Source organism: Burkholderia sp. AU32262, from assembly GCF_020419985.1.
GTDB lineage: Bacteria > Pseudomonadota > Gammaproteobacteria > Burkholderiales > Burkholderiaceae > Burkholderia > Burkholderia semiarida.
In genome coordinates, this window is record NZ_JAIZRS010000039.1 from 1 (window position 1) to 54181 (window position 54181).

The 54181-nt window shown below is 67.1% G+C and carries 53 protein-coding genes; 23 read left to right on the forward strand and 30 right to left on the reverse strand.

Translation table 11 applies throughout. The features are described from left to right. Window positions 1–582 (forward strand): substrate binding domain-containing protein (locus LGN10_RS30880; RefSeq protein ID WP_226226037.1); only part of this gene is annotated, 582 nt, incomplete at its 5' end. A gap of 123 nt (window positions 583–705) precedes the next feature. On the opposite strand, the gene LGN10_RS30885 is transcribed toward LGN10_RS30880, so the two are convergent. Further along, complete coding sequence (locus tag LGN10_RS30885; RefSeq protein ID WP_060315430.1) at window positions 706–2874, reverse strand: M1 family metallopeptidase; 2169 nt, start codon at window positions 2872–2874, stop codon at window positions 706–708. 642 nt (window positions 2875–3516) lie between these two features. Here LGN10_RS30885 and LGN10_RS30890 point away from each other — a divergent pair. The 4 genes from LGN10_RS30890 (at window position 3517) to LGN10_RS30905 (ending at window position 6748) form a co-directional block, all read left to right on the forward strand. After that, window positions 3517–4011: an LEA type 2 family protein gene (locus tag LGN10_RS30890; RefSeq protein ID WP_059577128.1), complete on the forward strand. Its 495-nt coding sequence runs from the start codon at window positions 3517–3519 to the stop codon at window positions 4009–4011. A 154-nt stretch (window positions 4012–4165) separates the two neighbouring features. Then, window positions 4166–4498 (forward strand): YegP family protein, encoded by a 333-nt coding sequence (locus LGN10_RS30895; protein WP_059577125.1) that lies wholly within the window; start codon window positions 4166–4168, stop codon window positions 4496–4498. A gap of 136 nt (window positions 4499–4634) precedes the next feature. After that, on the forward strand, window positions 4635–5768 hold the full coding sequence (locus LGN10_RS30900) for a methyltransferase (protein ID WP_124863531.1): 1134 nt from the start codon (window positions 4635–4637) through the stop codon (window positions 5766–5768). Window positions 5769–5857: 89 nt separating this feature from the next. Continuing rightward, a complete protein-coding gene (locus LGN10_RS30905) occupies window positions 5858–6748 on the forward strand; it encodes a class I SAM-dependent methyltransferase (RefSeq protein WP_124659036.1) in 891 nt (296 codons plus the stop codon). Window positions 6749–6828: 80 nt separating this feature from the next. On the opposite strand, the gene LGN10_RS30910 is transcribed toward LGN10_RS30905, so the two are convergent. Continuing rightward, the gene (locus LGN10_RS30910) at window positions 6829–7401 is read right to left on the reverse strand and encodes a DUF1415 domain-containing protein (protein WP_059577119.1); all 573 of its coding nucleotides are present in this window, start codon (window positions 7399–7401) and stop codon (window positions 6829–6831) included. Window positions 7402–7477: 76 nt separating this feature from the next. Continuing rightward, window positions 7478–8098: a TetR/AcrR family transcriptional regulator gene (locus LGN10_RS30915; protein WP_226226039.1), complete on the reverse strand. Its 621-nt coding sequence runs from the start codon at window positions 8096–8098 to the stop codon at window positions 7478–7480. A 219-nt stretch (window positions 8099–8317) separates the two neighbouring features. Here LGN10_RS30915 and LGN10_RS30920 point away from each other — a divergent pair, with 219 nt between their 5' ends. The 3 genes from LGN10_RS30920 to LGN10_RS30930 all read left to right on the forward strand — a co-directional run bounded on the left by LGN10_RS30920 (window position 8318) and on the right by LGN10_RS30930 (window position 11809). Further along, on the forward strand, window positions 8318–9601 hold the full coding sequence (locus LGN10_RS30920; RefSeq protein ID WP_059577114.1) for an MFS transporter: 1284 nt from the start codon (window positions 8318–8320) through the stop codon (window positions 9599–9601). 157 nt (window positions 9602–9758) lie between these two features. Further along, window positions 9759–10364, forward strand: coding sequence for a nitroreductase family protein (locus tag LGN10_RS30925; RefSeq protein ID WP_226226040.1), 606 nt, complete (start codon window positions 9759–9761; stop codon window positions 10362–10364). Between the two features lie 194 nt (window positions 10365–10558). Then, the gene (locus LGN10_RS30930; protein ID WP_124863529.1) at window positions 10559–11809 is read left to right on the forward strand and encodes an Hsp70 family protein; all 1251 of its coding nucleotides are present in this window, start codon (window positions 10559–10561) and stop codon (window positions 11807–11809) included. Between the two features lie 104 nt (window positions 11810–11913). On the opposite strand, the gene LGN10_RS30935 is transcribed toward LGN10_RS30930, so the two are convergent. Beyond that, window positions 11914–12117, reverse strand: coding sequence for a cold-shock protein (locus LGN10_RS30935; protein ID WP_006477070.1), 204 nt, complete (start codon window positions 12115–12117; stop codon window positions 11914–11916). Window positions 12118–12536: 419 nt separating this feature from the next. On the opposite strand from LGN10_RS30935, the gene LGN10_RS30940 reads away from it, so the two are divergent. After that, window positions 12537–14135, forward strand: a complete 1599-nt coding sequence (locus tag LGN10_RS30940; RefSeq protein ID WP_059577105.1) for an APC family permease — start codon at window positions 12537–12539, stop codon at window positions 14133–14135. 110 nt (window positions 14136–14245) lie between these two features. On the opposite strand, the gene LGN10_RS30945 is transcribed toward LGN10_RS30940, so the two are convergent. The 7 genes from LGN10_RS30945 to LGN10_RS30975 form a co-directional block, all read right to left on the reverse strand. Then, complete coding sequence (locus tag LGN10_RS30945; RefSeq protein ID WP_226226042.1) at window positions 14246–15037, reverse strand: DODA-type extradiol aromatic ring-opening family dioxygenase; 792 nt, start codon at window positions 15035–15037, stop codon at window positions 14246–14248. A gap of 205 nt (window positions 15038–15242) precedes the next feature. Continuing rightward, window positions 15243–15836, reverse strand: a complete 594-nt coding sequence (locus LGN10_RS30950) for a UbiX family flavin prenyltransferase (protein WP_226226043.1) — start codon at window positions 15834–15836, stop codon at window positions 15243–15245. A gap of 24 nt (window positions 15837–15860) precedes the next feature. Continuing rightward, entirely contained in the window at window positions 15861–16172 is a 312-nt protein-coding gene (grxD, locus tag LGN10_RS30955; RefSeq protein WP_060965513.1) for a Grx4 family monothiol glutaredoxin, read from the reverse strand. A 67-nt stretch (window positions 16173–16239) separates the two neighbouring features. Further along, a complete protein-coding gene (gene prmC / locus LGN10_RS30960) occupies window positions 16240–17082 on the reverse strand; it encodes a peptide chain release factor N(5)-glutamine methyltransferase (RefSeq protein WP_226226045.1) in 843 nt (280 codons plus the stop codon). 7 nt (window positions 17083–17089) lie between these two features. Next, window positions 17090–18172: a peptide chain release factor 1 gene (prfA, locus tag LGN10_RS30965; protein ID WP_059577095.1), complete on the reverse strand. Its 1083-nt coding sequence runs from the start codon at window positions 18170–18172 to the stop codon at window positions 17090–17092. 92 nt (window positions 18173–18264) lie between these two features. Next, a complete protein-coding gene (hemA, locus tag LGN10_RS30970; RefSeq protein WP_059577092.1) occupies window positions 18265–19563 on the reverse strand; it encodes a glutamyl-tRNA reductase in 1299 nt (432 codons plus the stop codon). 26 nt (window positions 19564–19589) lie between these two features. Continuing rightward, window positions 19590–20354 carry a response regulator transcription factor gene (locus tag LGN10_RS30975; protein WP_060965515.1) on the reverse strand — a complete coding sequence of 255 codons (765 nt, stop codon included), beginning with the start codon at window positions 20352–20354 and terminating at the stop codon, window positions 19590–19592. Window positions 20355–20525: 171 nt separating this feature from the next. Between LGN10_RS30975 and LGN10_RS30980 the strand changes: the two genes are divergently transcribed. The 4 genes from LGN10_RS30980 to LGN10_RS30995 all read left to right on the forward strand — a co-directional run bounded on the left by LGN10_RS30980 (window position 20526) and on the right by LGN10_RS30995 (window position 23862). Beyond that, entirely contained in the window at window positions 20526–20780 is a 255-nt protein-coding gene (locus LGN10_RS30980; RefSeq protein ID WP_059640126.1) for a hypothetical protein, read from the forward strand. Between the two features lie 18 nt (window positions 20781–20798). Further along, window positions 20799–22613, forward strand: a complete 1815-nt coding sequence (locus tag LGN10_RS30985) for an aminopeptidase P family protein (protein WP_226226046.1) — start codon at window positions 20799–20801, stop codon at window positions 22611–22613. 77 nt (window positions 22614–22690) lie between these two features. Beyond that, window positions 22691–23242, forward strand: coding sequence for a cysteine hydrolase family protein (locus LGN10_RS30990; protein ID WP_226226048.1), 552 nt, complete (start codon window positions 22691–22693; stop codon window positions 23240–23242). Beyond that, window positions 23239–23862: an HAD family hydrolase gene (locus tag LGN10_RS30995; RefSeq protein ID WP_059577077.1), complete on the forward strand. Its 624-nt coding sequence runs from the start codon at window positions 23239–23241 to the stop codon at window positions 23860–23862. The genes LGN10_RS30990 and LGN10_RS30995 overlap by 4 nt, the downstream gene beginning before the upstream one ends. A 132-nt stretch (window positions 23863–23994) precedes the next feature. Here LGN10_RS30995 and ettA read toward each other — a convergent pair whose 3' ends face one another. The 3 genes from ettA to gcvA form a co-directional block, all read right to left on the reverse strand. Next, window positions 23995–25662, reverse strand: a complete 1668-nt coding sequence (ettA, locus tag LGN10_RS31000) for an energy-dependent translational throttle protein EttA (protein WP_006494122.1) — start codon at window positions 25660–25662, stop codon at window positions 23995–23997. A 171-nt stretch (window positions 25663–25833) separates the two neighbouring features. Beyond that, window positions 25834–26142: a DUF3761 domain-containing protein gene (locus LGN10_RS31005; protein WP_060965518.1), complete on the reverse strand. Its 309-nt coding sequence runs from the start codon at window positions 26140–26142 to the stop codon at window positions 25834–25836. Window positions 26143–26241: 99 nt separating this feature from the next. Continuing rightward, a complete protein-coding gene (gene gcvA / locus LGN10_RS31010) occupies window positions 26242–27159 on the reverse strand; it encodes a transcriptional regulator GcvA (protein ID WP_124659028.1) in 918 nt (305 codons plus the stop codon). A gap of 193 nt (window positions 27160–27352) precedes the next feature. Here gcvA and LGN10_RS31015 point away from each other — a divergent pair, with 193 nt between their 5' ends. From LGN10_RS31015 to gabP, 3 genes are all read left to right on the forward strand, one after another. Beyond that, window positions 27353–28618 (forward strand): MFS transporter, encoded by a 1266-nt coding sequence (locus tag LGN10_RS31015; RefSeq protein WP_124659027.1) that lies wholly within the window; start codon window positions 27353–27355, stop codon window positions 28616–28618. An 81-nt stretch (window positions 28619–28699) separates the two neighbouring features. Next, window positions 28700–29044, forward strand: coding sequence for an MmcQ/YjbR family DNA-binding protein (locus LGN10_RS31020; RefSeq protein ID WP_124659026.1), 345 nt, complete (start codon window positions 28700–28702; stop codon window positions 29042–29044). Between the two features lie 375 nt (window positions 29045–29419). Then, window positions 29420–30811 (forward strand): GABA permease, encoded by a 1392-nt coding sequence (gabP, locus tag LGN10_RS31025; protein WP_124659025.1) that lies wholly within the window; start codon window positions 29420–29422, stop codon window positions 30809–30811. A 292-nt stretch (window positions 30812–31103) separates the two neighbouring features. On the opposite strand, the gene LGN10_RS31030 is transcribed toward gabP, so the two are convergent. Together LGN10_RS31030 and ychF are read right to left on the reverse strand one after the other, a co-directional pair. Then, window positions 31104–31529, reverse strand: a complete 426-nt coding sequence (locus tag LGN10_RS31030; protein WP_226226050.1) for a lysozyme inhibitor LprI family protein — start codon at window positions 31527–31529, stop codon at window positions 31104–31106. Between the two features lie 107 nt (window positions 31530–31636). Next, a complete protein-coding gene (gene ychF, locus LGN10_RS31035) occupies window positions 31637–32731 on the reverse strand; it encodes a redox-regulated ATPase YchF (RefSeq protein ID WP_006482062.1) in 1095 nt (364 codons plus the stop codon). 247 nt (window positions 32732–32978) lie between these two features. On the opposite strand from ychF, the gene LGN10_RS31040 reads away from it, so the two are divergent. The 4 genes from LGN10_RS31040 to LGN10_RS31055 all read left to right on the forward strand — a co-directional run bounded on the left by LGN10_RS31040 (window position 32979) and on the right by LGN10_RS31055 (window position 37625). Beyond that, on the forward strand, window positions 32979–34157 hold the full coding sequence (locus LGN10_RS31040) for a UbiH/UbiF family hydroxylase (RefSeq protein ID WP_060965524.1): 1179 nt from the start codon (window positions 32979–32981) through the stop codon (window positions 34155–34157). Between the two features lie 90 nt (window positions 34158–34247). Continuing rightward, entirely contained in the window at window positions 34248–34976 is a 729-nt protein-coding gene (locus tag LGN10_RS31045; protein ID WP_059577055.1) for a DsbC family protein, read from the forward strand. Between the two features lie 105 nt (window positions 34977–35081). Then, the gene (locus LGN10_RS31050) at window positions 35082–36881 is read left to right on the forward strand and encodes a M61 family metallopeptidase (protein WP_226226051.1); all 1800 of its coding nucleotides are present in this window, start codon (window positions 35082–35084) and stop codon (window positions 36879–36881) included. A gap of 147 nt (window positions 36882–37028) precedes the next feature. Then, entirely contained in the window at window positions 37029–37625 is a 597-nt protein-coding gene (locus tag LGN10_RS31055) for an FMN-dependent NADH-azoreductase (protein WP_059577049.1), read from the forward strand. Window positions 37626–37741: 116 nt separating this feature from the next. Here the strand turns inward: LGN10_RS31055 and LGN10_RS31060 are convergent, their stop codons facing one another. The 8 genes from LGN10_RS31060 to rpe form a co-directional block, all read right to left on the reverse strand. Continuing rightward, a complete protein-coding gene (locus LGN10_RS31060) occupies window positions 37742–38662 on the reverse strand; it encodes a uracil-DNA glycosylase (protein WP_226226053.1) in 921 nt (306 codons plus the stop codon). Window positions 38663–38675: 13 nt separating this feature from the next. Beyond that, a complete protein-coding gene (locus tag LGN10_RS31065) occupies window positions 38676–39302 on the reverse strand; it encodes a CYTH domain-containing protein (RefSeq protein ID WP_060315368.1) in 627 nt (208 codons plus the stop codon). Then, window positions 39302–40087, reverse strand: coding sequence for an indole-3-glycerol phosphate synthase TrpC (trpC, locus tag LGN10_RS31070; protein ID WP_226226055.1), 786 nt, complete (start codon window positions 40085–40087; stop codon window positions 39302–39304). The genes LGN10_RS31065 and trpC overlap by 1 nt, the downstream gene beginning before the upstream one ends. Window positions 40088–40115: 28 nt before the next feature. Then, complete coding sequence (gene trpD / locus LGN10_RS31075; RefSeq protein WP_059577389.1) at window positions 40116–41147, reverse strand: anthranilate phosphoribosyltransferase; 1032 nt, start codon at window positions 41145–41147, stop codon at window positions 40116–40118. A gap of 13 nt (window positions 41148–41160) precedes the next feature. Further along, complete coding sequence (locus LGN10_RS31080) at window positions 41161–41760, reverse strand: aminodeoxychorismate/anthranilate synthase component II (RefSeq protein ID WP_059640152.1); 600 nt, start codon at window positions 41758–41760, stop codon at window positions 41161–41163. Window positions 41761–41773: 13 nt separating this feature from the next. Continuing rightward, window positions 41774–43267: an anthranilate synthase component I gene (gene trpE / locus LGN10_RS31085; RefSeq protein ID WP_124863509.1), complete on the reverse strand. Its 1494-nt coding sequence runs from the start codon at window positions 43265–43267 to the stop codon at window positions 41774–41776. A gap of 357 nt (window positions 43268–43624) precedes the next feature. Then, window positions 43625–44389, reverse strand: coding sequence for a phosphoglycolate phosphatase (locus LGN10_RS31090; RefSeq protein ID WP_059576948.1), 765 nt, complete (start codon window positions 44387–44389; stop codon window positions 43625–43627). Window positions 44390–44393: 4 nt separating this feature from the next. Further along, a complete protein-coding gene (rpe, locus tag LGN10_RS31095) occupies window positions 44394–45080 on the reverse strand; it encodes a ribulose-phosphate 3-epimerase (protein ID WP_059576943.1) in 687 nt (228 codons plus the stop codon). Window positions 45081–45257: 177 nt separating this feature from the next. Between rpe and apaG the strand changes: the two genes are divergently transcribed. Then, on the forward strand, window positions 45258–45632 hold the full coding sequence (apaG, locus tag LGN10_RS31100) for a Co2+/Mg2+ efflux protein ApaG (RefSeq protein WP_034187476.1): 375 nt from the start codon (window positions 45258–45260) through the stop codon (window positions 45630–45632). 14 nt (window positions 45633–45646) lie between these two features. Here the strand turns inward: apaG and LGN10_RS31105 are convergent, their stop codons facing one another. Further along, entirely contained in the window at window positions 45647–45790 is a 144-nt protein-coding gene (locus LGN10_RS31105) for a hypothetical protein (RefSeq protein ID WP_226094281.1), read from the reverse strand. Between the two features lie 28 nt (window positions 45791–45818). On the opposite strand from LGN10_RS31105, the gene LGN10_RS31110 reads away from it, so the two are divergent. Next, a complete protein-coding gene (locus LGN10_RS31110) occupies window positions 45819–46943 on the forward strand; it encodes a murein transglycosylase A (RefSeq protein ID WP_226094280.1) in 1125 nt (374 codons plus the stop codon). A gap of 249 nt (window positions 46944–47192) precedes the next feature. Here LGN10_RS31110 and paaK read toward each other — a convergent pair whose 3' ends face one another. The 5 genes from paaK to paaN all read right to left on the reverse strand — a co-directional run bounded on the left by paaK (window position 47193) and on the right by paaN (window position 52817). Continuing rightward, the gene (paaK, locus tag LGN10_RS31115) at window positions 47193–48491 is read right to left on the reverse strand and encodes a phenylacetate--CoA ligase PaaK (protein WP_226226056.1); all 1299 of its coding nucleotides are present in this window, start codon (window positions 48489–48491) and stop codon (window positions 47193–47195) included. Between the two features lie 38 nt (window positions 48492–48529). Then, window positions 48530–48982: a hydroxyphenylacetyl-CoA thioesterase PaaI gene (gene paaI, locus LGN10_RS31120; protein ID WP_059576938.1), complete on the reverse strand. Its 453-nt coding sequence runs from the start codon at window positions 48980–48982 to the stop codon at window positions 48530–48532. 1 nt (window position 48983) lies between these two features. Continuing rightward, entirely contained in the window at window positions 48984–49775 is a 792-nt protein-coding gene (paaG, locus tag LGN10_RS31125; RefSeq protein WP_226226058.1) for a 2-(1,2-epoxy-1,2-dihydrophenyl)acetyl-CoA isomerase PaaG, read from the reverse strand. Between the two features lie 45 nt (window positions 49776–49820). Next, window positions 49821–51023: a 3-oxoadipyl-CoA thiolase gene (gene pcaF / locus LGN10_RS31130; protein ID WP_226226059.1), complete on the reverse strand. Its 1203-nt coding sequence runs from the start codon at window positions 51021–51023 to the stop codon at window positions 49821–49823. Window positions 51024–51110: 87 nt separating this feature from the next. Beyond that, a complete protein-coding gene (gene paaN / locus LGN10_RS31135) occupies window positions 51111–52817 on the reverse strand; it encodes a phenylacetic acid degradation protein PaaN (RefSeq protein ID WP_059576929.1) in 1707 nt (568 codons plus the stop codon). 129 nt (window positions 52818–52946) lie between these two features. Here paaN and LGN10_RS31140 point away from each other — a divergent pair, with 129 nt between their 5' ends. Continuing rightward, the gene (locus LGN10_RS31140; protein ID WP_059576928.1) at window positions 52947–53723 is read left to right on the forward strand and encodes an enoyl-CoA hydratase; all 777 of its coding nucleotides are present in this window, start codon (window positions 52947–52949) and stop codon (window positions 53721–53723) included. Window positions 53724–54181 lie beyond the last annotated feature (458 nt).

The following is a 54181-nucleotide window of genomic DNA, read 5'->3' on the forward strand; positions in this document are numbered from 1 at the left end:
GCCGCGTTCATGCAGCATCATCCGGCGTTGCAGGTCGATCTCGTGCTGACCGACAGCATGGTCGATCTGCAGGGTGCGCGACTCGGTTCCGACGTCGATCTCGCGGTGCGTATCGGGCCGCTGGAGGGCACGCGTTTCGTCGCGACCGTGCTGGCGCCGCAACGGCGCGTGCTGTGCGCGAGCGCGGCCTACCTCGCACGGCGCGGCGAGCCCGAATCGCCCGACGCGCTGGCCGGCCACGACTGTCTCGCGTGGCATGGCGCGCCGCCGCCGGGCGCATGGCGTTTCGGCGAGCGCCGTCACGCGCCCGCGCAGCCGCGGTTTCGCAGCAATCATTCGGAAGCGTTGCGCGAGGCGGCCATCGACGGGCTCGGTCTCGCGCACCTGCCGACCTGGCTCGTGGCGGACGCGCTGCGCGACGGACGGTTGCGCGCGGTGCTGCCGCAGTACGCGGCGGCGCCCGAGCGGGCGACGATCCACGTGTTGCGCCAGCAGGCGCGCGGCAGTGCGCGCACGTCGCGGCTCGTGGCGTTCCTCGCCTCGTGGTTCGCGCAACCGGCGTGGGATGCCGCGTGGGCGTGACCGCGAACGGGCGCCGCGCGGCATGAAAAAAAGGGCCTCGCATGCGAGGCCCGTCAACAGGTCGGAGAAACCGGTACGCCGGCCGGCGCCGCGGGTCGCGCGGCACCGGCCGGGTGCGCACCGTTACTGCGTCACTACCTTGCGCGGCTTGAAGATGCCCTGGTAATGCAGCGCCGGGCGTTCCTTCGTCACCGCTTCGATGCCGCCGAAGCTCGGCGTCTGGCGCAGCTTCATCGCGGCCGGCGAAGCGACCGAGCCGATCGACGTCGAGCGCGAGGCCGGCGCGAGGTTGTTCGCGACGAGCAGCGCCGCTTCGCTCTTCAGGTTCGCCAGCAGCACCGGATCGGTCGAGCCGTTGACCTGCGTGAGCACGCCGCTCCAGGCCGCGTCGCTGTAGTTCACGACGTAGTAGTCGAGACCGCTCGGGTCGGCCACCACGCCCGTGCAGCCGTCGATCCGCGTCTGCGCCTGCGTATCCTTCAGCGCGAGCGTCGTGCGTTTCGCGAGACCCTGGCCGTACGCGAGCGTGATCGGCACCGTCCACTGCAGGCCCGGATACGCGTTCTTGTTCGGGAACGGCTGCTGTTTCAGCGTGACGACGGTCTGGTTCTTCGTCAGGTCGCACTGCGTGTCGAGCGAGATCAGCGGCACGCCGGTCTGACGCACGTAGCTGTCGCCGATCGGGCCGACCGCCTGGCCGCTTTCCTTCGACAGCGCATCCCACAGACGCTTCGGCGTCCCGTTGCCGAACGAGTAGTCGACCAGGTACTGCTGCAGCCCCTTGCGCAGCGTCTGCTCGCCGAGATAGTTCTCGAGCGTCTTCAGCACGTGGCCGCCCTTGTCGTACGTGAACGCGCTGGCGCTCAGCACGAAGTCGTTCGACGCCCAGTCGTTGAAGTTCGGCGCGACCGGGAACGCGTTCGGGCCGATGTCACGATTGATCACGCGGTACTTGTTCTTCACCTGGTCGAGCCAGCTGAACTCGTCGGGGAAGAACTGGATCGTCGTCTTGTTCTCGAAGAACGTCGCGAACGACTCGTTGAGCCACACGTTGTCCCACCAGTCGGTCGTCACGAGATCGCCGAACCACTGGTGCGCCACTTCGTGCGTCAGCACTTCGTTGCCGTAGTGCGACATCGGCTGGCCCGGCTGCGGCAGGATGTCGTCGGCGAACTCGAGGATCGAGCCCCAGTTCTCCATCCCGCCGAAGTTCAGGTCCTTCTGCTCCTTGAATGCGTCGTTCGCGGCGACCGTGTCGAACTTCGTCAGCGGCAGCGGGATACCCGTGTAGCGGTAGTAGTAGTCGAGCGCCTGCTTGGTGCGGTCCATCGCCGGCTTCGCCCACTCGCTCATGCCCGGCGGCGTGAACACGCGCAGGTGCAGGCTGCCCTTGGCGCCCGGCAGCGGGCTCGTGAAGTCGTCCTCGTAGGTGTCGAACATGCCGCCGCCGAAGAACAGCAGGTACGACGGCATCGGCGGGGTCTTCTCGAACTGCACGAGCTTGTAGCCGCCGCCGACGTTGGTCGACGGCTTCTCGGCCGCGTTCGACACGACGCGCCAGCTTTGCGGCACTTCGGCCGTCACTTCATAGGTCGGGCGGAACGCCGGCTCGTCCCAGCCGGGGAACCACTGGCGCGACAGGTTGGTTTCGCCCTGCGTCAGGATCGCGCCGCTCGTCTTGCCGTCGGTGCCCTTCAGGTCGACGCGGAACACGCCTTCCGCGGCCGAGCAGCCCGGATACGGATCGTCGCCGCAACTGCCGCCGGTCTGGTTGACCGGATCGTCATACGACTTGAAGTTGATGATGCCCGACCACTCCATGTGCAGCGAATAGTTGCCCGGTGCGATCGTGCCGGCGACGGGGCGCAACTGGTAGAAGTCGCCCTTGTCCTGCGGCGTCGCGATCAGCTGGATGTTGCCCGGCTGCAGTGTGATGCGGCCGTTCGTGAACTTGATCCGGTGGCCGGCGACCACGATGTTGTTGACCGGCTTGAGCACCTTGATCTCGACGTCGGCGCGGCCGTCGAACGCGTTCAGCGCGTCGTTCGGGCGGAACCACAGCCGGTAGTTCACGGGCACCACGGTGTCCGGCAATTCGACAGGCGAGACGCTCTTGTCGACGTTGGATGCGCTCGGCGGCGCGGTGACGGCGGGCGACGAGCCCGTGTGCGGCGCGCCGGCGGAGCTCAGCGCGGAAGCGGAGCCCGCACCGCCGTCGTCGCCGCCGCAACCGGCGAGCGCGAGTGCGGCGACGAGCGGCAGATAACGCATCTTGCGAATATGAATCGACATGACTGAAACCTCGATCGTTGAAAGAATCGTTCAGTGCTGCGAAAACGCCGGCAAAAGCAATCCCCTCGCCGTTTAATCAACGGCGAAAAAATGGCAATGACGGATTATTCGAAAAGACGGCGGCCGACTACGTGAAGGTAATCATGGTTTACTGCCCCCTCTGAATTTCCGGATGTCGGTTAACTGGCCGGTTCAAAATGGCCGTGCGCGTGTTGTACTGAATTGATTTCGCGCGCACGACACGGGGCCGCACGCCCGGCGCGGGCGCGCAATCCCTTTGAACCGACGACCTACGGGGCTGGCCGGGCCAGGCCGCAGGACGGAAGGACAGCGTGTCGCCGTCCCGGAAATACGCCGTCATGCGGCTTCAAGGTGTGTCGGCTTGCTCCAAGGATGCGTAAATATACTTGATGGTTTTGGGTAAAGGAAACGAAAAATTTAGAAAGAACGTCTATTGAATTTCCGGCGCTTCATTGAACGCTGGAAGTCATTAATGCGTTTTCCGTTTGTCTGGCGATTTCGTAGTTTTAATCTATTAACGATCTGGTGGCGCTGCCGAAACTACGAAATCCGGTGAAGGATGGCGCGGTCGGTACAATGCATTGACGACCCGTTCACCGATCACCGCGAGGAGGCCCTTCCATGTCACGCGCCCTGTTCCGTATCGCGCCGCTGCGCGCCGTGCTGCTGCTGTTCGCGGCCGTGTTCCTGCTGGGCGGTTGCGCGGGGTTCACGCGCGAGCCCGTGCGCGTGTCGGTCGCCGGGCTCGACCCGCTCGTCGGGCAGGGCCTCGAGATGCGCTTCAGCCTGAAGTTGCGCGTGCAGAATCCGAACGATGCGCCGATCGACTACGACGGCATCTCGGTCGCGCTCGACCTGAACGGTGCGCCGTTCGCGAGCGGCGTCAGCGATCGGGCGGGCACCGTGCCGCGGTTCGGCGAGGCCGTGCTCGACGTGCCCGTATCGGTATCGGCCTTCGCCGCCGCGCGGCAGGCGTGGAACCTGCCGGGCGCGGCCGCGAACGGCGAGTTGCCGTATGCGCTGCGCGGCCGGCTCGCCGGCAGCGGGCTGGGCGCCGTGCACTTCAACGACGCGGGCACGCTCCGTCTGCCCGCCATGCCGGGGTGGGGCGGCTAGGTCGCCGGGATGCATTCAACGTCGGCTAAATGTGTCGAAAAATTCACCATTTGACAGTCTTTAATGCTTATCCGCGCGAGATCTCGATTTTTGTCGACGCGACCCCTTACACTTGCCGATGTCCGAGGGTCGGACATTCTTTTAGGGGAAATTCATGGCGGCAAAATTCGAGCTCAAGAAGGCCACGAACGGCCAGTACTACTTCCACCTGAAGTCGGCGAACGGCGAGATCATCCTCGCGAGCGAGCGGTACGAGGAGAAAGGCGGCGCGAAAAACGGGATCGCGTCCGTGCGGGAAAATGCGCCGCTGGACGAGCGCTACGAGCGCAAGCTCGCCCACAACGGCGAACCGATGTTCAATCTGAAAGCAGCGAACCACCAGGTCATCGGTACGAGCGAAACGTACAGCAGCGTGCAGGCACGCGAGAACGGCATCGCGGCCGTCAAGCGCGATGCGCCCGGTGCGGAAACCCACGATCTCGCCTGATCGACAGTTGCGCCGCGACGAATGCCTTCGGGCGGCCGTCGTGGCGCCTGTTTTGCCGGGTCGGGCAAAGCGCGGTATGGTGTGGTCCGCGCGGTGAATTCTCGCCGCCGTTGAAGCCAACCGTAACCGAGTTCGCGTGACCGATTCCCCCGTTTTCCACTGGACCGACGCCGACGGCGTCGATCATGCCGTGCGCTGGCGCTCCGAGGCCGGCGTGCAACCGCCGAAGCGCGCGGTGCCCGCCGATGACCGCCTCACCGCCGACGCGGCCTACCGCCTCGCATGCGAGGGCACCGCGCTCGTCTGGCAGGGCGACTTCCACAATGCGCGCCAGCTCGTGCAGGCGATGGCGCGCCGCGTCGAACGCAAGCCGAAGAAGGCGAAAGCCGCGGCCGGCGTCGACGCCTTCAATCTGCATCGCCTCGCGCAATCGCAGCGTGCCCGCACGCTCGGCATGTTGCTGATCCCGCTCGACGCCGATTACACGATCCCGCTGCGCCGCGCGCCCGACGTGCGTGCCGCCTGCGAGGAAGCGTACGGCCCCGGCGGCGCGCCGTCGGTCGTGTCGCTGCGCGAACTGCTCGGCCTCGTCGGCGCGCACGAGTGGCGCAAGAAAGGCGTGCCGATCCCGGCGCTCGGCGGCGCGCCGATCCATCCGCACTACGGCGTGTTCTCGCCGGTGCGCGGAGAATACGTCGAGCTCGTCGCGCGCGCGCCGCTGCCGGCGACGTCGCTCGCGTTCGATATCGGCACGGGCACCGGCGTGCTGGCGGCGGTGCTTGCGTCACGCGGCGTCGAGCGCGTCGTCGCGACCGACCAGGATCCGCGCGCACTCGCCTGCGCGCGCGAGAACGTCGCGCGGCTCGGTCATGCGGGCCACGTCGAGATCGTCGAGGCCGATCTGTTTCCGGCCGGCCGGGCGCCGCTCGTGGTGTGCAATCCGCCGTGGGTGCCGGCCCGGCCGAGCGCGCCGATCGAATACGCGGTCTACGATCCTGACAGCCGCATGCTGCGCGGTTTCCTCGCGGGGCTGGCCGCGCATCTGGAGCGGGGCGGCGAGGGCTGGCTGATCCTGTCCGATTTCGCCGAGCATCTCGGCCTGCGGCCGCGCGAAACCTTGCTGCAATGGATCGACGAGGCCGGCCTCGTCGTGCTCGGCCGCGACGACATCCGCCCCGCGCACCCGAAGTCGACGGACGCCGACGATCCGCTGCACGCGGCGCGCCGCGCCGAGGTCACGTCGCTCTGGCGCCTCGGCGCGCGGGCCTGACCGCGTATTTTCGGTAAACTGTCGCCATTCCTCACGAATTTTCGCCGCCGGGCCGTGGTCGACCGACCGTGGCCCGGCGCCGCTTCACGATGTCGAACAAGACCCACGAAATCCGCCCGGAGCAGTCCGTCGAGCTGCTGAAGGAACTGCACATCCTCACCCGCGACGGGAAGCTGAACCAGGACAGCCGCCGCAAGCTGAAGCAGGTCTATCACCTGTTCCAGTTCATCGAGCCGCTGCTCGCCGGCGTGCAGGCCGACAAGGGCCACGTGACGCTCGTCGACCACGGCGCTGGCAAGTCGTATCTCGGCTTCATCCTGTACGACCTGTTCTTCAAGCAGCAGTCCGGGCACGGCACGCCGGCGTTCGCGTCGCACGTGTACGGCATCGAGACGCGCGAGGAACTCGTCACGCGCTCGACCGAGCTCGCCGCGCGGCTCGGGTTCGGCGGCATGTCGTTCCTGAACCTGTCGGTCGCCGATTCCATCACGTCGCCGCAACTGCCCGACACGGTCGACGTCGTCACCGCGCTGCACGCGTGCGACACCGCGACCGACGACGCGATCCGCTTCGCGCTCGCGAAGCGCGCGCAGCACATCGTGCTGGTGCCGTGCTGCCAGGCGGAAGTCGCGGGCGTGCTGCGCAAGAACAAGGGCAAGTCGCTCGCGAATGCGCTGACCGAGGTGTGGCGCCATCCGCTCCATACGCGCGAATTCGGCAGCCAGATCACCAACGTGCTGCGCTGCCTGCAGCTCGAAGCGCACGGCTACCAGGTCAGCGTGACCGAGCTGGTCGGCTGGGAGCATTCGATGAAGAACGAGCTGATCATCGCGCAGTACAAGAACCTGCCGCGCCGCAGGCCCGGCGAGCGGCTGAACGAGATCCTCGGGATGTTCGGGCTCGCCGAACTGAACGAGCGCTTCTTCGTCGCGCAGGCCTCGGCGGCGGGCGACGCCGCGGCCGAGCCGGCCGAAGGCTGACGGGCGAACGCGCGGCCGGGCGGCCGGGCGGGCATGGCGCCCGCGCCGCGCGCGTTGCACGCCGCACGTTGCACGCCGCGTCACACGTCGTCGCCCGGGCGGCGCATCCATTCGCGCCAGCCTTCGTGGCCGAGGCGGCGCAGCGTTTCCTGATTCTTTTCGTAGATCGCGGACGCGTCCGGGAACGCATCGACCGCGCGAGCGATGCTGTCTTCGCGCAGCAGGTGCAGGATCGGGTAGGGCGCGCGGTTCGTGTAGTTCTCGATGTCGTCGGGTTCGGTGCCGTCGAACCGGTATTGCGGATGGAAGCTCGCGATCTGCAGCACGCCGTCGAGTCGCAACTGCTGCACGAGCCGCTCGGCGAAGAACAACGCATCGTTGTAGTCGACGAAATCGGCGAACGCGTGCGGGTAGATCACGAGCGTCGTGTCGACCTGCCGCGGATCCGCCGCTTCCAGCGCGCGCAGCTCGGTTTCGAGTTCGGCGAGCGCGTCTTCCAGCGTCGTCGCTTCGCTGATCGCGTAGCGCACCTGTTCCTTCACATAGACGCTTTTCGCGAACGGGCACAGGTTGAGCCCGATCACCGCGCGTGCGAGCCAGTGCCGCGTGGCGGCGAGGATGTCGTCGTGCGAGTCGGGGCGGGTGTCGGTCATCGTGATACCGGTCGGGCGCAAGGGCGAAGAGGGCCGCATTGTAGCGGGCGCGCCGGCGACGAATGCATGCGATCCGTCACGCACAGGCCGCTTCGATCAACTGCGTGACGAGCGCGGGCGCGGTGCCGATCGGCGTTTCGCCGTGCCGGTAGGTCTGGCTCGCCGCGTAGATGCCTTCGACCACCAGCGCGAGCGCATCGGCCAGCGCCTTCGGTTGCCGCGCGCCGGCGCCTTCGCACAGCACGACGAGCCGTTCCATCAGCTGCTCCTTGTTCCGCGCGACGCGTTCGCGCGCCGGGTGCGATGCATCCGGGAATTCGGCGGCCACGTTGACGAACGGGCAGCCGCGATAGTCCTTTTGCGTCGCCCGCTCGGCGAGGTCGACGAAATACTGGATCAACTGCGCCTTCGGTTGCCCCGGATGCTTCGCGGCGCTCGTATCGAGCCGCTCGAAGAAGCACGCGTCCATCCGTTCCAGATACGCGAGGATCAGCTCGTCCTTCGACGCGAACTGGCGGTACAGGCTCATCTTGTTGACTCCGGCGCGCTCCACCACCGCCTCGACGCCGACCGTCCGCACGCCTTCCTTGTAAAACAACTCCTCGGCGGCACGCAGCAGGTGTTCCTGCGCGGTGGCGCCGTCGATCGGCCGGCGCGTGCGCCGCGCCGGCGGTTTGGCGACCTCGATGCCCGACATGATGACCCTCGACGACATAATGGATTGCTTGACATGTTACCGACTGGTAACTACGATCGCAACACAGTTGTGACCGGTCGGTAACAATCGCATCCGGATCAACAGACGAATGCCGAGCGTCGGCCCGGGTCAGCCGATGTTGAAATGCGTGGCGGAGGTGGCCTGGTCGGGCGGCGCGGGTGCGATGGCGCCGGCGCCCGCCAACTGGAGAACGCGAAAATGAATTGGGCAGTGACACGAATCGGCGGGCGCTTCCATTACGGATGGCTCGCGGCGGCGGTGGTATTCCTGATCCTGCTGGCGGCGGCCGGCACACGCGCGACGCCGAGCGTGCTGATGGTACCGCTCGAACGCGAGCTCGGCTGGAGCCGCGCGGCGATTTCGCTGGCGATCTCGGTGAACATCGCGCTATATGGCCTGACGGGCCCGTTCGCGGCCGCCGCGATGCAGCGCTTCGGGCTGCGCCCGACGATCCTCACCGCGCTCGTGACGATGGGCGCGGGCGTGGCGCTGTCGTCGATGATGACGCAGAGCTGGCAGATGGTCGTGATCTGGGGGCTGATGGTCGGCTGCTCGACGGGCGTCGTCGCGCTAACGCTGTCCGCGACCTTCGTCACGCGCTGGTTCCATGCGCGGCGTGGCCTCGTGATGGGGATCCTGACCGCGAGCACGGCCACCGGCCAGCTCGTGTTCCTGCCGATGCTCGCGGCGATCGCGCAGCGCCATGGCTGGCGGCCGGTCGTGCTGGTCGTCGCGGTGGCGGCCGCGATCGTGATTCCGCTCGTCGCGTTCCTGCTGCCCGAGCGGCCTGCCGACGTGCAACTGCGCCCGTACGGCGAGCCCGCCGATGCGCCGCCCGCGGCCGACACGACGAAGGAGAACCCGCTCGCGGTCGCGTTCCGCACGCTGCTGACGGCGAGCCGCTCGCGCGACTTCTGGCTGCTGTTCTTCAGTTTCTTCATCTGCGGCGCGAGCACCAACGGCTACGTCGGCACGCACCTGATCGCGATGTGCAGCGACTACGGGATGACCGAAGTACAGGGCGCGTCGCTGCTCGCGGCGATGGGCATATTCGACCTGTTCGGCACGACGCTGTCGGGCTGGCTGTCCGACCGTTACGACAACCGCGTGCTGCTGTTCTGGTACTACGGGCTGCGCGGGCTGTCGCTGATCTATCTGCCGCACGCGTTCGGGATCGATTTCTTCGGGCTGCCGCTGTTCGCGATGTTCTACGGGCTCGACTGGATCGCGACCGTGCCGCCTACCGTGCGGCTCGCGACCGACGTGTTCGGCAAGGCGGCGGCACCGGTCGTGTTCGGCTGGATCGTCGCCGGCCACCAGCTCGGTGCGGCATTCGCGGCGCTCGGCGCCGGGCTGCTGCGCGCGAGCCTCGGCACCTACACGATCGCGTCGATGATCTCGGGCGGGTTGTGCATCGTCGGGGCGCTGATCGTGTTGCGGATCAACCGCGGTCCGTCGCGCGCGGCCGCGCAGGCAGCCTGATCGCGGTGGATCGACCGGCCGCCTGCACCGCGGCCGGCCATTGCACGCAAGGAGATTTGCATAGCGCGGCAGGATCGGGCGCGCAACCGTTCAAGCAGGTATGCTTGCTGTTCGCCGGGGCGTTCGCGCCCCTTCATCGATGTCAGCGAGGAACCGCATGTCCGTCAAACCTGCTCCCACCACTGTTTCGATTCACGATCTGATCGCGGGCCGCTGGAGCCCGCGCGCGTATTCGGATGAACCCATCAGCGCCGGCGATCTCCACGCGGTGCTCGAAGCGGCACGCTGGGCCCCGTCCGCGTACAACGCGCAACCGTGGCGTTTCATCGTATTCGATCGCACCCAGGACGAAGACGCGTTCAAGCGCGCGTTCGCGACGCTGGTGCCGTTCAACCAGGGCTGGAATGCGCCGGCGCCAGTGCTGATCGCCGTGACCGCGCACACGCTCACGCCGAAGGGCGAGCCGGCGCCGACCGCGCTGTACGACGCCGGCGCCGCCGCGATGTCGCTGGTGCTGCAGGCGCACGCGCTCGGCCTCGCCGCGCATCAGATGAGCGGTTTCGACGCGAAGGCATTCCGCGACGCGTTCGCGATTCCGGCGGACGTCGCGATCGTGTCGATCATCTCGCTTGGCCACTACGGCAACGTCGACAAGCTCGATCCCGTGCTGCGCGATCGCGAGAAGGCGCCGCGCACGCGCCATGCGATCGGCGAAGTCGTCTACGCGGGTGCTTGGAAGAAGAGCTTCGACGCGGCAGCCTGACCGCGCGGGCGGGCAGGGTGCGTCGCTGCGCATCCTGCCCCGCGCAGGTTCCCCCGGCGCGCCACGCGGCGCGCCGTCGCCGCCGGCGACCGTTGCGCGGCGCCGGCGGCCGGCCCCGGTTGTGATCCCGCGGGCTTCATGTTAAAAAGCCCGTCCTTTCCGTTTTCGCGCCGGCCCTGCTGCGGCAATTTCCCATGACTTACTGCGCGATCGATTTCGGCACGTCCAATTCCGCCGTGGCGCTGCCCGACGGCGATGGCATGCGCCTCGCGCCCGTCGAGGGCGACCACCTGACGCTGCCCACCGCGATCTTCTTCAACAACGACGAAGAGACGGTCGAATACGGCCGGGCGGCGCTGGCCTCCTATATCGACGGTTTCGACGGCCGGCTGATGCGCTCGATGAAGAGCATCCTCGGCTCCCCGCTCGCGGAAACGACGACCGATCTCGGCGACGGCAGCGCGATCGCGTACACCGAAATCATCGCGCGCTTCCTGATGCACCTGAAGCGCAAGGCCGAAGCGTGCGCGGGCGCGCCGGTCGGCCGCGCGGTGCTCGGCCGGCCGGTGTTCTTCGTCGACGACGATCCGCGCGCCGACCGCCTCGCCCAGGATCAGCTCGAGGCGGCCGCGCGATCGGTCGGCTTCGCGCACGTTTACTTCCAGTACGAACCGATCGCCGCCGCGTTCGACTACGAGTCGCGCCAGTCGGCGGAGCGCCTCGTGCTCGTGGCCGACATCGGCGGCGGCACGTCCGACTTCTCGCTCGTGCGTGTCGGCCCGGAGCGGATGGCGCGGCTGGAGCGCAAGGACGACGTGCTGGCGCACCACGGCGTGCACGTCGCGGGCACCGACTACGACCGGCGCGTCGAGCTCGCGGCGATCCTGCCCGCATTCGGCTACCGTTCGCTCGACCCGGAAGGGCGCGAGCTGCCGAACAAGATCTACTTCGATCTCGCGACCTGGCACCTGATCAACACCGTCTACACGCCGAAGCGAATCGGCGAGCTGAAGCTGATGAAGCACCTGTATCAGGACGTGCGGCAGTACGACCGGCTCACGAGCGTGGTCGAGCAGCGGCTCGGGCACGCGCTGATGGCGCGGGCGGAAGAAGCAAAGATCGGCGTCGCGGCGGGCGGGGAGACGATGATCGACCTGAACGACGTGGAAGAGGATCTGCAGATCGCGTTCGACGCCGATCGCCTCGTCGAGGCGAGCCGCGACGACACCGCGCGCATCGTCGACGCCGCGCGCGAGACGGTGCGGCTCGCGGGCGTGGCGCCGCGCGATGTCGGTGCGCTGTATTTCACCGGCGGTTCGACGGGGCTCGCGTTCCTGTCGGGCGCGCTCGCCGGCGCGTTCCCGGATGCGCAGCCGGTGTTCGGCGATCGCCTCGCGAGTGTCGCGACGGGCCTCGGCATTCACGCGCAGCGATTGTTCGGCTGAAGGGCGGGCGGCCAAAAGGTCGCCACGCCGGCCGGACGATCGGCGCCCAAAAACAAAAAGCCCCGCCGAAGCGGGGCTTTTTTACACGAATGATCGCGCCAAGCTTAGACCGGACGGATGTTCGCAGCTTGCAGACCCTTCGGGCCCGTCTTCACTTCGAATTCAACCTTCTGGTTTTCTTGCAGCGTCTTGAAGCCTTCGACGCGGATTTCCGAGAAGTGCGCGAACAGATCGTCGCCGCCGCCTTCCGGGGTGATGAAGCCGAAGCCCTTTGCGTCATTGAACCACTTGACGGTACCGGTTGCCATGTTACTTGTTCCTAAAAAGATAAAACGGGGCCGAAGCCCATGGGGTGCGGAAAATCAAGGAAGGGGTAATAGGACCAACCGGAGTACCGTTGATGGGCGAACTACGAAAGAACCAATTCACTCGCCACTTGAAATCCTGCGAAGTCCTTTATACGGCTAATCCGTCTGACGGTCAACCGTATTCCCATGCTATCAGGGTTATTGCGGAGATCAGGTTTACAAAGCTTGCAAGCGATGCGAATTTTTTGTAGGGGCCGATCGATTTTGGCGCCACGTTTAAGGTGCAACCGTTAAACTACGCGCCGCGTGGACGGGTTGCCCCGATCGGGCAACCGTCCCCCCAAGAATGCGTGCGCGGTGCAGTCCGAGCCGATCCCGGACAGCAGGCCGACCATGCTTTTTGAGACACAGGAGAGGATGTGAAGAGTTCTATTCAACGGAACATCGGCCCGTTTGCATTGATGCTGACGGGGCTGGGTTCGATTATCGGCTCGGGCTGGCTGTTCGGTGCCTGGAAAGCCGCGAAGATCGCCGGTCCGGCGGCGATCTGCGCCTGGATCATCGGCGCTGTCGTCATTCTCGCGATTGCGCTGACGTATGCGGAACTGGGCGCGATGTTCCCCGAGTCGGGCGGCATGGTGCGTTACGCGCGCTACTCGCACGGTTCGCTGGTGGGTTTCATCAGTGCATGGGCCAACTGGATCGCGATCGTATCCGTGATCCCGATCGAGGCCGAAGCGTCGATCCAGTATATGAGCACGTGGCCGTATCCATGGGCGCACGCGCTGTTCGTGAACGGCGAGTTGACGACCCCAGGCCTGCTGCTGTCGGCCGTGCTGGTCGTCATCTACTTCATGCTGAACTACTGGGGCGTCAAGGCGTTCGCGCGGGCGAACACCGCGATCACGATCTTCAAGTTCCTGATCCCGGGCCTCACGATCCTCGGCCTGATGCTGACGAGCTTCCATTCGGAGAACCTCGGCACCGCCTCCAACGCGAGCTTCGCGCCGTACGGCTGGTCGGCCGTGCTGACCGCGGTCGCGACGAGCGGCATCGTGTTCGCGTTCAACGGTTTCCAGAGCCCGGTGAACCTGGCCGGTGAGGCGCGCAATCCGTCGCGCAGCGTGCCGTTCGCGGTGATCACGTCGATCCTGCTCGCACTCGTGATCTACGTGCTGCTGCAGATGGCCTACATCGGCTCGGTGAACCCGGCCGACGTCGCGAAGGGCTGGGCGCACTTCGACTTCTCGTCGCCGTTCGCGGAACTCGCGATCGCGCTGAACCTGAACTGGCTCGCGATCCTGCTGTACGTCGACGCGTTCATCAGCCCGAGCGGCACCGGTACGACCTACATGGCGACGACGACCCGCATGATCTACGCGATGGAGCGCAACAACACGATGCCGAAGATGTTCGGCAACGTGCACCCGATCTACGGCGTGCCGCGTCAGGCGATGTGGTTCAACCTGCTCGTGTCGTTCATCTTCCTGTTCTTCTTCCGCGGCTGGAGTTCGCTCGCGGCGGTGATCTCGGTCGCGACGGTGATCTCGTACCTGACGGGCCCGATCAGCCTGATGGCGCTGCGCCGCGCGGCGACCGACATCGAGCGTCCGCTGTCGATTCCGCTGATGAAGCTGATCGCCCCGTTCGCGTTCGTGTGCGCGTCGCTGATCCTGTACTGGGCGAAGTGGCCGCTGACGGGCGAAATCATTCTGCTGATGATCGTCGCGCTGCCGGTGTACTTCTACTTCCAGGCGAAGTCGGGCTGGACCGGCTGGGGTGCCGACCTGAAGGCCGCGTGGTGGCTGGTCGCGTACCTGCCGACGATGGCCGTGCTGTCGCTGATCGGCAGCAAGGAATTCGGCGGCTACGGCTACCTGCCGTACGGTTGGGACATGCTGATCGTCGCGGCGATCTCGCTGGTGTTCTACTTCTGGGGCGTGAATACCGGTTACCGGACCCAGTATCTCGACGAGCGCGAGTCGCACGACGAGATTCTCGAAGGCGTCGGTGTCTGACGCCCGGCCTGCCGCCGGATTCGGCGGCGGCAGGATGCAGTGAAAAAAGCCCGTCCGAGCGATGCTCGGACGGGCTTTTTGCTGGCCGGCGGTCGCGCCGCCGTCCAGGTTCAGGCGCCGGCGTTCGCGAACACGTAGTTCGTCATCGCGAGCACGCGCTGGTAGGTGCCGAGCGACTGGATGCCGAGCCGGTAGTCGTCGTCCGCCGCACCGAGTGCCGTGAAGACCGGCAGCAGGTGCTCGTCGGTCGGATGCATCAGCGCCGCGTGCGGTGCCTGCCGGCGGTAGTCGAGCAGCGCGTCGACGTCGCGCGACGCAAGTTTCGCCTCGAACCAGTCGGTGAATTCCGCGACGCGCGGGTCCGCGTCCTCGGGCGCCGCGCCGAAGTCGGCGGCGCGCAGGTTGTGCGTGATCTGGCCCGAGCCGATCACCATCACGCCTTCGTCCCGCAGCGGCCGCAGCGCGCGACCGAGCGCGAAGTGATGCGCGGCGTCCGCGCGCGGCTGGATCGACAACTGCGCGACCGGCACGTCGGCTTCCGGAAACATCAACAGCATCGGCACCCACGCGCCGTGATCGAGGCCGTGCTCGGTCGTCGCGGTCGCGATGCCGGCCGCGTTCAGCAGCGCGGCTGCGCGCTCGGCGACGTCGGGGGCGCCCGGCGCCGGATAGCGGATGTCGTACAGCGCCTGCGGGAACCCGTAGAAGTCGTGAATCGTGTCGGGATGCGCGGCGACGCTCGCGACCGGCCGTTGCGTGCCCCAGTGCGCGGACAGCATCAGCACCGCACGCGGACGCGGCAATTCGGCGCCGAGGTGCGTGAACGCGCCGGACGGCAGCGTCGGATCGATCGGCAGCGTCGGGGCGCCGTGAGACAGGTACAGCGAAGGTAAGCGGTTCATGATGGTGACCTGCAAAAGGGTTTGCCGCTGACTATAGGCGCGTACCGTGCATTGATAAACTGGCGTTCCGGAATTTGATTGACGCCTGAGCGTTGATAATTGCGTCGAGGTCCGGCTTTCGGGTGCCGGTTCGCATCGAATGACGTGAAATAGAAGGCGTTGCGGCGCAGATCGGCGGAAAAGCGTGCTGAAGAGGTGTAACTTACTACGCGTGCCGGATACCGGCCCACGGCGTCGTTTGCGGAGCGCTGAGCGCGAACAGGTCGAGAACACGCGTGACGGTCTGGTCGACGAGCTCCTCGATCGTCTTCGGCATCGCGTAGAACGCGGGCAGCGGGGGAAACACGATGCCGCCCATTTCGGTGACGGCGGTCATGTTGCGCAGATGGGCGAGGTTGAACGGCGTTTCGCGCACCATCAGCACGAGACGGCGGCGCTCCTTCAGCGTGACGTCGGCCGCGCGCGTGATCAGGTTGTCGGACAGCCCGTGCGCGACGCTCGCGAGCGTCTTCATCGAACAGGGCGCGATCACCATGCCGTCGATCGCGAACGAGCCCGACGCGATCGTCGCGCCGACGTCGCGCACCGAATGCACGACGTCCGCACGGCCTTCGACGTCGGCCTTCGGCAGCTTCAGTTCATGCTGGATGTTGAGCCAGCCGGCGTTCGAAATCAGCAGGTGCGTTTCGACGCCGCCGACGGCGCGCAGCAGGTCGAGCAGCCGCACACCGTAGATCGCGCCGGTGGCGCCGGTGATCGCGACGATCAGCCGGCGTGGCGGCGCGCTGGGAGATGCCATCGAAAAGAGGGCGGGTGCCGCGCGTCAGGCGGCGGCGAACAGTTGCTGCAGTTCGCCCGACTGGTACATCTCCATCATGATGTCCGAGCCGCCGATGAATTCGCCCTTCACGTAGAGCTGCGGGATGGTCGGCCAGTTCGAGAACGTCTTGATGCCCTGGCGGATTTCGTCGTCCTCGAGCACGTTGACCGTCTTGAACTGGTCGACGCCGCAGGCCTTCAGCACCTGCACGGCGCGGCCCGAGAAGCCGCACATCGGGAATTGCGCGTTGCCCTTCATGAAGAGCACGACCTGGTTTTCGTCGACGATTTGCTTGATACGTTGTTGGGTGTCCATGACTGACCTTGCGTTTGCGGGGCGTTAGATCGAAATGATAGCGGATTTCAACCGGGCGGGCCGGCCTTCAGCCCGGCCGGCGGCCGCCGGTCGTGCGTTCGATGGCGGCGAGATCGGCGCGCGATTCCACCGCGACGAAGCCGTGCGACGCCAGGATCGCGCGGACGGCTTCGGCCTGGTCGTAGCCGTGCTCGATCCACAGCGTGCCGCCCGGTTTCAGACGGGCGCCGGCGCCCGCGACGATCGTGCGGATCGCGCTGAGGCCGTCGGCATCGTCGGTGAGCGCGCCGCGCGGCTCGAAACGCAGGTCGCCCTGCGCGAGGTGCGGATCGTGCTGCGCGATGTACGGCGGGTTGCTGACGATCGTATCGAACGCGAGCGCCGGATCGAGCGCCGCGTACCAGTCGCTCTGCAGCCAGCGCAGCGGGCCGCCGGGGCGGTGCGCGTCGAGCAGCTTGTCGGCGTTGCGTTGCGCGACCGCGAGCGCGGCCGGCGAACGATCGAGCGCCCACACGCGCGCGTCGGGGCGCTCGGCCGCGATCGACACGGCGATCGCGCCGCTGCCGGTACCGAGATCGAGCACGGCCGCATGCGGCAGCCCGTCGATCGCATCGAGCGCCGCTTCGACGAGCAGCTCGGTCTCGGGGCGCGGGATCAGCACGTCGGGCGTCACGTCGAACGGGCGGCCGAAGAACTCGCGCATCCCGACCAGTTGCGCGACGGGCTCGCCGGCGACGCGGCGCGCTTCGAGCGCGCGGTAGCGTTCGACCGCGGCCGCGTCGAGCGGCGCGTCGCCGCGCGTGATCAGTTGCGTGCGGGTCCAGCCGAGGGCGTGCGCGAGCAGCACGCGTGCATCGACCGGGTCGAGCGGCGAGGCGCGCAGCAGGGCGTCGGCGGTGGCGTCGGACATCGCGGCCTCAGTCGGCGTCGCCGAGCGACGCGAGCAACTCGGCCTGATGCTCGGTGACGAGCGCGCCGATCAGTTCGTCGAGATCGCCGTCCATGATCGCCTCGAGCCGGTACAGCGTCAGGTTGATCCGGTGGTCGGTCATCCGGCCCTGCGGGAAGTTGTACGTGCGGATTCGCTCCGAGCGGTCGCCGGAGCCGATCAGGCTCTTGCGCGTCGCGGCTTCCTTCGCGTGCTGCTCGTGATACTGCTTGTCCTTGATGCGCGCGGCGAGGACCTTCAGCGCGCGATCCTTGTTCTTGTGCTGCGACCGGTCGTCCTGGCACTCGACGACGATCCCGGTCGGGATGTGCGTGACGCGCACCGCCGAATCGGTCTTGTTGATGTGCTGGCCGCCCGCGCCGGACGCGCGGAACGTGTCGATGCGCAGGTCGGCCGGATTGATCTCGACCTCGCCGATCTCGTCGGCTTCCGGCATCACGGCGACCGTGCACGCGGACGTATGGATGCGCCCCTGCGTCTCGGTGGCCGGCACGCGCTGCACGCGATGGCCGCCCGATTCGAACTTCAGACGCGAATACGCGCCCTGGCCGGCAATGCGTACGATCACTTCCTTGTAGCCGCCGAGATCCGACGGGCTTTCCGACATCATCTCGACCTGCCAGCGCTGGCGTTCCGCGAAGCGCAGGTACATGCGCAGCAGGTCGCCCGCGAACAGCGCCGATTCGTCGCCGCCCGTGCCCGCGCGGATTTCGAGGAAGATGTTGCGGTCGTCGTTCGGATCCTTCGGCAGCAGCATCTTCTGCAGCTCGGTCTCGAGGCGCGCCATGCCCTCGCGCGCGCTGCGGATTTCGTCTTCCGCGAAATCGCGCATCGACGGATCGGCGAGCAGTTCCTGCGCGGCCGTCTCGTCGCTGCGCGACTGGCGCCATAACGCGTATTGCTCGACGACCGGGCCGAGTTCCGCATGTTCGCGCGTCAGCTTGCGGTACTGGTCGAGGTCGGCCGTGACGTTCTCGCGGCTCAGCAGGTCGTTGAGTTCGGCCAGCCGGGTGGAAAGCTGGTCGAGCTTGCGTTGCATGCTCGTCTTCATGGTGTGGAGCGGCGCTCCCGGGCAAGGGGTATTCGGAAAGGATAGGCCGGCGGCGGGACAACGGCCGACGGCGGCAGGGCGACCGGGCGGCGCTAGTGGCCGGACTGGTCGTTCGAGCGCGGCGCGTGCTGGTAGAAGCCGCGCATCAGGTCGATCAGCGAATCGCGATCGGCGCCGTTGACGCGGTTGAGCGCGCTCGTCGGACCGTGGATCAGCTTGTTGGTCAGCGCCTGCGACAGTGCTTCGAGCACGGCGGCCGGATCGTCCCCGCGCGCGAGCAGCTTCTGTGCCTTCTCGACTTCGGCCCTGCGCAGCGCGTCGGCCTGCGTATGCATGTGACGGATCACCGGCACGACGCTGCGCGTGTCGAGCCATTGCATGAAATTCTGCACGCGCGTCTCGATGATCGCCTCGGCTTGAGCGACCGCTGCCTGGCGCGACGCGTTGCCTTCGCGCACGATCGCGCCGAGATCGTCGACGGTGTAGAGAAACACGTCCTTCAGCTTGCCGACTTCGGGCTCGATGTCGCGCGGCACCGCGAGGTCGACCATGAAGATCGGCCGGTGGCGGCGCGCCTTCACCGCGCGCTCGACCGCGCCGAGGCCGATGATCGGCAGCGTCGATGCGGTGCACGACACGATGATGTCGAATTCGTGCATGCGGGTAGGCAGGTCCGCCAGCGGCATCGCGCGGCCGTTGAAGCGTTCGGCGAGCCGCTGGCCGCGTTCGGCCGTGCGGTTCGCGACGACGAGTTCGCGCGGGCCCTGCGCGGCGAAGTGCGTCGCGCACAGCTCGATCATCTCGCCGGCGCCGATGAACAGCACGCGCTGATCCGACACCTTTTCGAAGATCCGTTGCGCGAGGCGAACCGCGGCGGCGGCCATCGACACCGACTGCGTGCCGATTTCGGTCGTGCCGCGCACTTCCTTGGCCACCGCGAACGTGCGCTGGAACAACTGGTTCAGATAGGTGCCGAGCGCGCCGGCTTCCGTCGCGGTGCGAACGGCGTCCTTCATCTGGCCCAGAATCTGGGTTTCGCCCAGCACCATCGAGTCGAGGCCGGACGCGACGCGGAACGCGTGCCGGACCGCTTCCGACTGCGGCAGCGCATAGACGTGCGGCGCGAGCTCGTCGACCGGGATCCGGTGATACTCCGACAGCCAGCGGACCGCGCCTTCGCGGGCCGCGCGATCGTCGGTCGCGCAATACAGTTCGGTGCGGTTGCAGGTGGACAGGATCGCCGCTTCGGGCGTATTGGGCGCCTGCGGGCCGAGAAACACGTTCTTGAACGTGGCGAGAGCCGGCTTGATCTGCTCGAGCGGAAACGCCACGCGTTCGCGCAGGGCGACAGGCGCAGTGTGGTGGTTGATTCCGATCGTGAGGAGTTGCATATCGAGGGCTATCGTTTAGCCCCATATTATAGCGTTTCGGTGATTTCCTCACTCGCTGCGTACCGGCCATCGGCGTGGCGGGGCCGCGAATTTGGGGGTTCGATCGGCACGCGGTCGAGCTGATAGCCGAAGCCGTAGAGCGGCAACAGCCGGTAGCCGCGCTCCGGAAGCAGTTGCAATTTGCTGCGCAGCCGGGACGCGTGCGTGTCGAGCGTGCGCGACTTCATGTCGCGGCGGCGCCCCCACACCGTTTCGAGGATATGGGCGCGCGACACGGGCCGCGACACGTTCGTGAGCAATAACTGCGCGAAGCGGAACTCCTTCGGCGTCAGTGAAACGATTGCGTCGTCGAAACGCACGAGGCAATGCGTGGCGTCGAATGCGTATTCGCCATACATTTCGCGCGAGCGGGCGGGTGCGCGGCGTACGCCGGCGCGCCGGATCAGCGCGTTGACGCGCGCGAGCAGCTCGGGCCCGCTCACGGGGCGCACGAGACAATCGTCGGCGCCCGCGTGCAGGCACGAGACGATTTCGCTCTCTCGCGCCGACGGCATCACGGCGATGGCCGGCAACCCGGGCAGGACCGCTTGCGCGCGCGGAATGACTTCCTGCGCCGGCTGGTCGCCGGCCCAGTGCCCCGTGACCAGCATGTCGCAGGTGTTGTCGGCGGCGAGCCACGCGAAGAATGCGGCGCTGGACGCAAATGCGTGACACACGTGACCGCCCGCGAAGAGCAGGCGGTTCAGGAGTGCGGCATGGCGCGACTCGGGATCGATCAGAGCGATTCGCATGAGAATTTCTTCAATACGGCAGCAGGCGCGCGCTTGCCATAACGTCGAGTCGGCCCCTACACTCGAACGTTCGCGGCGCCCGGTTGGTCTCGGGTTCGATGAATGAATCGATGCTAGCCGCTGGCAACGTTCACGCCTATGGGACGAATCTGAATTTATAGAAGGCGTCGAATGAACTGGTTTGGAATCCTTGTCCTGGGAGCGGCCGTCGGGCTGTTCGGCCGCTGGCTGCACCCGATGCGGCGCACGGGCCGGCCGGCGTGGTGGATCGCGGTGCTCGTCGGCATCGTGGGCGCGGCCGCCGCCCGCATGGTCGGCAATCTCTCGGGACTGTTTTACGATGGCGAGACGCTCGAATGGCCGGTCTGCACCGGCGTCGCGTTCGTCGCCGTAGCCGTGACGGTCGCGTTGTCGGCCCGTCGCTGAATGCTCTCAGGTGAAATCATGAATGCCCGTCTTCCCGAAGTCTCGCCGGTGCCGGCCCGCCTCGCGCTGCTGCGCGACGCCATGGCCCGCGAGAATCTGGCCGCCTATCTCGTGCCGTCCGCCGATCCCCATCTGTCCGAATACCTGCCCGAGCGCTGGCAGGCGCGCCGCTGGCTGTCCGGCTTCACGGGTTCGGTCGGCACGCTGGTCGTGACCGCGGATTTCGCGGGGTTGTGGGTCGACAGCCGCTACTGGGTGCAGGCCGACGCCGAGCTGGCGGGCACCGGCGTGCAGCTGATGAAGATGACGGGCGGGCAGCAGAGCGCGCCGCACGTCGACTGGCTCGCGCAGAACGTGGCGGCGGGCGCGACGGTCGGCGTCGACGGCGCCGTGCTCGGCGTCGCGGCCGCGCGCGCGCTGACGGCCGCGCTGAGCGCGCGCGGCATCGCGCTGCGTACCGACGTCGACCTGCTCGACGCGATCTGGCCCGAGCGGCCCGGGCTGCCCGGCGATGCGGTTTTCGAGCACGTGGCGCCGCAGGCGGACACGACGCGCGCGAGCAAGCTCGCCGAAGTGCGCCGCGCGATGCACGCGCAGGGCGCGCAATGGCACTTCGTGTCGACGCTCGACGATCTCGCGTGGCTGTTCAACCTGCGCGGCGCCGACGTCAACTTCAATCCGGTGTTCGTTGCGCACGCAATGATCGGCGCCGATCGCGCGACGCTGTTCGTCGCCGACGGCAAGGTGTCGCCGGCGCTGGCCGCGTCGCTCGCGCAGGATGGCGTCGACGTCCGCGCCTACGACGCCGCGCGCGCGGCGCTCGCGGCGCTGCCCGACGGCGCGACGCTGCTGATCGATCCGCGCCGCGTAACGTTCGGCACGCTCCAGGCCGTGCCGGCCGGCGTGAAGCTCGTCGAGGCCGTGAATCCGTCGACGTTCGCGAAGTCGCGCAAGACGTCCGCCGAGATCGAGCACGTACGCGTGACGATGGAGCACGACGGCGCCGCGCTTGCCGAATTCTTCGCGTGGTTCGAACAGGCCGTCAATCGCGAGACGATCACCGAGCTGACGATCGAGGAGAAGCTCACGGCCGCGCGCGCCCGCCGGCCCGGCTATGTATCGGCGAGCTTCGCGACGATCGCCGGCTTCAACGCGAACGGCGCGATGCCGCACTACCACGCGACGCGCGAGTCGCACGCGACGATCGCCGGCGACGGCCTGCTGCTGATCGATTCGGGCGGCCAGTACGTGACGGGCACGACCGACATCACGCGCGTCGTGCCGGTCGGTACCGTCAGCGACCTGCAGCGGCGCGATTTCACGATCGTGCTGAAGTCGATGATGGCGCTGTCGCGCGCCCGCTTCCCGCGCGGCATCCGCTCGCCGATGCTCGACGCGATCGCGCGCGCGCCGATGTGGGCGGCCGGGCTTGACTACGGCCACGGCACCGGGCATGGCGTCGGTTACTTCCTGAACGTGCACGAAGGCCCGCAGGTCATCTCGCACTATGCGCCCGCCGAGCCGTACACGGCGATGGAAGAGGGGATGATCACGTCGATCGAGCCGGGCGTGTACCGTCCGGGCCAGTGGGGCATCCGAATCGAAAACCTCGTCGTGAACCGGGCGGCCGGGCAGACGGAATTCGGCGATTTCCTCGCGTTCGAGACGCTGACACTGTGCCCGATCGACACGCGCTGCGTGCTGATCGAGATGCTGCACGACGAAGAGCGCGCGTGGCTGAACACGTATCACGCGACGGTGCGCGAGCGCGTCGGCCGGCACCTGAGCGGCGACGCGAAGGCGTGGCTCGACGCGCGCACGCAGCCGATCTGACGCAACGTGAGGCAACGGCCGGATCGCGATTCGGCAACGATCGAACGACGGCCGGACGATAACAGCGAGGGAAGGCAATGGCGGACACCGCGGTGATCGTAATCGACATGCAGCGCGGGCTGGTGGAGCGGGCGCAGCCCGCGTACCGGCTCGACGACGTGGTGTCGGGCATCAACCGGTTGACGGCGGCGGCGCGTGCGGCGAACGCGCCGGTGTGCTTCGTGCAGCACGACGGCGACGCGGACGACGACATCGTGCCCGGCACGCCGGGCTGGGAACTGCATGCGGGGCTGGTCGTCGGTCGAGCCGACTGGCGCGTGCGCAAGCAGGCAAGCGATGCGTTTCACGACACGCCGCTCGCGGCGCAGCTCGATCGCCACGGCATCCGTTCGGTGCTGATCTGCGGCTATGCGACCGAGTTCTGCGTCGATTCCGCCGCGCGCCGTGCCGCGCTGCTCGGCTACCGGGCGACCGTCGTGTCCGACCTGCACACGACGAACGAGCGCGCCCATCTGTCGGCGGCGCAGATCGTCGCGCACCACCACTTCATCTGGAACAACAATTCGCTGTCGGGCAACGCGGTGACGCCGCGGCCGCTCGCGGACGTGCTCGCCACGGAGTTCGCATGACGATCAAGGCAGTGGTGTTCGATTTCGGCGGCGTGCTGATCGACTGGAGCCCCGAGTACCTTTACCGTGAGCTGATTCCCGACGATGCCGAGCGCCGCTGGTTCCTCACGCACGTGTGCGCGATGGACTGGGTGGTCCGCCAGGACGGCGGGCAGACGATCGAGGAAGGCACGGCCGAACTCGTCGCGAAGTTTCCGGAGCACGAGGCGCTGATCCGCGCGTTCTACGCGCGCTGGCACGAGATGATCGGCGGCGTGCTGGAGGAGGGCGCGGCGCTCGTCGACCGGCTGGACGCGCAGCGGATGCCGCTGTTCGGGCTGACCAACTGGTCCGCGCAGACGTTTCCGTATGCCTGGGACAACTTCCCGGTGCTGCGCCGGTTCAAGGACATCGTCGTGTCGGGCCGCGTGAAGCTCGTGAAACCCGATCCGGCGATCTACCGCGAGATGCAGGCACGGATCGAGCCGCACCTGCCCGGCATCGCACCGCACGAGCTCGTGTTCATCGACGACAACGCGCACAACGCGGCGGCCGCGACGGCGCTCGGCTGGCATGGCATTCATCACACGAGCGCGGCGGCGACCGAGGCGCGGCTGCGCGAACTGGGCGCGCTCGCGTAAGCGGCGGGGCGAGCGTCGGGCGGATACAGAAAGCGGGCCATGAGCCCGCTTCTTCGTTGTGCCGTGCCGGTTGCGGCCCGCTTCGGCGCCGGCCCCGCGTGAGCGCGGCGCCGGTTGCCTGGGCCGCGCCGCTCAGCGGCTGATCGGCTTGTAGCGCAGACGCTTCGGCTTCGCGGCTTCCTCGCCGAGGCGCGCACGCTTGTCGGCTTCGTACTCCTGGTAGTTGCCGTCGAAGAACGTGACCTGCGAATCGCCTTCGAACGCGAGGATGTGCGTCGCGATCCGGTCGAGGAACCAGCGATCGTGCGAGATCACCATCACCGAACCCGCGAATTCGAGCAGCGCGTCTTCCAGCGCGCGCAGCGTTTCGACGTCGAGGTCGTTCGACGGTTCGTCCAGCAGCAGCACGTTGCCGCCCGAGATCAGCGTCTTCGCGAGATGCAGGCGGCCGCGCTCGCCGCCGGACAGGTTGCCGACGATCTTCTGCTGGTCGCCGCCCTTGAAGTTGAAGCGGCCGATGTACGCACGCGACGGCGTTTCGTACTTGCCGACCGTCAGCACGTCGGCGCCGCCCGAGATTTCCTCGAACACCGTCTTCGACCCGTCGAGCGCGTCGCGGCTCTGGTCGACGTACGCGAGCTTCACCGTCGGGCCCATCACGACTTCGCCCGAATCCGGCTGTTCCTTGCCGGTCAGCATCTTGAACAGCGTCGACTTGCCGGCGCCGTTCGGCCCGATGATGCCGACGATCGCGCCGGCCGGAATCTTGAAGCTCAGGTTGTCGATCAGCAGGCGGTCGCCGAACGACTTGCTGACGTTCTTGAACTCGATCACTTCATTGCCGAGGCGTTCGCCGGCCGGAATGAAGATTTCCTGCGTTTCGTTGCGCTTCTGGTATTCCTGGCTGCTCAGTTCCTCGAAGCGGGCGATACGCGCCTTCGACTTCGCCTGACGGCCCTTCGGGTTCTGGCGCACCCACTCCAGTTCCTTCTTGATCGCCTTCTGGCGTGCCGACTCCGACGCTTCTTCCTGCTTCAGGCGCTCTTCCTTCTGGTCGAGCCAGCTGCTGTAGTTGCCCTTCCACGGAATGCCGTGGCCGCGGTCGAGCTCGAGAATCCATTCGGCCGCGTTGTCGAGGAAGTAGCGATCGTGCGTGACCGCGACGACGGTGCCCGGGAAGCGCACCAGGAACTGCTCGAGCCAGTCGACCGATTCGGCGTCGAGGTGGTTGGTCGGTTCGTCGAGCAGCAGCATGTCGGGCTTCTCGAGCAGCAGCTTGCACAGCGCGACGCGGCGCTTTTCACCGCCGGACAGGTGCTCGATCTTCGCGTCCCACGGCGGCAGGCGCAGCGCGTCGGCGGCCACTTCGAGCTGCTGCTCGGGGCTGCCGCCGTCGCTCGACGCGAGGATCGCCTCGTACTTCGCCTGCTCGGCCGCGAGCGCGTCGAAGTCGGCGTCCGGTTCGGCATACGCGGCGTAGATTTCTTCCAGCTTCTTGTTGGCCTGGAACAGGTCGCCGAGGCCTTCCTCGACGGCTTCGCGCACGGTCTTCGTCGGATCGAGCTGCGGTTCCTGCGGCAGGTAGCCGATGTTCAGGTTCGGCATCGGCGTGGCTTCGCCCTCGATGTCCTTGTCGACGCCCGCCATGATGCGGATCAGCGTCGACTTGCCCGAGCCGTTCAGGCCGAGCACGCCGATCTTCGCGCCGGGAAAGAACGACAGCGAGATGTCCTTCAGGATCTGGCGCTTGGGCGGCACGATCTTGCCGACCCGGTTCATCGTGAAAACGTATTGGGCCATTTCGGTGTGAAAGTCAGAAGTGGTTGAGACGGCCGCGCAGCGCGCGCGGGCGTGGCGGCGTCGGGTGATTCGGTACGGAGCGTGCCGCGCGGGGCGCGGCGGTGCGAGCGCGTATTGTACTTCGCCGCCGGCTGCCGCTGGCACGGCGCAGGCCATTCGGCCGACCCGCGCTCACAGCCACGCGGCGACGCCGCCGTGCCCCGAGCACGTGCCGCGCCGGTGGCGGCTGAAGCTGTACGTGCCGTCGCGGCAGCGCGCGCTCGCGCCGTCCGGCACGCGGCCCGATTTCGAATGCGCGGGCGCATGCACGGTTTCGCCGTCGCGGTTGCGATACGTGTCGTGACGGTCGAGATCGGCTTCGTTGCCGTAGCCGGGCGACGCGCGATAGGCATGCGCCGGCGTGGGTAACGCGGCGCCCGCGGCGAAGAGCGCGGCGGACAGGGTCGCGACGTGTGTCGCGCGGCGGAGCAGGGCACGCATGGTCTCTCTCGTTCGGTTCGTTGTTATCGATGTCGGGCGATGTCGGGCCGACCGCCCGCGCCGCATGTTAGCGGATCGGCGCCGTGTATCCGCGCGACGCTACGTCGCGCCGGACATCGACGCCGCGCCGTCGGCCTGCGCGGCGTCGAGAATCCAGCGGCGGAACGCGGCAACCTTCGGCCGTTCCGCATGATGCGGCGGATAGACGAGGTAGTACGCGAAATCGTCGAGCCATGCGGCATCGGCAAGCTGCACGAGCCGGCCGCTCGCCAGCTCGCCGCGCACCATCGCGGCCGGCAGCAGCCCGGCGCCCTGGCCCGCGACGATCGCCTGCAGCAGCAGGCCCGAATCGTCGAACGCGGGGCCGCGCGGCGGGCCGAAATCGTCGATCCGCTGTGCGCCGAACCAGATGTGCCAACCCTTGCGTTCGGCGTCGTGCAACTGCGGCCAGCCGACGAGCGCGGCCGGCGTCGCCGGCATGCCGAGCCGCGCGACGAGTTCGGGCGACGCGAGCGCGACGATTTCCACCGTCAGCAGCCGTTCGCTGCATAGCCCGATGTAACGCCCGAGGCCGTGCCGGATCGCGACGTCGACGCCGTCGCGCGCGAAATCCGCGAGCGCGTGGCTCGTGACGACCTGCAGGTCGACGTCCGGGCACGCCTGCCGGAACTGCGCGAGGCGCGGGACGAGCCACGCGGACGCGAAGAACGGCGTGACGCTCACCGTCAGCACGCCGCTGTCGGCGGCGCCCGACACGCGCTGCGACGCATCGGCGATCTGCCGGAACGCGTTGCGCACGGGCGGCAGGTAGTCGCGGCCGGCGGCCGTCAGCAGGATCCCGCGGTTCACGCGCTCGAACAGTTGCACGCCGAGATGCGTCTCGAGCACGCGGATCATCTGGCTCACCGCGCCCGGCGTGACCGACAGCTCCTCGGCCGCCGACTTCACCGACAGGTGGCGGGCCGCGGCTTCGAAGGCGCGCAGTGCGTTGAGCGGCGGCAGGCGGGAACGATTCATTCAGTTTTTCTAAATCGAAAGGTCGACGAAATATCGTTTGAGGCGGCGCGTACGCGCGAGTACCGTTGATGCATCGGATCGCTTGTTTTGCGGCTGCCTGCCGGCAGCCGATGCGGTCAACATAGTTCAACTATATCCATGGGGCAACACGGCTGCCGCGCGGCGGCCGGTCGAACCTGAGAGGAGCATCGTCATGAACCGCCCGGGCGCGTCGCGCCTTTTCTATGGCTGGTACGTGGTGGCGGCCGCGTTCGCCGTCACGTTCGTCGGATTCGGCAGCGCGTATATGTTCAGCGCGTTCGTCGAGTCGTTGCAGCGGGATTTCGCCGCGTCGCGCGGCCAGATCTCGCTCGTGTTCTCGCTCGCCGGCTTCCTGTACTTCGGCTTCGGCATCGTCAGCGGGCCGCTGGCCGATCGTTTCGGCTCGCGGCGGCTCGCCGTCGCCGGGATGCTGCTGACCGGCGCGGGGCTCGCGGCCGCCGGCGCGGCGCATACGCTGCTGCAAGTCTATGTCGCGTACGGGCTCGGTGTCGGGTTCGGCGTCGGCTGCGCGTACGTGCCGGCCGTCGGTGCGGTGCAGCGCTGGTTCGTGCGCCGGCGCGGGTTCGCGTCGGGGCTCGCGGTCGCCGGGATCGGCGTCGGCACGCTGGTGATGCCGCCGCTCGCGTCCGCGCTGATCGCGCAGGTCGGCTGGCGCGGCGCGTACTTCACGCTGGCCGCGCTCGTGATCGTCCTGGGAGCCGGCATGTCGCTGCTGATCGAGAACGATCCGCGCAGGCGGGGATTGCTGCCGGACGGCGACGCACCCGGCGGCGGCAGTCGGGATGCCGCTGCTGCGTCGACCGGTGCGAACGTGCATGCCGGCGCGACGGTCCGCGAAGCCGTCACGTCGCGGCCGTTCGCGAGCCTGTATGCGGCCTGCCTCGTCTGCTCGTTCGGCGTGTTCGTCCCGTTCGTTCACCTCGTGCCGTACGCGCTCGATCATGGCGTCGCGCCGTCGACGGCCGTGCTGCTGCTCGGCGCGATTGGCGTGGGCAGCACGGCCGGCCGCTTCTTCCTCGGCGGCCTCGCCGATCGCTTCGGCCGCCGCGCATCGCTGCTCGCGATGTTCGCCGGCATGGCCGTCGCGCTCGTCGCATGGGCGGGCGCCGGCACCGTCGCGACGCTGGCCGCGTTCGCACTGGTGTTCGGCGTGTTCTACGGCGGCTGGGTCGCCGTGCTGCCGGCCGTCGTGATGGACTATTTCGGCGGGCGCAACGTGAGCGCGATCATCGGCATTCTGTACACGAGCGTCGCGTTCGGCACGCTGATCGGGCCGGCCGCCGCCGGCTTCATCTACGACGCGGGTGGCGGCTATCTCGTGCCGATCCTCGCGAGCGCCGCCGCGAATGCGATTGCGTTCGCGATCGTCGCGACCACCGGGCGTGCGCCGGCCGCCGCGCGTGCGACCGGCGCATAGCGCCGCGCGGCTGGGCGTGTCGCGCGGTTTCCGGTAGGGTAGCCGGACCGTCAACCATCGGCGTACGGTGGAGGAGGCATCGTGACATTCGACGAAGTCCGGCAGATCGCACTGGCATGGCGCGGCGTCGAGGAAGGCACGTCGTACGGCACGCCCGCGCTCAAGGTGAAGGGCAAGCTGCTCGCGCGGCTGCGCGAGGACGGCGACACGCTCGTCGTGAAGGGCGTCGGCCCCGACGAGCGTGCATGGCTGATCGAGTCGGCGCCCGACGTGTACTACGTGACCGATCACTATGTCGGCTGGCCGATCGTGCTGGTGCGCCTGTCGGCCGCGCGCCCCGACGCCGTGAAAAACCTGCTTCTGCGAGAATGGCTCTCGATCGTGCCGGCGAAGTGGCGGGACGAAGCCGCCCGCGACGCGAACTGAATGGCGCGCCCCGTGCTCGAGCCGCCGCCGGAACCAATCAACCGTTGCATCGGTTCGTATCGATGCAACGAGTGGTTCCATCGAAATTCCTCAATTGGTTCTTAGTGAAGAACCGTTTGGTGCTTACACTCCTTCGCTTCGAAGGCGGCTGACGACAGCCGACGGAACGGGCGTACGCGATGCGCCGGCGCTTGGCGCGCCGCATCGCACCCGCAGCTTCGCAGACTGCGCGGACGACCCCACCGGAGCGGCCCCATCCGGCCCATGCCCGCGTGCGACGCACGCGCGGCCGCGGCCGGACCCAAGAACGACAACTCCCCGCGCCGCCTTCACGCGACACCGGTCGTACCGGAACCGTTTTTTGGAGAGAGACAGATGAGTGGAAGCAACACGGGCCTCGGCACGGGCCTGAAGCAGCGTCACGTAACGATGATGTCGATTGCCGGCGTGATCGGCGCGGGCTTGTTCGTCGGCTCCGGGCACGCGATCGCGGAAGCCGGGCCGGCATCGATACTCGCGTATGCGATCGCGGGCGTGCTGGTCGTGCTGGTGATGCGCATGCTCGGCGAGATGGCCGTCGCGCATCCGGACAGCGGGTCGTTCTCGACCTATGCCGATCGCGCGATCGGCCACTGGGCCGGCTTCACGATCGGCTGGCTGTACTGGTGGTTCTGGGTGCTGGTGATCCCGATCGAGGCGACCGCCGCCGCGACCATCCTCAATGCGTGGTTCCCGGACATCGCGACGTGGATCTTCGCGCTCGGCATCACGCTGCTGCTCACCGTCACCAATCTCTTTTCCGTCAAGAACTACGGCGAATTCGAATTCTGGTTCGCGCTGATCAAGGTTGTCGCGATCGTCGTGTTCCTGTGCATCGGCGGCGCGGCGATCGTCGGCATCATTCCGGCACCGGCCGTGTCGGGCGTGTCGAACCTGTTCGTGCATGACGGCTTCATGCCGCACGGCGCGAGCGCGGTGCTGGCGGCGATGCTGACGACGATGTTCTCGTTCCTCGGCACCGAGATCGTGACGATCGCGGCCGCCGAATCGGACAACCCGCAACGCCAGATCGTGCGCGCGACGAATTCCGTCATCTGGCGTATCACGCTGTTCTATCTTGGCTCGATCCTCGTCGTCGCGGCCATCGTGCCGTGGAACGACCCGCTGCTGCCGAAGCACGGCTCGTATCAGCGCGCGATGGAACTGATCGGCGTCCCGAACGCGAAGGCGATCATCGACGTGATCGTGCTCGTATCGGTCGCGAGCTGCCTGAATTCGGCGCTGTACACGGCGTCGCGGATGCTGTTCTCGCTGTCCCGGCGCAAGGACGCGCCCGCGTTCCTGCATCGCACCGATTCGACCGGCACGCCGCGTGCGGCCGTGCTCGCGTCGACCGCGTTCGGTTTCCTGACCGTGATCGCGAACTACCTGATGCCGGAGCAGGTGTTCGGGTTCCTGCTCGCGACGTCGGGCGCGATCGCGCTGCTCGTGTATCTCGTGATCGCGGTCTCGCAACTGCGGATGCGCAAGACGCTCGAATCGGGCGGCGCCGATCTGACGCTGCGGATGTGGCTGTTCCCGTGGCTCACGTGGGCCGTGATCCTGTTCATCTGCGGCACGCTGACCGTGATGTTCGTCAGCGAGGATCACCGGATGGAAGTGGGCGCGACGGCCGTGCTGGCGTCGCTCGTGCTGCTTGCGTCGTGGTTGAACAAGCGGGGGCGCGATGCGCGGGCGGGTGAAGGGCGGCGCGTGTCGGCGACGTGATGGCGTGACGTGATGGCGTGACGTGATGGCGGGCGGAAAGCCCGCGCCGTGAAACATGGCCCGATCGGTGTTGCCGGTCGGGCCGTTTTTATTCCGCGATTGGCAGGATGTCGTCGCGGGATCAACGATCGGGCAACGATACTGAAGCGCGCCGGATCAAATCCGATTCGTCGCGCCCGTCGCGGTAATCGAAGCGGCCGACCGGCTATGCTCTGCGTCGGCCGGTATCGAAGCGCGGCTGCTGTGCCGGTGCGCAGTAGCGAGCACGTTCGCGTGTGTTCGCATCTTTGCATCAGGATTGGGCCTGATCTCGCGTCGAGGACAGTGTCTTCGTCATCTTCTTCGTCGATGCCGTCGCACAGATCGCTACCGCCGCAGGAAGCATGGATCCTCCACCCCATTCCTTGCGTGCGGACCTTTCGCATGAGGCGTCTCGCGCCTTCTTCCATTTTGAGATCCGCGCCTCGAGCGACGTTTTGCGCTCCGGGTGCGCGCGGACCTTTTTGTCGATAACGTGTTGCAGTTCGCGTTCCGCAACGATCTGATCGCGCCAGGCGCAGAAATTCATGCCGGTTTGGCTCGAAGCGCAGTGGTTCAAGAGCGCGGTGACTTCACTGGCCGGCAAACCGCTGCGCGCGGATATCTCGTCGGCCGGTGTCGGGTCGGCGAGTGCGGCAGCCGAAACCGCCATGAGCACCCATAGGCAGTGCTTCGTCATCGTGGCCTGCTAGCGGAATGATGCTGGGAGCATAAAGCGGAAAACCCCTTGCGGCACCATGGCCGCAAGGGGTTCTCCGTGAATTGCCGTACGCCTGGGAGATTCGCTCAAACGTTGAACAGGAAGTTCATCACATCCCCGTCGTGCACGACATATTCCTTCCCTTCCGCGCGCATCTTGCCGGCTTCCTTCGCGCCTTGCTCGCCCTTGTACGTGACGAAGTCGTCGAACGCGATCGTCTGTGCGCGGATGAAGCCGCGCTCGAAGTCGGTGTGGATTACGCCGGCCGCCTGCGGAGCGGTGTCGCCGATGTGGATCGTCCACGCGCGCACTTCCTTCACGCCCGCCGTGAAGTAGGTCTGCAGGCCGAGCAGCTTGAAGCCCGCGCGGATCACACGGTCGAGGCCCGGCTCTTCCATGCCCATGTCGGCGAGGAATGCCTCCTTGTCCGCGTCGTCGAGATCGGCGATTTCCGCCTCGATCGCCGCGCACACGGCGACCACCGGCGCATTTTCGCTTTCCGCGTACTTGCGCACCGCCTCGAGGTGCGGATTGTTCTCGAAGCCGTCGTCCTTCACGTTCGCGACATACATCGCCGGCTTCGCGGTGATCAGGCAGAACGGCTTGATCAGCGCCTGTTCGTCGTCCGACAGCGCGAGGCCGCGCACGGCCTTGCCCTGGTCGAGTTGCGCGCGCACCTTCTCGAGCACCGCGACGAGCTTCGCCGCTTCCTTGTCGTTGCCCGACTTCGCCGCCTTCGAATAACGCGTGAGCGCCTTCTCGATGGTGCCGAGGTCGGCGAGCGCGAGTTCGGTGTTGATCACTTCGATGTCGTCGATCGGGCTGACCTTGCCGGCGACGTGAATGACGTTCTCGTCCTCGAAGCAGCGCACGACGTGCGTGATCGCGTCGGTTTCGCGGATGTTCGCGAGGAACTGGTTGCCGAGGCCTTCACCCTTGCTCGCGCCCGCGACGAGGCCCGCGATGTCGACGAACTCGACGACGGCCGGTACGACACGCTCCGGCTTGACGATTTCGGAGAGCGCCTTCAGGCGCGTATCCGGCACTTCGACGATGCCGACGTTCGGCTCGATCGTGCAGAACGGGTAGTTCTCGGCGGCGATGCCGGCCTTGGTCAGCGCATTGAACAGGGTGGACTTGCCGACGTTGGGCAAGCCGACGATGCCGCATTTGAGACTCATGGAATCCTTCGGACGGGTGAGGCGGCGCGGCCGGACAGGGCACGGCGGCGCGGGAAAAAAGGGCGGCCGGCGCGTGGAGCGCGGCGGGCCGACGGTCAAAGACGCTATTGTACCGTGCCGGCGCCCCGGATTCCGGGCTGGCGCCGAACGGCCGATGCGGCGCGCCGCCGCGTCCGCGCACCGCGCCTGCGATTCTGCTGATTTCCCGCAAAGTCCGGCCGCGTAAGGGTTTGGCCCCGCGGCTATAATGCCCGCCATGACTGCCCACCACACCTTCGACGTCGCCGTGGTCGGCGGCGGGCTCGTCGGCAAGACGGCCGCGCTCGCGCTGACCCAGTCCGGCTACAAGACAGCCTTGCTCGCCCAGCCGGCCACGCCGCGCCCCGCCGATCTCGCGTTCGACACGCGCGTCTACGCGCTGTCGTCCAGTTCACAGGCGTTGCTCGAGCGGCTGCGGGTGTGGCAGGCGCTCGACCACGGCCGGCTCGCGCCGGTCTACGACATGCGCGTGTATGGCGACGCGCATGCCGAGCTGCATTTCTCCGCCTACCAGGCGTCCGTGCCGCAGCTCGCATGGATCGCCGAGTCGTCGCTGGTCGAGGCGTCGCTCGACGCCGCGCTGCGGTTCCAGCCGAACCTCACGTGGTTCGATGCGCGCGCGCAGGGTTTCGACGTGCGCGACGACGCGGCCGTGCTCACGCTGTCGTCGGGGCAGGTGCTCGAGGCCGATCTCGTCGTCGGCGCCGACGGCGCGCATTCGTGGGTGCGCTCCCAAATGGGGGCCAGGGTGGAGCGGCGCGACTACCGGCAGACGGGCGTCGTCGCGAACTTCAAGGCGTCGCGGCCGCACCGCGAGACGGCCTGGCAGTGGTTCCACGAAGGCGAGATCGTCGCGCTGCTGCCGCTGCCGGACGGTCACGTGTCGCTCGTGTGGTCCGCGCACACCGCGCATGCGGATGAATTGCTGGCGCTCGATCCGGCGCAGCTCGCGGCCGAGGTCGAGCGCGTGTCGCACGGCCAGCTCGGCACGCTCGAATGCGTGACGCCGGCCGCCGGCTTCCCGCTGGCGCTGCAGACGGTCGACAAGCTGATCGCGCCGCGCGTCGCGCTGGTCGGCGATGCCGCGCACCTGATCCACCCGCTCGCGGGGCAGGGGATGAACCTCGGCCTGCGCGACGTCGCCGCGCTCGCCGACGCGATCGCGGGCAAGGAAAGCTTCCGAAATCTCGGCGATACGGTGCTGCTGCGCCGCTACGAGCGTTCGCGCCGCGAGGACATCCGCGCGCTGATGGTCGCCACCGACGGCCTGCAGCGGCTGTTCGCGGTGCCCGGCTCGCTCGCGAAGGCGGTGCGCAATGCGGGCATGGCGTTCGTCGGCGCGCAGCCGCTCGTCAAGCGCTGGCTCGTGTCGGCCGCGCTCGGCTGATCGAACCTTCTGCCGCTGCACGGGTCGGAGACGGTTCCATAACGGCGTACACTGTGCCGAGCACTCCGATTGAGCTGAAGGAAGATTTCGATGAAAAAAACGATCCGCATCGCATCGCTGGCGCTGGCCGTCGCGATGGCGACGCTGGGCTGCACCGCGCAGGCCGACCAGACCACCGACAAGCTGAAGGCCACGCTGCAAGCCCGTCTCGGCAACGACGCGCCGATCAAGAGCGTGTCGAAATCGCCGGTTGCAGGGCTTTACGAAGTGAACCTCGGCTCGCAGATCATCTATAGCGACGCGGCGGGTGACTACGTGCTGCTCGGCGATCTCGTCGACGCCAAGACGCACAAGAACCTGACCGACGCCCGCCTGTCCGAAATCAACAAGATCGATTTCGCGAGCCTGCCGTTCGCGAATGCGATCAAGGTCGTCAAGGGCAACGGCGCTCGCAAGATCGCGGTGTTCTCCGATCCGAACTGCCCGTACTGCAAGAAGCTCGAGACGACGCTGCAGTCGGTCGACAACGTGACCGTCTACACGTTCCTGTACCCGGTGCTGTCGCCGGATTCGACCGCGAAGTCGAAGGCGATCTGGTGCGCCACCGACCGCGCGAAGACGTGGGCGAGCTGGATGCTCGACCACCGCGCGCCGTCCGGCCCTGGTACCTGCGATACCAGCGCGCTCGACAAGAACCTCGCGCTGGGCCGCGGGATGAACGTCACGGGCACGCCGACGATCTTCCTGCCGGACGGCCGCCGCCTGCCGGGCGCGGTATCGGCCGACCAGCTCAACCAGGCGCTCGCCTCGAGCAAGTAACCGACTGCACGCCGGGCGCATGGCCCGGCCAGCGAGGGGCGCCCGCACGATCTGCCGGCGCCTCTCTTCGTTTTCGCCGCCGTATTCGACCGACCGATTGCCACGATGACCCAGCCGATCCGCTATTCGATTGTCCCGAAAGATCTTGCCGCGCACCTGTTCGAAGTGACGGTGACGGTTGCCGATCCCGATCCCGAAGGCCAGCGTTTCTCGCTGCCGGTATGGATTCCGGGCAGCTATCTCGTGCGCGAGTTCGCGCGCAACATCGTGACGCTCGGCGCGTTCAACGACGCGGGCCGCAAGGTGCGCATCGCGAAGACCGACAAGCATACGTGGCAGGCCGCGCCCGTCACCGGCGCGCTGACGCTGCGCTACGACGTGTATGCGTGGGACCTGTCGGTGCGCTCCGCCTATCTCGACGAATCGGGCGGCTTCTTCAACGCGACGGCCGTATTCCTGAGCGTCGCGGGCCGCGAGGAGGCGCCCTGCGAAGTCGACATCGCGAAACCGGCCGGCGCGGCGTTCCGCACGTGGCGTGTCGGCACCGCGCTGCCCGAGGCGCGCGGCACGAAGCGCTACGGTTTCGGCGCGTATCGCGCGGCGAACTACGACGAACTGTCCGACCATCCGGTGACGATCGGCGAATTCGCGCTCGCGACGTTCGACGCGCACGGCGTGCCGCATGACATCGTGATTGCAGGGCGCGTGACCCAGCTCGACCTGGAGCGGCTGCGTACCGATCTGAAGCGCGTGTGCGAAGCGCAGATCGCGCTGTTCGAGCCGAAATCGAAGAAGGCGCCGATGGACCGCTACGTGTTCATGACGCTTGCAGTCAGCGACGGCTACGGCGGCCTCGAGCATCGCGCGTCGACCGCGCTGATCTGCAACCGGACCGACCTGCCGGTGAAAGGGCGCCCCGAAACGACGGAAGGCTATCGCACGTATCTCGGGCTTTGCAGCCACGAGTATTTCCACACGTGGAACGTGAAGCGCATCAAGCCGGCGGCGTTCGTGCCGTACGACCTCACGCGCGAGAACTACACGTCGCTGTTGTGGCTGTTCGAGGGCTTCACGTCGTATTACGACGACCTGATGCTGGTCCGCAGCAGGCTGATGTCGCAGGACGAATATTTCGCGGCGCTGGGCCGCACCATCGGCGGCGTGCTGCGCGGCACGGGCCGGCTCAAGCAGAGCGTCGCGGAAAGCTCGTTCGACGCGTGGATCAAGTACTACCGCCAGGACGAGAACGCGACCAACGCGATCGTCAGCTATTACACGAAGGGCTCGCTCGTCGCGCTGGCATTCGATCTCGCGATCCGTGCGCGCACGCGCAACCGGAAGTCGCTGGACGACGTGATGCGCCTGCTGTGGCAACGCTACGGCCGCGACTTCTATCGCGGCAAGCAGGCGGGCGTCGAGGAAAACGAAGTCGAGGCGCTGATCGAGGAAGCGACGGGCGTCGCGCTCGGCCGCCTGTTCGCCGACGCCGTGCACGGCACGCGCGATCTGCCGCTTGCCGAACTGCTCGCGCCGTTCGGCGTGACGCTGGCGCCCGACGTCGCGACCGGCGCGGCCGCGAAGCCGACGATCGGCGCGCGTTTGCGCGGCGGCGCGGACTGCACGCTCGCGGCGGTCTACGAAGGCGGCGCCGCGCATCGCGCGGGGTTGTCGGCCGGCGACACGCTGATCGCGGTCGACGGGCTGCGCGTGACGGGCGCGAACCTCGATGCGCTGCTCGCGCGCTACCGGCCGGGCGACAAGGTGGAGGTTCACGCGTTTCGCCGCGACGAGCTGCGCACCGCGAAACTGAAGCTCGACGGCCCGGACGTCACGCGCTACCGGCTGACGGCGGCCGCGAAGCCGGCTGCGGCCACGAAGGCCCGCGAAGCCTGGCTGAAGGGATAATCGTCCGAAAGCGGGTATCGGGGCGCGATCAAGGATTGTTCTGCTGCTGCAACAATCCGTCGCCCTGGGCCCGCTTTTTCGCGGTCATGCGGCCACGCACAATGGCGTCACTCGCGCTACCGAAGCGCAACCCCACCGGAGCCTGACATGACGACCATTCTGCAAATCAATTCCGCTGCGCGTTCGCAAGGTGCGCAATCCACGCTGCTGGCCAACGAACTGACGGCAAAGCTGCAACAATCGAACCCCGGCGCGAACGTCGTGGTTCGCGATCTGCTGGCCGATGCGCTGCCGCACCTCGACGAATCGGTGCTCGGCGCATTCTTCACGCCGGCCGACAAGCGCACCGCGGAACAGAATGCGATCGTCGCGAAGAGCGATGCGCTGATCGCCGAGTTGCAGGCTGCCGACATCATCGTGATCGGCGCACCGATGTACAACTTCGGCATCTCGTCGCAACTGAAGACGTATTTCGACTGGATCGCCCGCGCAGGCGTCACGTTCCGCTACACCGAGAACGGTCCGGAAGGCCTGATCAAGGGCAAGAAGGTTCACGTGGTGACGGCCCGCGGCGGCAAGTACGCCGGCACGCCGAACGACAGCCAGACGCCGTACCTGCGCACGTTCCTCGGCTTCATCGGCCTGACCGACGTGAGCTTCATCTTCGCGGAAGGCCTGAACCTCGGCCCGGATGCGCAAAGCGCCGCGCTCGCCAGCGCGCGCGAAGCAATCGCCGCCGCGTAACGCGTGAGGTCGACGCGGGTGCAACGCACCGGCTGCGTCACCCGATAAAAAACGCCGCGCCCCGAAAGGGGCGCGGCGTTGTTGCATTCGGGCCGGCAAACCCGCCGCCTGGGCCGTTACGCGAGCGTTTCGGCCACGTCCGGCAGACGCCAGTCGATCGGTTCGCGGCCTGCTTCGACCAGATAGTCGTTCGCGAGCGCGAAATGGCGGCAGCCGAGGAAGCCGCGATGCGCGGACAGTGGCGACGGATGCGGCGCCTCGAGCACGCAATGCGCGTTCGCGTCGAACAGTGCGCGCTTGGCCTGCGCGTGCGCGCCCCACAGCATGAACACGAGCCCGCGATGACGGCCGGCGAGCTCGCGGATCAGCGTGTCCGTGCATTGCTCCCAGCCGCGCTTCGCATGGCTCGCTGCCGCGCCGCGCTCGACCGTCAGCACGGTGTTGAGCAGCAGCACGCCCTGGCGCGCCCACGTGTCGAGGCAGCCGTGCCGCGGCGTGTCGTGACCGAAGTTCGCGGCGATTTCCTTGAAGATGTTGCGCAGCGACGGCGGCGTGCGGACGGCCGGCGGCACCGAGAACGCGAGGCCGTGCGCCTGCGGCGTGCCGCGATCGTCGCCGTGGTACGGATCCTGGCCGAGGATCACGACCTTCACGTCGTCCGGGCTCGTCAGGCGCAGCGCGCGGAACACGTCGGTCGGGTAGACCGTCTTGCCGGCCGCACGCTCCTCATCGACGAAGCGGCACAGCGGCGCGTACGCGTCGCTGTCGGTGAACGGTTTCAGCACGTCGCGCCAGACAGCCGGCAGCGCGTCGAATTGCGCGGCGAGATGCGGTACGTCGGCGGCGACGGGCTTCGGGGTCGCGGCCGAGGCCGAGGCTGGCGCGGGTGCGGGTGCTGCGGTTTTCTTCGCTGCTTTGCGCCGAGCGGCAGGCGGCTCGGAAGCCGGGGACGGAATATCGTCCGGTGCCGTTTCCGGCACGGGATCGTCGAACAGCGACGCCTGTTGCGGCGCGCGGGAAGTCTTGCGGGTTGCCATGCGTGATGCGGGTTTATTGCGCGCGCAGCCGGTAGCCGCGCTGCGCCTTGCTGATGTTTTCGGGAACGAGGCCCGGCAGCGCCTGCTGCAATTCGGCGGCGAGCGTCGCGAGCGCCGTTTCCGGGCCGTCGATCAGTTCGAGTTCGATTTCGCTGATCGGTTCGCGGCGCGTTTCGTGTTCCGCCTGGACGACGATCTCGCCGAGGTCCACCGCGGCCTCGACGGTTGCGCCGCCGATGGCGATGCGCCACAGCGTACGCGAAAAATCCGTGCGGAACAGCGCATGCAGCGCGCCGGCCGCGTCATTCAGCGCGGCGGCGGCTTCAGGCACGTCGCAGGCCGCGACGAGCGCGTCGATTTCGAGCGCGTCGCCCGCGACCGGCAGTTCCCACTCGTGGCGGCTATGCAGGCCGCCTTCCGCGCTGCCGACCGTCTTGAACGTCTGCAGCCAGCCGTCCGGCGTGCGGCGCACGCGCACCGCGCTCTTCGAGCGCGCCAGCGCGAGGTCGGGCGTGTCGTAATAGACGTTCGCGAGCGTGATCGCGTGACCGGGTTCGCCGGTCAGCGTCTCGAAGAAGCGGCGCGCGGCATCGGCCTGGCCGGCCGGCAGCGCGAGCTTGATTTCCTTTTCGATCGCCATCAGAAGAACATCCGTGCGAGTTCCTCGCCCGGCTGATCGGCGCGCATGAACGCCTCGCCGACGAGGAACGTGTTCACGTTCGCCGCGCGCATCGTGTCGACGTCGGTGCGTGACAGGATGCCCGATTCCGTCACGACGATGCGGTCCGCCGGGATCATGTCGAGCATGTCGAGCGTGGTCTGGATCGACGTCTCGAACGTGCGCAGGTTGCGGTTGTTGATGCCGAGCAGCGGCGTCTTGAGCGTCAGCGCCTGTTCCATCTCGTGGCGGTCGTGCACTTCGACGAGCACCGCGAGGCCGAGCGAATGCGCATAGGCCTCGAGATCCTGCATCAGCGGCGTGTCGAGCGCGGCGGCGATCAGCAGGATCGCGTCGGCGCCCATCGCGCGGGCTTCGACGATCTGGTACGCGTCGACGATGAAGTCCTTGCGCAGCACCGGCAGCGTGCAGGCCGCGCGCGCTTCCTCGAGGTAGCGGACGCCGCCCTGGAAGAACTGCTCGTCGGTCAGCACCGACAGGCACGCGGAGCCGTGCGCCGCATACGAGCGCGCGATGTCGGCCGGCACGAAATGCTCGCGCAGCACGCCTTTCGACGGGCTCGCCTTCTTGATTTCGGCGATCACGGCGGCGTTGCCGGTCGCGTGCTTCGCGCGCAGCGCGCCGACGAAGTCGCGCAGGTCGCGCGCCGATGCTTCGAGTTTCAGTGCCTCGAGCGGCGCGCTGCGCATGGCCGCCGCGATTTCTTCGCGCTTGACGGCGATGATTCGGTCGAGAATGTCGCTCATGTGGGTTCCTGCTGGATTCGTAAGAGGGTCAGCGCTTGAACTGCTGCGTGAAGCGCACGAGTTCGTCGACTTTCGCGCGGGCCTTGCCGCTCGCGATTGCTTCGCGGGCGAGCTGGATGCCGTCCGCGATCGACTCGGCGATATTGGCCGCATAGAGCGCGGTGCCCGCGTTCAGCGTGACGATCTCGCGCGCGACGCCCGGCTGGTTGTCCAGCGCGCCGAGCAGCATCGTGCGCGATTCGTCCGCATTTTCCACCTTCAGCGTGCGGTTCGACACCATCTGCAGGCCGAAGTCCTCCGGATGGATCTCGTATTCGTGCACCTTGCCGTCGCGCAATTCGCCGACGAGCGTCGCGGCGCCGAGCGACACCTCGTCCATCCCGTCCTTGCCGTACACGACGAGCACGTGCTGCGCGCCGAGGCGCTGCATCACGCGCACCTGGATGCCGACGAGGTCGGGGTGGAATACGCCCATCAGCTGGTTCGGCGCGCCGGCCGGATTGGTCAGCGGGCCGAGGATGTTGAAGATCGTGCGCACGCCGAGCTCGCGGCGCACGGCCGCGATGTTTTTCATCGCCGGGTGATGGTTCGGCGCGAACATGAAGCCCATGCCGGTTTCGGCGATCGACGCGGCGACCTGGTCCGATTGCAGGTCGATGTTCACGCCGAGCGCTTCGAGCACGTCGGCGCTGCCGGATTTGCTCGACACGCCGCGGTTGCCGTGCTTCGCGACCTTCGCGCCCGCGGCCGCCGTGACGAACATCGACGCGGTCGAGATGTTGAACGTGTGCGAGCCGTCGCCGCCGGTGCCGACGATGTCGACGAAATTCGAGTTGTCCTGCACCTCGACGTGGTTCGCGAATTCGCGCATCACGGTCGCGGCGGCGGCGATCTCGCCGATCGTCTCCTTCTTCACGCGCAGCCCGGTGATGATCGCGGCCGCCATCACGGGCGACATGTCGCCGCGCATGATCAGGCGCATCAGGTGCAGCATTTCGTCGTGGAAGATCTCGCGGTGCTCGATCGTGCGCTGCAGCGCTTCCTGCGGGGTAATCGTCATCGTGCGTCTCTCGTCAAGCAGTCGGTGCGGCGGCATGCGCCGCTGCGCGATGCTGCTTCAGGAAATTCTCGAGCAGCGCATGGCCGTGCTCCGAGAGAATCGATTCCGGGTGGAACTGCACGCCTTCGACCGGCAGCGTCTTGTGGCGCACGCCCATGATCTCGCCGTCGTCGGTCCACGCAGATACCTCCAGGCAGTCGGGCAGCGATTCGCGCTCGATCGCGAGCGAGTGATAGCGCGTGACGTCGAAATGCTTCGGCAGATCGGCGAATACGCCGCGGCAGTCGGTTTCGATCCGGCTCACCTTGCCGTGCATGATGGTCTTCGCGCGCACGACGCGGCCGCCGAACGCTTCGCCGATCGCCTGGTGGCCGAGGCAGACGCCGAGGATCGGCTTCCTGCCCGCGAATTCGCGCAGCACGTCGAGCGTGATGCCCGCGTGCTGCGGATTGCTCGGGCCGGGCGACAGGCAGATGGTGTCGGGGTTCAGGCGCGCGATGTCGTCGAGCGTGATTTCGTCGTTGCGGCAGGTACGCACGTCCTCGCCGAGTTCGCCGAAGTACTGGACCAGGTTGTAGGTAAACGAGTCGTAGTTGTCGATCATGAGCAGCATGGTCAGTCTCCGGTCAGAAGTCGCTATCGAGGCCGTCCTGGACCTGTTCAGCCGCGCGCAGCACCGCGCGCGCCTTGTTCTCGGTCTCTTGCCATTCGGATTCGGGCACCGAATCCGCGACGACGCCGGCCGCCGCTTGCACGTACAGGTTGCCGTTGTGGATCAGGCCCGTGCGGATCGCGATCGCGAGATCCATCTCGCCCGAGAACGACAGGTAGCCGACCGCACCGCCGTACAGCCCGCGCTTGACTGGCTCGAGCTCGTCGATCAGTTCCATCGCGCGCACCTTCGGCGCGCCGGACAGCGTGCCGGCCGGGAACGTCGCGCGCAGCACGTCGTAGTTCGTCATGCCGGGCTTCAGCTTGCCTTCGACCGAGCTGACGATGTGCTGCACGTGCGAGTACTTCTCGATCACCATCTTGTCGGTCACCTGCACCGAGCCGATTTCCGCGATGCGGCCCACGTCGTTGCGCGCGAGGTCGATCAGCATCACGTGCTCGGCGATCTCCTTCGGATCGTTCAGCAGCTCGGTCGCGAGTTCCGCGTCCCGCTCGGGCGTGTTGCCGCGCGGGCGCGTGCCGGCCAGCGGCCGGATCGTGACGATCTGGTCGTCGCCGCGCTTTTCCTGGCGCACCAGGATTTCCGGCGACGCGCCGACCACGTGGGAATCGCCGAAGTTGTAGTAATACATGTACGGCGACGGGTTCAGCGAGCGCAGCGCGCGGTACAGCGACAGCGGATTGTCGCGGTACGGCTTCGTCAGCCGCTGGCCGACCTGGATCTGCATCAGCTCGCCGGCCGCGATGTATTCCTTCGCCTGGCGCACGGCGGCCAGGTAATCCTCCTTCTTGAATTCGCGGAACGTCTCGGTGCGCACGCTCGCCGACGTGACGGGCGGCTGCACGGTCGTGCGCAGACGCTGCTTCAGTTCGCGCAGGCGCTGTTTCGCCTTCGCGTACGCTTCGGGCTGGCCCGGATCCGCGTAGATGATCAGGTAGAGCTTGCCGGCGAGGTTGTCGATCACCGCGACTTCCTCGGTCAGCAGCAACTGGATGTCGGGCAGGCCGAGATCGTCGCGCGGCGCGGTGTTCGCGAGCTTCTTCTCGATGTAGCGCACCGCGTCGTAGCCGAAGTAGCCGGCGAGGCCGCCGCAGAAACGCGGCAGGCCCGGGCGCTGCGCGACCTTGAAGCGGGCCTGGAACGATTCGATGAACTGGAACGGGTCGCCGTCGTGCGTCTCGACGACCTGGCCGTCGCGCACGACCTCCGACACGCCGTTGCGGGTGCGTACGAGCGTGCGGGCGGGCAGGCCGATGAACGAGTAGCGGCCGAAGCGTTCGCCGCCGACCACCGATTCGAGCAGGAACGAGTTGGCGCCCGCGCGTTCGGGCTGGGCCAGCTTCAGGTAGAGGGACAGCGGCGTTTCGAGATCGGCAAGGGCTTCCGCGATCAGCGGGATGCGGTTGTAGCCTTCGTTCGCGAGCGATTGGAATTCGAGTTCGGTCATGTTCCGGTCCTGTTCGGGACGAGCGGCGCGTGCGCCAGGGATCATTTGACGCTGCGCGGGTGGCCGTCGGCGAAAGGGCGGTCGATCGAGAAGTGCCTGTTGCCGGCCGGCACTCCGGGCGTGAACGTCGCGAGCCTGCGGCGGATCCTGAACGCGAGCGTTCGGACGCGGTGGAACTCGAGGTGGTGCGACGGTCGGCGCGCGGATGCGCAGCGAGATAAAAAACGGCGCTGAAGACGTGCTTCAGCGTACCTCATCGAAGAGGTTAGCGCGACCAGCGACGCCAGGGCCAGGCTCCCCGGTCGATGCTGCTCAGACTCCGTTTTTTATTCAGAAACATGCGGATGGAAGAAATAATCAGACGGTTGGCCGGCCGGCATTGTGCGCGGAAATTGCGCGAGCCGCGACCAGCAACGAATCGACTATACCATCCGAATTTATCGTTTGTATAGCTTTGCCGTGGTTGTAGCCGTACGGCACCGTCAGCGTCGCCATCCCGGCCGCGCGGCCTGCCAGCGCGTCGTTTTCCGAGTCGCCGATCGCGACCGCGGCGCCCGGCGCGACGCCGAGCGCGTCGCAGGCTGTCAGCATCGGCAGCGGATCGGGCTTCTTGCGCGCGACGCTGTCGCCGCCCAGCACGATGCCGAAGCAGCCGGCCAGCCCGTATTGTTCGAGCAGCTCGACCGCGAAGCGGTGCGGCTTGTTCGTCACGCACGCGAGCCGGATGCCGGCCGCGCGCAATGCGTCAAGGCCGGCTGCCACGTCCGGATAGAGACGCGTGTGGCGACCGTTGATCTTCGCGTATTCGGTCTGGTAGATCGCCAGTGCGTCGTCGAAGCGCGCGTGCGCTTCGTCGGCCGGCAAGCGCGGCTTCAGCACGCTCTGGATCAGGTGTTCGGAGCCCTTGCCGACGTAGCCGATGACTTCGTCGCGCGACGTGGCCGGCGCGCCGAGCTGCGCGAGCATCCCGTTCAGGCCGGCCGTGAAATCGTCGGCCGTGTCGACCATCGTGCCGTCGAGGTCGATCAGCGCGGCATCGATGCGCGGTGCGGCAAAGCGGATCGGGGCCGCGTCCGTGGCGGCCCCGGCCGGCGCGTGGCCGGCGAACGACGAGTCGGCCACGGTGTCAGCTCCGCTCGACGGTGGCGAGCGCCGCGCGCATCTCGTCGATCACCTTGCGGTAGTCGGGCTTGCCGAAGATCGCCGAACCGGCGACGAACGTGTCGGCGCCGGCCGCCGCGATTTCCGCGATGTTGTCGGCCTTCACGCCGCCGTCGACCTCGAGCAGAATCTCGCGGCCGGTGCGCTCCGTGTACGCGTCGAGGCGCGCGCGCGCTTCGCGCAGCTTGTTCAGCGTTTCCGGAATGAACGACTGACCGCCGAAGCCGGGGTTCACCGACATCAGCAACACGAAGTCGAGGCGGTCCATCACGTGGTCGAGGTAGTTCAGCGGCGTGGCCGGATTGAACACGAGACCGGCCTTGCAGCCGTGGTCGCGGATCAGCGACAGCGTGCGGTCGATGTGGTCGGAGCCTTCCGGGTGGAAACTGATCAGGTTCGCGCCGGCCTTCGCGAAATCGGGCACGATCCGGTCGACCGGGCGCACCATCAGGTGCACGTCGATCGGCACCTGCACGTGCGGGCGGATCGCCTCGCAGACGAGCGGGCCGATCGTGAGGTTCGGCACATAATGGTTGTCCATCACGTCGAAGTGAATCCAGTCGGCGCCGGCGGCGACCACGTTGCGGACTTCTTCGCCGAGCCGGGCAAAGTCGGCCGAGAGGATGCTGGGAGCGATGCGGAATTGAGTCATGGCAGGGGAGCGGGGACGTTGCGGCGCAAAACCGTCATTCTACCGTCCGGCGACCCGGTGCGCGGCGGCAGGCCGTGCGGTTGCCGCCCGATTGCGCATAGAATGCCGAACCAATGCGGCGCGCCTGCGGCCCGGCCGCTCGAATCGGCGCGCGCGGTTACCTACAGCGGACACACCATGAGTCAGTATCAGTTCACCGTTTCGGTGAAAACCAGCTACTTGCCGGAACAATCCGACCCCGATCACCGTCAATACGCATTCGCGTACACGCTGACGATCCGCAACACCGGACAGGTCGCGGCGCAGCTGATCGCCCGTCACTGGATCATCACGGACAGCGAGAACCACGTGCAGGAAGTGAAGGGGCTCGGCGTCGTCGGGCACCAGCCGCTGCTGCAGCCGGGCGAGCATTTCGAATACACGAGCTGGGCCGTGATCGCGACGCCGGTCGGAACGATGCGCGGTGCGTACTTCTGCGTGGCCGAGGACGGCGAGCGTTTCGAGGCGCCGGTCGACGAGTTTGCCCTGCACATGCCGCGCACGCTGCATTGAGCGTGCGGCGCGCGTCAGCGCGGCTGGCGGTCGTTGTGGCGGGCCGGCTTCTTTCTGCCCGACGACGTCCAGACGACGATGAAGATCAGCAGGGCAAGCGCTACGAAGGCTTCGAGCGCGAAGATGAGCATCGGATATTGGTCGAGAAAATCTGACATGGCGGTTTCCATCAAGAACGGACATTGTATGTGGTTTGGGCCCCGGCTGGCCGGGTGGATGGCCGCAGCCGCGGCGGCGGCGCTGCTCGCCGCGTGCGGCGGCGCGCCGACGCGGACCTCCGCGCTGAAGCCGCCGACCGGCGCGGCGATCGTGCCGGGGCAGGTCGCCGCGAAGCGGCTCACGCCGGTCGCGTGGCAGCAGGTGCCGGGCTGGCAGGACGATTCGCTGATCGGCGCGACGGCCGCGTTGCGGCAGAACTGCGCGCGGCTCGCACGCCAGCCGGCCTGGACGCGCGCTTGCGCGGCCGCCGACCGGCTCGACGAACTCGACGTCAGCAGCGCACGCGCCTTCTTCGAAACGTATTTCACGCCGTTCCAGTTCGCGAATACCGACGGTACGCTCGACGGGCTCGTGACCGGCTATTACGAGCCGCTGCTGCACGGTTCGCGCGTGCGCCGCGGCCCGTATCAGTACGCGCTCTATCGCTGGCCGGCCGGCTATCGCGCGGGCGCCGCGCTGCCCGCACGCGCGCAGCTCGAGCGCGCCGGCATCCTGAACGGCAACGAACTCGTATGGGTCGACGATCCGATCGAGGCGTTCTTCCTGCAGGTGCAGGGCTCGGGGCGCGTGCTGCTCGACGACGGTTCGGTGATGCGGGTCGGCTTTGCCGGTACCAACAACCAGCCGTACCGTTCGATCGGCAAGTGGCTGCTCGATCGCGGCGAGCTGACGCCCGCACAAGCGACGATGCAGGGCATCAAGGCCTGGGCGAAGGCGAACCCCACGCGCGTCGACGCGCTGCTCGACACGAATCCGCGCTTCGTGTTCTTCCGCGACATGCCGACCAAGGAGGATGCGCCGCACGGCGGCGCGGACGGCCCGATCGGCGCGCTCGGCGTGCCGCTGACGCCGGAGCGCTCGATCGCGGTCGATCCGTCGTCGATTCCGCTCGGCACGCCGGTGTTCCTGCAGACCACGCGTCCGCTGACGAATACGCCGATGAACCGGCTCGTGTTCGCGCAGGATACGGGCTCGGCGATCAAGGGCGGCGTGCGGGCAGACTATTTCTGGGGGCTCGGCGACGACGCCGGTGACCAGGCCGGCCGGATGAAGCAGGTCGGCCGGATGTGGCTGCTGTTCCCGAATTCGTGATTTGGGGCAGGGGCGGGCTGCCCGGATGGTGGCCCGCGCATGAGACGCGGCATTCGCGGTGCGTCTCCTGCGCGTGGCGCGTGCCGGCCTGATCGCCGGTGTGACCACGTGATTTCAGTTCGCGTGATCCGGTGAGTGTCACGTCGAACGACGCTTGGAGTAAAGCAGCCCGATCGGCGTTGGCCGACCGGGCTGTTTCGTTTGCAGGCACGCGCTCGCCGCCGCGCGCCGTGCGTGCGTCGCGCGACTTTAGCCCTTGCGTTTGTCGACGACGCGGCGCGCCTTGCCGACCGAGCGCTCGATGCCGTTCACCGGCAGCACGTTGATCACGGCCGTCACGCCGATCAGCGACTTGATGTCGTACGCGAGCGCCTGTTTGGCCGCCTGTATCGCCGCGGTATCGGGCGCGGTCTCGGGGCAGGGCTCGACGTTGAGCGTCAGCACGTCGAGCGGGCCTTCCTTCGTCAGCACGATCTGATAGTGCGGCGCGAGCGCGCGCTGCTTGAGCAACTGTTCCTCGATTTGCGTCGGGAACACGTTGACGCCGCGCACGATCATCATGTCGTCCGACCGGCCGGTGATCTTCTCCATCCGGCGCATCGTCCGGGCGGTGCCCGGCAACAGGCGCGTGAGATCGCGCGTGCGGTAGCGGATGATCGGCAGCGCTTCCTTCGTCAACGACGTGAACACGAGCTCGCCGAGCTCCCCATCGGGCAGCACTTCGCCGGTTTCCGGGTCGATGACTTCCGGATAGAAGTGGTCTTCCCAGATGGTCGGGCCATCCTTGGTCTCGACGCATTCGGATGCCACGCCGGGGCCCATCACTTCGGACAGCCCGTAGATGTCGACCGCGTCGATGCCCATCCGCTGTTCGATTGTGACGCGCATGTCGTTGGTCCACGGCTCCGCGCCGAAGATGCCGATGCGCAGCGAACTCTTGACGGGATCGAGCCCCTGGCGCTCGATCTCGTCGGCGATCGACAGCATGTAGCTCGGCGTGACCATGATGATGTCGGGCCGGAAATCCTGGATCAGCTGTACCTGCTTTTCGGTCTGGCCGCCGCCGAACGGGATCACGGTGAGGCCTGCGCGCTCGGCGCCGTAGTGCGCGCCGAGCCCGCCCGTGAAGAGCCCATAGCCGTAGCTGACGTGCACCTTGTCGCCGCGGCGCGCACCGGCGGCGCGGATCGACCGGGCGACGAGGTTCGCCCACGTGTCGATGTCGGCGGCCGTATAGCCGACGACCGTCGGCTTGCCGGTCGTGCCCGACGACGCGTGGATGCGCGAGATCTGGTCTTGCGGCACCGCGAACATCCCGAACGGATAGCTGTCGCGCAGGTCGCCCTTGGTCGTAAACGGAAAGCGCGACAGGTCGGCGAGCGTCTTCAGGTCGTCCGGATGCACGCCCGCTTCGTCGAACTTGCGGCGATAGACGGGCGAGTTGTCATACGCATGCCGGAGCGACCACTTGAGGCGTTCCAGCTGCAGCGCGGTCAGCTCGTCGCGCGAGGCGGTCTCGATCGGCTCGAGCGGTAGCGGGGTAGTCATGCATGTCTCCAGTGTTTGTTATGGGCGAGCCGTCGACGTCAGCGGTCTTCCGGGATGACCGTGCCCTTGATCTGGGCGGATTTGCCGCGAAACATCGCAACCGTGTCGCCTGTCTGGTTCGTGACGCGGATGTCGTAGATGCCGTGGCGGCCGGCGCGCGCCTGTTCGACCGCCTCGGCCGTCAGCACGTCGCCGCCGTGCACGGGGCGCAGGAATTCGATCGAGCAGCCGGCCGCGACCGCATTCACGTTGTACGAGTTGCATGCAAACGCGAACGTCGAATCGGCGAGCGTGAAGATGATCCCGCCGTGGCAGGTCTGGTGACCGTTCAGGAATTCGGGCCGCACGCGCATCTGCAGACGGGCGTAGCCGGCGCGTACTTCGGCGATTTCCATGCCGAACGCGCGACTGCACGCATCGGCGTCGTACATGGCCCGCGCGGTGGCGCGGGCGAGCGAGTCGGGGTCGAGCGTGGCGGTCGCGTTCGTCATGTCAGCGCCCCTCGAAGCGCGGTGCACGCTTCTCGATGAAGGCCTTCACACCTTCCGCGTAGTCATGCGACTGGCCGAGCTTGCGCTGCAGGTCGCGTTCCAGATCGAGCTGCTGATCGAGCGTGTTCGTGATGCCGTCTCGCATCGACTGCTTGATCGATGCGATGGCGAGCGTCGGCTGCTGCGCGAGTTGGGTGGCGAGCTGGCGGGCCGTCGCGACGAGTGCATCGTCGTCGACCGCGCGCCAGATCAGGCCCCATTGTTCGGCCTGTTCCGCGCCGAGCTTGTCGCCGGTCAGCGCGAGCCCGAGCGCGCGAGCCATGCCGATGCGTTGCGGCAGGAACCAGGTGCCGCCCGAATCGGGTACGAGCCCGATCTTGACGAAGGCTTGAATGAAACTGCTCGAGCGCGCGGCGAACACGAGATCGCACGCCAGTGCGAGATTCGCGCCGGCGCCGGCGGCCGTACCGTTGACGGCGGCGATCACCGGAATCGGCAGACGCTGCAGGCGGCGGATCAGCGGATTGAAATGCTCGTCGATCAGTGTGCCCAGATCGCTGGACGCGCCCGGTGTGAAGTCGAGGTCGGCCAGGTCCTGGCCCGCGCAAAAGCCGCGCCCCGCACCCGTCAGAATCAGCGCGCGTGCACCGGCCGCCTCGACTTCATCGAGCGCCGACTGCAGTTCGCGATGCATCGCCCGCGTGAAGCTGTTCAGCTTGTCGGGGCGGTTGAGCGTGATCGTGGCCACGCACGCGGCCTGATCGATATCCAGCTGGATCGCCTGAAAGGACATGCAGTATCTCCGTCATGACTTCGTTATAGGCGCGCGGCGCGTCGGTTACACGCGTTCGATCGCGAGCGCGATGCCCTGGCCGACGCCGATGCACATCGTACAGAGCGCGAAGCGGCCGCCGGTGCGCTCGAGTTGATGGAGCGCCGTGGTGACGAGCCGGGCGCCCGATGCGCCGAGCGGGTGGCCGAGCGCGATCGCACCGCCGTTCGGGTTCACGCGTGGATCGTCGTCGGCGACGCCGAGCATGCGCAGCACGGCGAGACCTTGCGACGCGAACGCCTCGTTCAGTTCGATCACGTCGAACTGGTCGATACGCATGCCGAGCTGGTGCAGCAGTTTCTGCGTGGCCGGCGCGGGACCGATGCCCATCACGCGCGGCTCGACGCCGGCGGTCGCCATGCCGACGACGCGCGCGCGGCGACGCAGGCCATACTGGTCGGCTGCCTGCGCATTGGCGAGCAGCAGCGCGCAGGCGCCGTCGTTGACGCCCGATGCGTTGCCGGCCGTCACGGAGCCGTTGGGGCGTACCACGCCCTTCAGCTTCGCGAGCGCTTCGAGGGACGTTTCGCGCGGATGCTCGTCGCGCGACACGACGACGGGCTCGCCTTTCTTCTGCGGAATCGTGACCGCGACGATTTCCTCAGCGAGCGTGCCGTCCTGCTGGGCCCGTGCGGCCTTCTGCTGGCTGCGCAGCGCGAAGAGGTCCTGATCGGCGCGGCTGATGTGGTAGTCGACCGCGACGTTCTCGGCCGTCTCCGGCATCGAATCGACGCCATACAGCTGCTTCATCAGCGGATTGACGAAGCGCCAGCCGATCGTCGTATCGAAGATGTCGGCCTGGCGCGCGAACGCGCTCGCGGCCTTGCCCATCACGAACGGTGCGCGGGTCATGCTCTCGACGCCACCTGCGATCATGAGGCGCGCTTCACCCGCCTTGATCGCGCGCGCGGCCGTGCCGACCGCGTCCATCCCGGAGCCGCAGAGCCGGTTCAGCGTCGCGCCGGGCACGGCGGTGGGCAGGCCCGCCAGCAGCGCCGACATGCGTGCGACGTTGCGGTTGTCCTCGCCGGCCTGATTCGCGCAACCGTAGATCACATCGTCGATCGCCGCCCAGTCGACGTCGCGATTGCGCTCGATCAGCGCCTTGAGCGGCACCGCGCCGAGGTCGTCGGCACGAACATCTTTCAGTGCGCCGCCGTAGCGGCCGATGGGGGTGCGAATCGCGTCGCAGATGTAGGCGTCTGTCATGGGCGTATCGATGAGTGACGAACCCGCCGGGTGGCGGATTCGTTCATGGTAGAGAACATGGCGGCGTTTGCACGTCGGCCATTAGGGCTATGCCGTCTGGCCAGCTTCCGCAGGTACCGCCTTCGGGGCAACATGGACCCGGCTTTGCACCACGCGGAACCGGTTGGCGACGAACGCGGGGTCGGCCAGCGCCGCGTTGGCCGCCGGGTTCGCGCCCGTTCCGTGGAAGTCGGAGAACGCGGCCGACTGGTTCACGAATACGCCGCCCGTCAGGTTGATCGACAGCGCGACGCCGCCACGCACCGCCGCGTCGTGTGCGGCGTCGAGGATTGCGTCATCGGTGCTGTAGACGGAAAGGGTCAGCGCGCCGTGTTCGGCGGCGATTTCACCGGCCAGATCGAGCGATTGCGCGGTCGAGTCGGTCGCGATCACGAACGAGATCGGGCCGAACCATTCCTGCGTGAATTTTTCGCGGTCGGCCACGTCGAGCTGCAGCACGAGCGGCGTGCGCACACGCGCATCGGGGAAGGCGGGATGCTGGAGAGCCACGCTATCCGCAAGCACGCGGCCGAGCTTGCGCGCGTCGTCGATGCGCGCGGTCACGCCTTCGTTCTGGATTGCGCCGGTCAGTTCGACCGAGCGTGCCGGGTCGCCAGTGAGTTTTTGCACGGCAACCGCGATTGCTTGCGCGACTTCGTCGAAGCTCGCATGGCCGTCGTCGGTCCGGATGCCGTCGCGCGGCACGTAGATATTCTGCGGGGCCGTGCACATCTGGCCGGAGTACAGCGCCAGCGAGAACGCGATGTTTTTCGCGGCGGCTTTGAGGTCGTCGGTCGAGTCGATCACGATCTGGTTGACGCCCGCTTTCTCGGTATAGACCTGGGCCTGATGGGCATGGTGTTCGAGCCACGTGCCGTTTTGCGTGCTGCCGGTGAAGTCGATCAGCTTGATCTCGGGGCGCAGCGCGAGATCCTGGACGAGGGCGCCGTCGTTGGGCTCGGTCGCGAGGAGCGTGACGACGTTCGGATCGAATCCGGCTTCGCGCAGCACGTCGCGGGCGATTCGGACCGTGATGGCAAGCGGCAGGATCGCGCCAGGGTGCGGTTTGACGATCACGGTATTACCGGTTGCCAGATCGGCGAACAGGCCCGGGTAGCCGTTCCAGGTCGGGAACGTGCAGCAGCCGAGCACGAGGCCGGTGCCGCGCGGCACGATCGTATAGCGCTTGTGCATCGCAAGGGGAGGGTTCTTGCCTTGCGGCTTTTCCCAGTGTGCATCGGCCGGAATGCGGCGCAGTTCGTCCCATGCATAGGCGACGGCTTCGAGCGCGCGGTCCTGTGCGTGCGGGCCGCCGGCCTGAAACGCCATCATGAAGGCTTGCCCGGTGGTGTGCATCACGCTGTAGGCAATTTCGAAGCTTGCGCGGTTCAGGCGCGCAAGGATTTCGAGGCTAACGCCGATCCACGCGCTCGGGCCGGCTTCGCGCCACGTACGTTGAGCGGCGGCTGCGGCAGCGATCAGTGCGTCCGGCGTGGATTTCGGATACCGGATGCCCAGCGCGATGCCGTATGGCGAGCGCTCGGCGCCGACCGTTTCACCGGATGCGGGCTGGTCAAGCACGAAGGTCTTGTGGAGGTGCGACTTGAACGCCGCCTCGCCGTCTGCGCTTGCGCTTTCCCCGTACACTTTGGGGCTCGGCATTTCGGCGAACGGGCTCCAGTACCCGCGGCTCTCGATGGCGGCGAGTGCGTGTTTCAGCGTGTCTTCGTGCTTCGTGAGCAGGGCATGGGTCATGACGGCGGCCTGATGAACGTTGAGAGGGATCGGATCGATTAATTAACCGACCGGTTGGTCGGAGAATGGTAGCATCAAACTATTCGCATGTGCGAGGCGTTTCTCATTTCATTGATCGAGGAGAAATAGATGGCTTACGAAAACATCCTGGTGGAGACCCGGGGGCGCGTTGGTCTGGTGACGCTCAACCGCCCGAAGGCGCTGAATGCGCTGAACGATGCATTGATGGACGAGTTGGGTGCCGCGCTGAAGGCGTTCGATGCGGACGACGACATCGGCGCGATCGTCGTGACGGGCAGCGAGAAGGCGTTCGCGGCCGGCGCGGACATCGGCATGATGGCAACCTACTCCTATATGGATGTTTATCGGGGTGACTACATCACGCGCAACTGGGAGGCGGTCCGCGAGATCCGCAAACCGATCATTGCTGCGGTTTCGGGCTTTGCGCTGGGCGGCGGCTGCGAACTCGCGATGATGTGCGACATCATCTTCGCGGCGGACACGGCCAAGTTCGGCCAGCCGGAAATCAAGCTGGGCGTCATGCCGGGGGCGGGTGGCACGCAGCGCCTGCCGCGCGCGGTGTCGAAGGCGAAGGCAATGGACATGTGCCTGACCGCGCGGTTCATGGACGCCGTGGAGGCCGAACGTGCCGGGCTCGTCTCGCGCGTGCTGCCGGCCGACAAGTTGCTCGACGAGGCGATTGCCGCCGCGACGACGATCGCCGAGTTCTCGCTGCCGGCGGTCATGATGGTCAAGGAGTCGGTGAACCGCGCGTACGAGACGACGCTGGCTGAAGGCGTCCACTTCGAGCGCCGGTTGTTCCACTCGTTGTTCGCAACGGAAGACCAGAAGGAAGGGATGGCGGCATTCGTCGAGAAGCGGAAGCCTGTTTTCAAGCACCGCTGATCGGACTGCGTCGGGGCGGGTGTCCGATGGCTGGCCTGTATCGGTTGCGGGCGGGATCGCCTTGTCCGGTTCATCAAAAAAGGCCTCCGTGCGCGACAGCGCACGGAGGCCTTTTCAAACTTTCTTCACAAAGAGCTTGCCTGGATGGGGGCGGGTGCTTAGAATCACGCCTCTTTCGCGCTAACGGAAACGCGGCGCGGGAGGAAGGGAAGCGGTGCTGTTGGGGTTCGGTGGTAACGAGCCTCGGCGGCGCAGGAAGATGAGCCCCGCAGTCGCAACGAAGCAGTTCAGAAAGTTGTTGACGAGCTGCGAAACACGGTTCATAATCTCGCTTCTCTGCTGCTGAAAACGCAGCGCTGCCGAGGGGTCTCAGATTCCTCGCAGAAACGCTCTTTAAAAATTAACAGCCGATAAGTGTGGGCGCTTGATGAAAGCGAACTGATCCTCGGATCAGATAG

What these genes read in the sequence shown, in the direction of transcription:
- LGN10_RS30885 (WP_060315430.1), bottom strand. Translation starts at nt 2,874, where the DNA reads ATGTCGATTCATATTCGCAAGATGCGTTATCTGCCGCTCGTCGCCGCA.
- LGN10_RS30890 (WP_059577128.1), top strand. Translation starts at nt 3,517, where the DNA reads ATGTCACGCGCCCTGTTCCGTATCGCGCCGCTGCGCGCCGTGCTGCTG.
- LGN10_RS30895 (WP_059577125.1), top strand. Translation starts at nt 4,166, where the DNA reads ATGGCGGCAAAATTCGAGCTCAAGAAGGCCACGAACGGCCAGTACTAC.
- LGN10_RS30905 (WP_124659036.1), top strand. Translation starts at nt 5,858, where the DNA reads ATGTCGAACAAGACCCACGAAATCCGCCCGGAGCAGTCCGTCGAGCTG.
- LGN10_RS30910 (WP_059577119.1), bottom strand. Translation starts at nt 7,401, where the DNA reads ATGACCGACACCCGCCCCGACTCGCACGACGACATCCTCGCCGCCACG.
- LGN10_RS30915 (WP_226226039.1), bottom strand. Translation starts at nt 8,098, where the DNA reads ATGTCGGGCATCGAGGTCGCCAAACCGCCGGCGCGGCGCACGCGCCGG.
- LGN10_RS30920 (WP_059577114.1), top strand. Translation starts at nt 8,318, where the DNA reads ATGAATTGGGCAGTGACACGAATCGGCGGGCGCTTCCATTACGGATGG.
- LGN10_RS30925 (WP_226226040.1), top strand. Translation starts at nt 9,759, where the DNA reads ATGTCCGTCAAACCTGCTCCCACCACTGTTTCGATTCACGATCTGATC.
- LGN10_RS30930 (WP_124863529.1), top strand. Translation starts at nt 10,559, where the DNA reads ATGACTTACTGCGCGATCGATTTCGGCACGTCCAATTCCGCCGTGGCG.
- LGN10_RS30935 (WP_006477070.1), bottom strand. Translation starts at nt 12,117, where the DNA reads ATGGCAACCGGTACCGTCAAGTGGTTCAATGACGCAAAGGGCTTCGGC.
- LGN10_RS30945 (WP_226226042.1), bottom strand. Translation starts at nt 15,037, where the DNA reads ATGAACCGCTTACCTTCGCTGTACCTGTCTCACGGCGCCCCGACGCTG.
- LGN10_RS30950 (WP_226226043.1), bottom strand. Translation starts at nt 15,836, where the DNA reads ATGGCATCTCCCAGCGCGCCGCCACGCCGGCTGATCGTCGCGATCACC.
- grxD (WP_060965513.1), bottom strand. Translation starts at nt 16,172, where the DNA reads ATGGACACCCAACAACGTATCAAGCAAATCGTCGACGAAAACCAGGTC.
- prmC (WP_226226045.1), bottom strand. Translation starts at nt 17,082, where the DNA reads ATGTCCGACGCCACCGCCGACGCCCTGCTGCGCGCCTCGCCGCTCGAC.
- prfA (WP_059577095.1), bottom strand. Translation starts at nt 18,172, where the DNA reads ATGAAGACGAGCATGCAACGCAAGCTCGACCAGCTTTCCACCCGGCTG.
- hemA (WP_059577092.1), bottom strand. Translation starts at nt 19,563, where the DNA reads ATGCAACTCCTCACGATCGGAATCAACCACCACACTGCGCCTGTCGCC.
- LGN10_RS30975 (WP_060965515.1), bottom strand. Translation starts at nt 20,354, where the DNA reads ATGCGAATCGCTCTGATCGATCCCGAGTCGCGCCATGCCGCACTCCTG.
- LGN10_RS30980 (WP_059640126.1), top strand. Translation starts at nt 20,526, where the DNA reads ATGAACTGGTTTGGAATCCTTGTCCTGGGAGCGGCCGTCGGGCTGTTC.
- LGN10_RS30985 (WP_226226046.1), top strand. Translation starts at nt 20,799, where the DNA reads ATGAATGCCCGTCTTCCCGAAGTCTCGCCGGTGCCGGCCCGCCTCGCG.
- LGN10_RS30990 (WP_226226048.1), top strand. Translation starts at nt 22,691, where the DNA reads ATGGCGGACACCGCGGTGATCGTAATCGACATGCAGCGCGGGCTGGTG.
- LGN10_RS30995 (WP_059577077.1), top strand. Translation starts at nt 23,239, where the DNA reads ATGACGATCAAGGCAGTGGTGTTCGATTTCGGCGGCGTGCTGATCGAC.
- ettA (WP_006494122.1), bottom strand. Translation starts at nt 25,662, where the DNA reads ATGGCCCAATACGTTTTCACGATGAACCGGGTCGGCAAGATCGTGCCG.
- LGN10_RS31005 (WP_060965518.1), bottom strand. Translation starts at nt 26,142, where the DNA reads ATGCGTGCCCTGCTCCGCCGCGCGACACACGTCGCGACCCTGTCCGCC.
- gcvA (WP_124659028.1), bottom strand. Translation starts at nt 27,159, where the DNA reads ATGAATCGTTCCCGCCTGCCGCCGCTCAACGCACTGCGCGCCTTCGAA.
- LGN10_RS31015 (WP_124659027.1), top strand. Translation starts at nt 27,353, where the DNA reads ATGAACCGCCCGGGCGCGTCGCGCCTTTTCTATGGCTGGTACGTGGTG.
- gabP (WP_124659025.1), top strand. Translation starts at nt 29,420, where the DNA reads ATGAGTGGAAGCAACACGGGCCTCGGCACGGGCCTGAAGCAGCGTCAC.
- LGN10_RS31030 (WP_226226050.1), bottom strand. Translation starts at nt 31,529, where the DNA reads ATGACGAAGCACTGCCTATGGGTGCTCATGGCGGTTTCGGCTGCCGCA.
- ychF (WP_006482062.1), bottom strand. Translation starts at nt 32,731, where the DNA reads ATGAGTCTCAAATGCGGCATCGTCGGCTTGCCCAACGTCGGCAAGTCC.
- LGN10_RS31040 (WP_060965524.1), top strand. Translation starts at nt 32,979, where the DNA reads ATGCCCGCCATGACTGCCCACCACACCTTCGACGTCGCCGTGGTCGGC.
- LGN10_RS31045 (WP_059577055.1), top strand. Translation starts at nt 34,248, where the DNA reads ATGAAAAAAACGATCCGCATCGCATCGCTGGCGCTGGCCGTCGCGATG.
- LGN10_RS31050 (WP_226226051.1), top strand. Translation starts at nt 35,082, where the DNA reads ATGACCCAGCCGATCCGCTATTCGATTGTCCCGAAAGATCTTGCCGCG.
- LGN10_RS31055 (WP_059577049.1), top strand. Translation starts at nt 37,029, where the DNA reads ATGACGACCATTCTGCAAATCAATTCCGCTGCGCGTTCGCAAGGTGCG.
- LGN10_RS31060 (WP_226226053.1), bottom strand. Translation starts at nt 38,662, where the DNA reads ATGGCAACCCGCAAGACTTCCCGCGCGCCGCAACAGGCGTCGCTGTTC.
- LGN10_RS31065 (WP_060315368.1), bottom strand. Translation starts at nt 39,302, where the DNA reads ATGGCGATCGAAAAGGAAATCAAGCTCGCGCTGCCGGCCGGCCAGGCC.
- trpC (WP_226226055.1), bottom strand. Translation starts at nt 40,087, where the DNA reads ATGAGCGACATTCTCGACCGAATCATCGCCGTCAAGCGCGAAGAAATC.
- trpD (WP_059577389.1), bottom strand. Translation starts at nt 41,147, where the DNA reads ATGACGATTACCCCGCAGGAAGCGCTGCAGCGCACGATCGAGCACCGC.
- LGN10_RS31080 (WP_059640152.1), bottom strand. Translation starts at nt 41,760, where the DNA reads ATGCTGCTCATGATCGACAACTACGACTCGTTTACCTACAACCTGGTC.
- trpE (WP_124863509.1), bottom strand. Translation starts at nt 43,267, where the DNA reads ATGACCGAACTCGAATTCCAATCGCTCGCGAACGAAGGCTACAACCGC.
- rpe (WP_059576943.1), bottom strand. Translation starts at nt 45,080, where the DNA reads ATGACTCAATTCCGCATCGCTCCCAGCATCCTCTCGGCCGACTTTGCC.
- apaG (WP_034187476.1), top strand. Translation starts at nt 45,258, where the DNA reads ATGAGTCAGTATCAGTTCACCGTTTCGGTGAAAACCAGCTACTTGCCG.
- LGN10_RS31105 (WP_226094281.1), bottom strand. Translation starts at nt 45,790, where the DNA reads ATGTCAGATTTTCTCGACCAATATCCGATGCTCATCTTCGCGCTCGAA.
- LGN10_RS31110 (WP_226094280.1), top strand. Translation starts at nt 45,819, where the DNA reads ATGTGGTTTGGGCCCCGGCTGGCCGGGTGGATGGCCGCAGCCGCGGCG.
- paaK (WP_226226056.1), bottom strand. Translation starts at nt 48,491, where the DNA reads ATGACTACCCCGCTACCGCTCGAGCCGATCGAGACCGCCTCGCGCGAC.
- paaI (WP_059576938.1), bottom strand. Translation starts at nt 48,982, where the DNA reads ATGACGAACGCGACCGCCACGCTCGACCCCGACTCGCTCGCCCGCGCC.
- paaG (WP_226226058.1), bottom strand. Translation starts at nt 49,775, where the DNA reads ATGTCCTTTCAGGCGATCCAGCTGGATATCGATCAGGCCGCGTGCGTG.
- pcaF (WP_226226059.1), bottom strand. Translation starts at nt 51,023, where the DNA reads ATGACAGACGCCTACATCTGCGACGCGATTCGCACCCCCATCGGCCGC.
- paaN (WP_059576929.1), bottom strand. Translation starts at nt 52,817, where the DNA reads ATGACCCATGCCCTGCTCACGAAGCACGAAGACACGCTGAAACACGCA.
- LGN10_RS31140 (WP_059576928.1), top strand. Translation starts at nt 52,947, where the DNA reads ATGGCTTACGAAAACATCCTGGTGGAGACCCGGGGGCGCGTTGGTCTG.